Genomic DNA, 53124 nt, shown 5'->3' with positions numbered 1-53124 from the left:
CGGGCCCCCGCCCTGCCCGGACACCGAAAACACCCGCACAACAAAACCGAAGAGGGGCCGTCAGTAAGCTGACGGCCCCTCACGAAAGATCGAGGCTAGACTGGCCGACCTGTCGTCGGCACAATCGCTGACACTGGTCTCGATACAGCCTGCACGCGCAGAAGCCGAAGAAGCTGGGGGGCTATGGCGGACGACAGCGACGTCTTGCTCGAACTCTGGAAGGAGCAGCGCGACCAGCTCCGGCAGACCGAGAATCAAAGGGCGCAGCTCACCAATATCGTGATCTTGGTTGTGGCTGCCGGGTTGGGATTCGTTGCCCAGAAGGGCCTGCACCCGTCAGTCCTGGTGGTGACCATGCCGATGACGCTCCTGGGGCTGTACGGGGCCCTGGCTTGTCTGAAGTACCGCGAGCGCTCGGCACTCCACGCTGCGCAGGCGCAGAGCCTTCGAGGCAAGCTGAGTGCGCTGCACGCGGGCCTTGAGATCGAACCTGGTTGGGCCGGCACGTACCGCGATCAACAAGCTCAGTTCCCCAAGCTCTTCAATCTTCGTCTCTATGTCATATGGCTTGCCCTCCACGTCGGCGTCGCAGCCATCGGTATCACTGTGACCTTGTGGGCCCTGACCGGAAGTTGACCGTCTGTCTCACTCGAATCCTTGCGGCGAGGTCCACAGCGCAGCCTCCCTGATGGCCTCCAGAGCGATCACCAAGCATTGGGTCCGCTACGGCAGGGTTTCGTCATCAGACAGTGAAACCTAGTTCTGATCAAGCAACTCACGGCACATTGGGGCGAACTCCTCAACACACTGCTCGGAGTCGCTGTTGGCTTGCATAGCCCTGTCCCAAGCCGCGTCTCGAAGGTCGGGATAACCGCTGTGCGCCGCGCGCAGAGCGCTTCTCCAAGCATCGATGTGGAAGTAAGCATTCATGGCAGCGTCCGCTATATGCCCTGGACCCTCCAACATCACCAACGTGGCCGCCTCCTCCAGCTGTTCGCAGGCAGCCTTCAATTCATCGAAACGCTGAGAGACGTCACTGGCATCTGTTCGGGCAGATTCATGAGCCGCTTCGGCAGCGCGGAGCGCAGCTCCAGCCCGGATGAGAAACTGACTATATGCATCCCTGCGCAGCTGACGGCGCTACTGTTCGTGCTGATTCTGCCTCTGGTCTCGTCCCGTGACACGCGCGGCACTTATGGTGCCCAGCACACCGACGAGGCCTCCAACGACTGCACCGGCAAGCGTGTAGATCCCTTCGCTCATGGACACCATTGAAGCTGCAACGGTCAAGCGTTGTGGCCCGCCCTCCGATGGGCGCGGCGCCGCGGCCACCGAACGACCCTGCAGGAGTCCGCTACGAGCAGAGTGGCGCATCTCTGGGCGCCGTTGTCGAATGCGTATCGAAGTTGGAAGCCCCTGGTGCTGTCCCGGTCAGCGCGGCAGGTCAGAACACCGTTGTGTCTCAAGCAGCAGGCGCCTTCTAAGCCCTCGCTCCAAGCCCCCGACACGCCCCAGCAGGCCCCTTCACGCCGCGTGGCTAAATCCACGCCCTTGTTGGCGCTTCATGTACGTGTCACACAGTTGATAGGCGGGGTGACCGGGGGAGGGGGACTCTGTATGTCCGTGCTGGGTGGCAATCGCGGTGAGCCGTCGGAGTGGGCCATAAAGCGGTTTGGGCGGCATGCCGGCAGGCTGGTCGAGGCGATTCCGGAGCAACTGGCCAGGGCTCACGCGCGGGCTCATGCCGTTCACCTCACCGCAAGGCTGAAGAAGCGCAGCCCTTACGGCTCCACCCTGGCCGAGGCAGTGCGCGAGAACCTCGCGGATACGGCTCGTGAGCTGGACGAAGCCGTGCGCGACGTGCGCGGGTACGAATACGCCGTCATCAACGACCACGCGCTCTTCCCCTTTAAGTACGCCGACCGCCCCAGGCCCCTCGAACGTGCGCGGCTGGCGGCCAACGCTTCCCCCACGCGCAGGAGGATGCTCCTGAGCCACGGGCCGGAGCCGCAAGACGGCCTCTTCCCTCTTGACGACGAGCTCACCACCGAGGAGTACGAGGAGCTGCACGAGACCTTCGAGGCCCTCGGCGCCTCCACGAAGCTCGTGTGCCTCTTCTTCACAGCCGACCCAGAGAACGGCATCCACGTCATCCACTGGGGAGACGCCCACCTCGAACCCGACCGCACCTTCACCTGGCTCCACAGCGAGCAGCTGCGGGTGGCGCCCCAGCCGCTTGAGTGAGCAGCCCCGATCCTGGGCCGTCTCTGGGCCGTGCGAGGGTGCCCGACGCCGACCAACGACGACCGACAGTGACAGTCGAGCTACCGTCGCCGACGACGAACCCCCAGGTCACAGCCCCCCGACCAAACGGGTTACCACCCAAGGGTGGACCTCAGGCAAGATGGGGTGTATCTGCCCACTGCCAGATTTCAAGCTGCCGGACGGTTTCTCTTGGCTGAGTTCATTTACACCATGCGCAAGACGCGCAAGGCGCACGGCGACAAGGTGATCCTCGATGATGTCACCCTGAACTTCCTGCCGGGAGCGAAGATCGGTGTCGTCGGTCCGAACGGGGCCGGTAAGTCGACGGTTCTGAAGATCATGGCGGGGTTGGAGCAGCCGTCGAACGGTGATGCCTTCCTGTCGCCCGGGTACAGCGTCGGGATCCTGCTGCAGGAGCCCCCGCTGAACGAGGAGAAGACGGTCCTGGAGAACGTCCAGGAGGGTGTCGCCGAGATCAAGGGCAAGCTCGACCGGTTCAACGAGATCGCCGAGCTGATGGCCACCGACTACAGCGACGCGCTGCTCGACGAGATGGGCAAGCTGCAGGAGGAGCTGGACCACGCCAACGCGTGGGATCTGGATGCTCAGCTGGAGCAGGCCATGGACGCGCTCGGGTGCCCTCCCGGTGACTGGCCCGTGACCACCCTCTCCGGTGGTGAGAGGCGGCGTGTGGCGCTGTGCAAGCTGCTGCTCGAGGCCCCCGACCTGCTGCTCCTCGACGAGCCCACCAACCACCTCGACGCCGAGTCGGTGAGCTGGCTGGAGCAGCACCTCGCCAAGTACGCGGGCACCGTCGTCGCGATCACCCACGACCGGTACTTCCTCGACAACGTCGCCGAGTGGATCCTCGAGCTCGACCGCGGGCGCGCCTACCCGTACGAGGGCAACTACTCCACGTACCTGGAGACCAAGCAGACCCGTCTGAAGGTCGAGGGGCAGAAGGACGCCAAGCGCGCCAAGCGGCTCAAGGAAGAGCTCGAGTGGGTGCGGTCCAACGCCAAGGGGCGGCAGGCCAAGTCCAAGGCGCGTCTCGCCCGGTACGAGGAGATGGCCGCCGAGGCGGAGAAGATGCGGAAGCTGGACTTCGAGGAGATCCAGATCCCGCCGGGCCCGCGGCTCGGCAGCATCGTCGTCGAGGTCAACAACCTCAACAAGGCCTTCGGCGAGAAGGTCCTCATCGAGGATCTCTCCTTCACGCTCCCGCGCAACGGGATCGTCGGCGTCATCGGCCCCAACGGCGCCGGCAAGACCACCCTCTTCAAGATGATCCAGGGTCTGGAGACCCCGGACTCCGGCACCATCAAGGTCGGCGAGACCGTCAAGATCTCCTACGTCGACCAGAGCCGCGAGAACATCGACCCGAAGAAGACCCTCTGGGCCGTCGTGTCGGACGAGCTGGACTACATCAACGTGGGCCAGGTCGAGATGCCCAGCCGGGCGTACGTGTCCGCCTTCGGGTTCAAGGGCCCCGACCAGCAGAAGCCCGCCGGCGTGCTCTCCGGCGGTGAGCGCAACCGGCTCAACCTCGCGCTCACCCTCAAGCAGGGCGGCAACCTGCTGCTCCTCGACGAGCCGACCAACGACCTCGACGTGGAGACGCTCAGCTCCCTGGAGAACGCGCTGCTGGAGTTCCCCGGCTGCGCCGTGGTCGTCTCCCACGACCGGTGGTTCCTGGACCGGGTCGCGACCCACATCCTCGCCTACGAGGGCGACTCCAAGTGGTTCTGGTTCGAGGGCAACTTCGAGTCGTACGAGAAGAACAAGATCGAGCGGCTCGGCCCGGACGCGGCGCGTCCGCACCGTGCCACCTACAAGAAGCTGACCCGGGGCTGATCGGTCTTGCGCCACATCTACCGCTGCCCCCTGCGCTGGTCGGACATGGACGCCTACGGCCATGTCAACAACGCCGTCTTCATCCGGTACCTGGAGGAAGCCCGTATCGACTTCCTGTTCCGGCCGGAGAAGGACTTCAAGCAGGGGTCCGTGGTGGCGCGCCATGAGATCGACTACAAGCGCCAGCTCGTCCACCGGCACCACCCGGTGGACATCGAGCTGTGGGTCACGGAGATCCGGGCCGCGTCCTTCACCATCGCCTACGAGGTGAAGGACGACGACCTGGTCTACGTGCGCGCCTCGACGGTGGTCGTGCCGTTCGACTTCGAGCACGAGCGGCCGCGCCGGCTCACCGACGAGGAGCGCGAGTTCCTCAGCGAGTACCGCGACGACGACGAGGCCGTCGCCGCATGACGGTGCTCCACCTCGCCGACGAGGGGGAGGCAGCGGACTTCGCGGCCTTCCTCTCCCGGCTGCTGCACTACGACCGCGGGGCCGCCGTCCGTCTGCAGGCCGCCGGCACCGCGCTCGCCGTCTTCGGGCGCCCGCCGTCCTTCGAGGTGCTGGCGATCCGCGCCGTGCGGCTGGCGAAGCCGTACGAGAACGGGCTGGACGTCACCCTGGACGTGACCGTCTCCGCCGGTGAACTCCTCGAATCCGTGGACGAGTCGGCGGCCACGGCCGCCGTCCCGGACGCGGTGACCGGACCGCCGTGGGCGGGAGTGCTGCCCCCGCGCGGTGGCTGGCGGCCCGAGCCGGGTCTGCCGGCGCCGGACGCGCTGCGGGCCATGGTGTCCGCCGCGGTCGCCGAATTCCGGTTCCGGACCGAGAAGTTGGCGCCCGAGCGGCGTACCCGGGCCGAACTCGACCGGATCGGGCGGGAGATATGGTCCCGCACGGTCGGTGACACCCGCCTTCCGGTACGGGCCGTACACGCGGCCCAGTCCCTGGGGTTCCTGCGCGCCGGGGGCACCGAGCCGGCGTTGTTCTCGTCGGGGGCGTGGCTGCGGCTGCGGACCCCGTACGGGTCGATCGCCGTACGCCGGGCGGGACTCGGCGCGCTGGACGTCAGCGTCCGCTGACCGTCCACCGCCTCACGTCCGGTCGCTGTCGTCCGGCCATACGGCGATGTGGTCCGGTTCCAGTTCGAGGGCAACGCGGTCGCGCATGCCCAGGGCCTGTGTGTACTCGGCGGGCAGCTGGAGGCGGCCCGCTCGGTCCAGCATGGCGTACTCGCGGGCGACCACCGTCTCGTGGCCGGTCGTCTCGTCGACCTCGCTGCGGCGCAGGACCTCCGTGGAGGTGCGGCCGTCGCGGATGGCGACCGTGCGGCGGACCTCCCCGGCCACCGCCTGGTCGTGGGTGACGATCACGATGGTCGTGCCGAGGCGTTCGTTCGCGGTGCGGAACGCGGCGAAGACCTGCTCGGCGGTGTGGGAGTCGAGTTCGCCGGTGGGTTCGTCGGCGAGCAGGACCGCGGGGTCGTTGGCGAGGGCGACGGCGATCGCCACGCGTTGCTGCTGGCCGCCGGAGAGCTGATGCGGGCGGCGGTCGCCGCAGTCGGGGATCTCCAGCAACTCCAGGAGTTCCAGGGCGCGTTCGGCCTGCTTGCGGCGTTTGCCCGGGCCGGCCAGCTGCATCGGGAGGGCGATGTTCTGGGCCGCGGTGAGGTAGGGGAGGAGGTTGCGGGAGGTCTGCTGCCAGACGAAGCCGACGGTGCTGCGGCGGTAGGTGAGGCGGTCCTTCGCGGTCATCGTGAGGAGGTCCTGCCCGGCGACGCGGGCGGCTCCGGCCGTGGGGGTGTCGAGGCCGGCGAGGATGTTCATGAGCGTGGATTTGCCGCTGCCGGACGCGCCCACCAGGGCCATCAGTTCGCCCTCCTGCACGAGGAGGTCGAGGCCTTGCAGGGCCTGGACCTCGATGCCGTCCGTGGAGAAGACGCGGACCAGCCGGTCGCAGGTGATGAGCGCGTCCTGGCCGTAGACGGGCTGCTCACGGGCGGACCGGGCGCGGGCCGCGAGATCGGCGAGGGTGGGGTCGGTCCCTGTCATCACACGCTCCCAGCTGTCGGCGTCGGTATCCGAAGGCCACCACTCATCATCCGAAGGGCACCACTCATCGCGCATCCCCCGCCCGCAACTCCCCGACCGTCCCCCGCCGCCCCGTCCACCACGCCTGAACTCCCGCCACTCCCACCGTCACCAGCACGATCGTGACCGCCGGGAGGAACAGGGACGTCACGTCCGTACGCAACGCCGCGTCCCCGACCGGGGCTTGGTGGCCGGCCACCGCCACCGTCGTCAGGTCCAGCCCCGGGGACAGGAGCCGGATCGTCGCCCAGCCCGTCAGGGTGCCGCCCAGCGCCGCCAGCCCCGCCTGCGGCAGGGACTCCAGGACCAGCAGACGGCGGCCGGCGGAACGGGGGAGCCCCATCGTGCGCAACCGGGCCAGCAGAGCCGTGCGTTCGGGGAACGTACGCAGGAGCGTGAGGAGGAGGGACAGGACGGCGTAACCCGCGCCCGCCGCCACCGCCGCCGTGTAGACGTGTTCCGCGCCGGACTGGAGCGGGGAGTCGGCGTAGCGGGCGCGTTCGGCGGAACGCAGTTGCAGCGGCGCCGAGTCACCGATGGCCCGGCGCAGGGCGGGGACGTCGAGATGGGAGCCGGTGAGGAGGAGGGCGGTGGGGCGGCGGGTGGCGGGCGTGAGGGCCGTGCGGTTCACCACCAGGAAGTCGTCGCCGATCACCGCCGGCGTGCGGGAGCGGACCGCCGTGATGCGGACGGTGATGGTGCCGCCGTCCTCCAGACGGACCGCCAGCGGCCGGGTGCCGTAGCGCGAGGCGACGGAGGCGGAGGCCATTGCCGGGACCGTGCCGTCCGCCGCGCGGCCCGTCAACTCGCCCTCGCCGAAGGCGCCGAGCCCCGTCCGGGACGCCAACTCGGCGTAACTGCGCGGGTCTACGCCCACCAGCGGCACCGAGGTGCTCTGGTCGCCGGGCTTCGCCTGGTACTCGATGCTCACCGCGGCCGTCCCCCGCACCCCCGGCGTCCGGCGGACCCGGTCCGGCAGAGCCGTCGGCAGCGCTCCCGTCGCCGCTTCGACGCGGGCGTCCGCGCCGACCGTGAGGAGAGCCGCCCGGTCGCGGGTCGCGTGGACGCCGGCCAGGACCGAGCCGCCGAAGGCCGCCGTGGTGAGGGCCGTGAGCAGCGCCAGCAGAGGGAGGGCCGTGGAGGCGGAGGTGCGGGCCGCCCGGGCCAGGGACAGGTGGGCCACCGTGCCGCGCAGCCGGGCGGCCGGGCGGGCCAGGGCGCGCAGCGGGAGCGGGTAGAGGCGCACCAGCAGCAGGGCGGCCGCCACTCCCACCAACACCGGTGCCAGCGCGGCCAGTTGATCGCCGTCCGTGCCCTGCCGGCGGAGGGTCTCCACCGCGCCCAGGGTCACCACGAGCAGCGTCAGCTCCGCGACCGTACGGCGCCGGGACGGTCGTACGGCCGTGACGTCCCCTCGGCCCGGGTGGATCCGTACGGCGTGGTGCGCGGCCACCGCGCGCAGCGGCAGGGTCAGACAGGCCAGCAGGGTGACGGCCGCCGCGGACGCGACCGCCTGGCCGGTGCGGGCCTGGGGGAGGGCGAGCAGGGCGATCGCGAGGCCCAGGGCGCCCGCCGGGACGGCGACGACGGCCGTCTCGGCGAACAGACGGGCCGCGAGGCCGGGCAGGGAGGCGCCCCGGGCGCGCAGCAGGGTCAGTTCGGCGCGGCGGCGGTCCGCGGCGAGACCGCCCGCCATCAGCAGCACGACCACGGCGACCGTGCCCGTGCCGAAGGCGGCGACGGCGACGAGCGGGCGAACGCCGTCGCGCAGACCGGTGTAGGAGCCGAGGACGTCGTCGAAGCCGGTGTTCACGGTCGCCGACATGTCGGTCAGCGCGCGCACCTGCCGCAGGGCCGGCCCGGACTCCAGGGAGGCGACGGCCGAGCGGAGGCGGTCCACCTGGTACGCGTGCAGATGGAGGTCCGCCGGGGCCAACTGCCAGTAACGCCATGCGGCCGAGGGCGTGCCCAGCAGCGCCGGGGCGGCCTCGGGAGCCAGCAGCAGGGCGCCCAGCCAGTACTGGGCGGCGTCGGCGCCCCCGCCGGGCACACGGTTCAGGCTGGGCGTGCGCAGCAGCGGCTGACTGGCCCAGTACGGGCCCTGCGGGTCGCGCGGGGTGACGATGCCGGTGATGTGAACGGCGAGCGCGGGACGCCGCTCACCGGGTACGTGGATCACCGAACCGACCTTGATGCGCAGGGACTTGGCGGTCTCGGCGGTGACGGCCGCCTCCACGTCACGGGTCTGTGCCGTCACCGGAGCCGTGGCCCGCGGCAGCCGGCCGGTGACCTTCTCGGCGTGCGCGCCGACGCCCTGCTGGGCGGCGAGGGAGAACTGCGCCGGCAGCCCGCTCGGCCGCGGCAGCCACAGATCTGGCACCTGCAGCGGTACGGCGGTGCGCACGCCGTACGTCGACTGGGTGCGGTCGGCGACCAGCGGGCGCGGGACGGCGCGCAGGAGCCCCGCGTACTGCATGCCGAGCCGTCCGGGGCTCAGCGCCAACTCCCGTCGCTGCTGCGACATATAAGGAGAGGGCGGCTCGACGAACACGGCCACGTTGGTGGCCTGCGGCCGGGCCCGCTCGACCGACCGGCGCAGACCGGCGTCCTCGTACCGGTCGACCGCCCGCGGCAGCGCGGCCGCCAGACACGCGGTCACCGCCACCAGCAGCGCGAGCGCGAGAGCGGCGACGGGGGCGGTGCGCAGCCGCGTCCGCACCCAGGGAGCCGGCACCGAGTTCATCTCACTCGCCTCCCTGCTCCCGCAACGACACCACCGGGTCACCGCGCCGCACCGCCAGCGCCGCCGTCACCACGAGCGGCGTCACCGCCACCGCGGCCAGCAGCACCGCCACGTCCCCGACCGGCAGCCGGACCAGGACGCCCGGCACCGGGCGGGTCGCCTCGGTCGTCAGGACGATCAGCGGGATCACCGCGCGCGCCAGCGCCGTCCCCAGCGCCGTTCCCACCACCAGCGCCAGCGCGACCAGCACGCCCTGCTCCACGGCGATCATGCGGGCCAGCCGGCGGCGCGGGGCGCCCAGGGCGCGCAGGACCGCGAGTTCGGCGCCCCGCTCGCGCAGGGAGCCCGCCGCGCTGACCGCGAAGCCGACCGCGGCAAGGGCCGCCGCGACCCCGGCCGCCGCCGCGAACGCCGCCTCGGGACCCGCGCCGAACGGATCGTCCCGCAGCTGCGCCGCCGTCTCGTCGCGTACGACGACCTGGGAGGGATCCAGGTCGGGCAGCGCGCGCAGGGCCGCGGCGACCCGGCCCGTGGAGCCAGGGTCGGTCCGCAGCCACCATTCCGTCGGCGTCACACTCACCCCGTACCGCCACTCCAGCACCCGGTTCACCGCCCGTAGATCCACCAGCAGCGCGCCCCCGTCCGCGTCCCCCGTCGTCGGCAACTCCCGTACGAAGCGCACGATCCGCACCGGCACGGTCTCGCCGGAGAGGGTCACGTCCACCCGTTGTCCGGTGTGCGCGCCGGCCGAGGCGAGGAAGCGGTCGGTCGCCACCGCGGTGACCTCGGGCGGCGAGGTCTGCGCGACCTGGGCCCGTACCGTCAGCGAGGCGGAGGCCCAGGGTTCGTCGTCCGGCACGTACCCGGTGCCGTACGTGATCGTCAGCGGCGACGAACTCACCGTCGGAGGCTTCGGGTTGGTCCTCGGGTCGGGCGAGGACACGTTCCCGTCGCTCGACGAGGACACCTTCCAGGACGTGGGCAGCGGGATCCTCCGTGCCGACCCGTCCGCCGACTGCGCCGTCAACTCGCCGATCGTGAGCCGGTGTTGTTCGGACCTGCCGCGCGGTACCGATACGACCAGTTGCAGACCCGTGAGCTTCAACGGCCCACCGGGGAGCGGCAGTTCGAGGGTGTGCGGGTGGCCGTCGCCGGGGAGTTCGCCCACCGGTACTGCGTACGGGGTGCCGTAACCGTCTTCCAGGGTGGCCGTCACGTCGGCAGAGGTGCCGGTGCCGCGTGAGCCGCGCAGGGTCGCCGTCACGTCCAACCGGGTGGTGTGGGCGGGAACTTGGGCTCCCGCTGTCGCTTTCCTCGGGCCCAGGGGTGCCAGCAGCGGCCGTACCGGCTCGGGGGACAGGTCCCGGCGCAGCAGCATCATGTCCGCCGCGTGCGCGGTGTCCAGGGCAAGCAGATCGGCCGTACGGTCGCCGGAGAGCGGGAGTTCGGCGCGTACGGCGGGCGCGGTCTCGCGTACGCCGCGCAGGGCCGCGTACGCCTCCGTGCGGCCGGGGCCGGCCTCGCCGGCGCCGAGGACACGGACCGGCGCGCCCGCGGCGAAGTCGGCCTGGTCGCTCTGCGAGCGCGTCCAGGAGGCGCCCTGGCCGATGGCGAGCATGCCGAGGGCGACGGCGAGGACCAGCAGCAGTACCGGGCCCGCGCCGCGCATCGGGCGGCGGCTGAGCTGCCAGCCGGCCAGCGCCGCCGTCAGCCCGCGCCCGCCGGCCGCGCGGTGCTCGGCGAGCCGGGCCACGAGCGGGAGCAGACGGAGGGTCAGCACCGTTCCCGCGAGCAGCGCCAGCGCTGGCGCGGCGACGAGGAGCGGGTCGATGCCGAGGGTGCCGGAGCGCGCGGGGGTCACCGCGCCGGAGGTCTGCCGCCCCAGCTGCCAGTACGCCACGCCGGCCACCGCCAACAGCCCCAGATCCGCACCGCCCCGCACCGAACCGGGCAGTACCTGCGCCCGCCCCGGCCGCGGACCGGGATCGACGCCGGTGCGGCTCCGTCCCGGCCGGAGACCTGTACTCGGGCTCGTGGGCGTCTTGCTCGGTGGGAGGTCGGTGTTTGGGCCGGTGGGCGTCTTGTCCGGTGGGAGGTCGGTGTTTGGGCCGGTGGGCGTCTTGTCCGGTGGGAGGTCGGTGTTCGGGCCGGTGGGCGTCTTGTCCGGTGGCAGGTCTGCGCTCAGGTCCGTCGGCGTCCTGCCCAGTGGGAGACCTGCACTCGGGCCCATGCGCCCCTGTCCTGGCCGGAGACCTGAACTTGCGCTAGTGCGCCGCCGTCCCGGCCCGAGACCTGGACTCGCGCCCGTGCGCCCCCGGCCAGGCCCCCAACCCGCACTCGCGCCCGTGCGCCGCCATCCCAGCCGCAAACCCGCACTCGCGCCCCCGCGCCCCCGGCCCCGTCGCGCATTCGTGCCCGCGCCCGTGCGCCCCCGGCCCGGCAGCGCACGGGGCGGGGGTGCCTCTGCCCTCAGCGCCGGCAGTGTCACCGCGAACGCGCAGCCCAATGCCACGCCCGCTGCCACCAGCCACACCCCGAGCCGGCCGCCTGCCGGCACGTCCAGGTGCAGTCCGATCCGTGCCAGCGACCCCTGCCTCGCCAGCAGCCGAGTCAGCGGGGCCGCCAGCAGTGGGGCGCACACCACGGCCGGCAGGGCCAGAAATAAGGCCTCCAGGGCGGCGAGGGACGCGATCCGGGTGCGGGAGGCGCCGCGGGCCCGCAACAGCCGTGTCTCCGCGCTGCGTTCGGCGCTCAGCAGCCGGGCCACCAGGAGCAGCGCACAGCCCGCGAGCAGGCCGAGCTGCAGCGCGATGATCAGCAGGGTCGAACGCGAGACGAGCAACGAGCGCTGGACCCGGTCGAGGACGTCGGGCAGGCCGGTGGCCGCCTCCGTGGTCCCGCCGAGCGCGGACTGCCCGCGCAGGGCCGTGCCGCCGGAACGGGCCGCCCTGCGCAGCTCACCGATCCGCGCGGTCGTCAGCCGTGAGAAGTCGGCGGACGCCAGCCAGCCCGACTGACCGGCGCTCACCCGGCCACCGGTCACTACCTGGGGGGCGGCGAGCAGGGGGCCGTACGTCGTGAAGTCGACCGTCTTGACGCCCCGCCCGCCGAGATCGTCCAGCTGCCAGTACGGCGCGTCCGCCACCCGGGGCCGGTACACGCCGGTCAGGGTGACCCGGACCTTCGGGCCGCCGAGCCGGTCGACGAGGGTGAGGCGGGCGCCCGGTCTCAGGCCGAGTCGCCGGGCGGCGGTCTCCGGGAGGGCCGCCTCCACCCCCTGCGCGGCATCGCGGGGCGCCCGGCCCTCGACGATCCGGATCTGCGTCGCGTCCAGGGCCGCGAGGTACGTCAGCGCGGGGTCCCCGGACCGTTCGGACGGCGGCTGGAGCGAGCGGGGGAGTGCGTAGGGGCCCGACCGCACCAGCGCCCGCACGGTCACCGGCAGGCCGGCGAAGACGCGCCGCGCCGCCTGCCGTACGGCGGTGTCGGCGGCCTCACGGCGGTCGCCGGGCACCTCGGCCTTGACGACGAGGGCGCTGTCCGCCGCGTTCCGGGGGCTCTGCAGGGAGTGGCGCAGGGCCGCGTCGCCGATCGCGCCCGCGTAGGCGGTGAGGGCGGCCAGGACGGCCGTGGTCAGCAGGACGGTCAGGAGCGCGGCGGCGAGCAGCAGACGGTGGGCGCGCGCACGCAGCAGGACGAGACGCGTCACCGCCCCCAACGCCGTCACCCCGACCCCCCGTGGCCGTCCGGAAGTTGTCCAGACCTCCGGCCGATGCTGTCAGAGGGGCGGGGTGCAGGGTAAGCGCTTGTAGATCGAGCTTGACCGGATCGTGACCGGTTCAGTCCGGAGGATTGATCGTCCTCACTCCGGGGAGTTGATCATTCTCGGTCGGGAGCGTTGATCATCGAGGCGGCCGCGTAGGTCAGATACCGCCACAGCTCCTGCTCGTGCTCCTCGGACAGACCGAGCTCGTCCACGGCGTCGCGCATGTGCCGCAGCCACGCGTCGTGGGCCTCGCGGTTCACGACGAAGGGGGCGTGGCGCATGCGCAGCCGGGGGTGGCCGCGGTTGTCGCTGTACGTCGTCGGGCCGCCCCAGTACTGGATCAGGAACAGTGTGAGCCGCTCCTCGGCCGGGCCCAGGTCCTCCTCGGGGTACATCGGCCGCAGGACGGGATCCTCGGCCACCCCCTCGTAGAAACGGTGCACGAGGCGGCGGAAGGTCTCCTCCCCGCCGACCTGCTCGTAGAAGGTCTGCGTCTGAAGCGTGCCGCGCCGGATCTCTTTCACGCCCTCCATGCTCTCAGACGCCGGGGACCAGGACTTGAGCCTTAGGACCGGCGGACCGGCCGGCTCCGGTACTCGCCTCGCGCCGCGTCCCGCAGCACAGTGGACGTATGGGCACGCACGCTCTCGACAAGGACCTGGACGACCTCGCCCTCGCCGCGCGGACCGCGCTGGTGCGGGAGATCGAGGCGAGCGGGGCCTGGGCCGGTGATCCGGTGTGGCGGGAGGCGTTCGAGGCGGTGCCCCGGCATCTGTTCGTGCCGTACTACTACGTCGGCGTCCGCGGCGGATACGAGCGGCGCTGGGGAGAGAGCCCGGATCCGCCGACCCGGGAGAAGTGGGTGCGCGGGGCGTACGCGGACACCCCGCTGGCCACCCGGCTGCGCGACGGCGAGCTGATCTCCTCCAGCAGCCAGCCCTCGCTCATGGCACGGATGCTCGCCGAGCTCGGGGTGGAGGACGGCGACCGGGTCCTGGAGATCGGCACCGGCACCGGCTACAACGCGGCCCTGCTCGCCCACCGGCTCGGCGACGACGACCTGGTCACGACCGTCGACCTGTACCCGGACATCACGGACGCGGCCCGGCGGCACCTGGCCGCCGCCGGGTACCACCCGCTCGTCGTGACCGGCGACGGGGCGCGCGGAGTTCCCGAGCGGGCTCCCTTCGACCGGATCATCGCCACCTGCACGCTGACCTCGGTCCCGCCCGCCTGGGTCGCCCAGTGCGCTCCGGGCGCCCGGATCCTGACCCCGCTCGCGACGGGACTGCTCGCGCTGACCGTCCGGGACACCGGATGCGCCGAGGGCCGCTTCCTGGACACGGCCGCCTACTTCGTGCCCCTGCGCGGCGACGGCCGCCCCGAGCCGGAGCCGGCCCCGCTGGACGGGATCCCGCGCCGGGCCAGGGACCACGACCTCTTCCGCTTCCTGCTCGCCCTGACCGATGGCGGCCTCGACCCCCACGAGGCTTACACCCTGTGGGAACGCGAGGGCCGGCCCACCCGGGACCGCTACGGCGTGACGATCCGCGACGGCGGGGAGTGGACCTGGCTGGACGACCCGGAGGGGCCGTACGTCTGGCCCCTCCCCGGCCGCTGACAAAGCGCTCCGCCGGAATTGCCGCGCTGTGCCGTCGGTCGTCCGCGGCGCCGTCGTGGCCGGTCGCGCAGTTCCCCGCGCCCCTTCGGGGGCGCTACCGAACCGCTGCGGACTTCACCATGTCCGCTTAGCTCCTGCGGATCGTGATCGTCGTCCAGGCGCCGACGTGGACCCGGTCGCCGTCCACCAGGGGGACCGGTACGAACGGCTGGATCGGCTCCTCGGAGCCGTTGACCGTCGTGCCGTTCGTGGAGTTCTGGTCGACGACCGCCCAGCTGCCGTCCGGCTGCTGGACCAGCACCGCGTGCTGGTGCGAGACGCCCGGGTCCTCCGGCGGCACCGACAGGTCGATGTCCGGGGTGTCGCCGGTGGAGTGCCGGCGGCGACCGATGGTGATCTGGTTGCCGGACAGCGTGCGCTGCTGCTCGGGCGAGTACGCGGGCAGGTTCAGGCCCGCGGCCTCCGGGCCGGAGCGCTGCATCATCGCCATGAAGTACTCGCGGTCCGGACCGATGGTCGCCGTCCAGGTCGCCGGACCCGCCTGCGGCCGCCCGTAGCCGGGGCCGGGCGGGGCCTGGGTGGAGCCGGGCTGCGGATAGCCGTAGCCGCCACCCGCGCCGCCGGGACGCCCGGGGGCGCCCGGAGCACCGGGGCCGGAGGACGGCGGGGAGATCACCCAGTCGTCCTCACCGCCGCCGAAGGACGGTCCGCCCTGCTGCGGCCGCCGCGTCTCCTGCGGGAACGCGGGCGGCGCCGCCGGGCCGGCCTGGAACCCCTGCGGGCCGCCACCGGGGCCACCGGGAGCGGTGGTCGGCGTCGGGCCGGGCGGCGGCGGGACCGGACGGGACGGGTCGGGACCGAAGTTGGACGGGCCACCGGGGCCACCCGGTCCACCGGGACGCGGGTCGTTGCCGAAGCCGGACGGGCCCCCGGGGCGCGGGTCGTTCCCGAAGGGGGACGGTCCGCCGCCCGGGCGCTGGTCGTCGCCGAAGCCGGAGGGGCCACCGGGGCGGGGGTCGTTGCCGAAGGGGGACGGTCCGCCGCCCGGGCCGCCCGGCCGCGGGTCGTTGCCGAAACCGGAAGGGCCGCCACCCGGGCGCGGGTCCTCGCCGAAGCCGGAGGGGCCCGACGGGCCTCCCGGGCGGGGGTCGTTGCCGAAGCCGGAGGGGCCGGACGGGCCTCCTGGCCGGGGGTCGTTGCCGAAGGCCGCCGGGCCGCCGGGGCCGCCCGGGCGCGGGTCGTTGCCGAACGGGGTCGGGCCCGAGGGCTCGCTGCCGAAGGGCGGGATCGGTTCGGCGGGGCGGTTCATCTGCGACGGGCGGGAGCTCTGGTACTCGTACGAGTCACCGCCGCCGTACGACGGGCCGGGCGGCTGCTGCTGGTAGCGCACGTTCGGGCCGGGGGCCGGCGGGCGCGGGGCGGCCGGGGTGTACGAGGTGGCCGTGTTCGTGAGGAAGTTCCACCGGCACTCCTCGCAGAAGGGCGCGCCGCCCTCGCGGGGCGTACGGCACTGCGGGCACAGCTCCGGCTCCGGGTCGGGGACCGCGGACAGGTGCGGACGCCCGCCGGGCTGGGTGCCCTGCGGGGGCGGGAAGCCGTAGCCACCGCCCGGGGGCGGCGGCGGGGGCGGAGGCACGGCACCGGCCATGCGGTGACCGCAGACCTCGCACCAGTCGTCGGAACCCGACTGGTGTCCGTTCGGGCAGGTCGGCATGTCGGCGCCTCCCCCTCTCCTTCAGGGTCCTACGGTCGTAGGAGGGTCGTACTCGGCGGGTGATACGTCACTTCTTTACACGAACAGTCTTTGTGGACCGGGTTTCGAGAGTCATCTCGTCGGCCTCCTCGACCTTCGCCTTCAGTCGCACAGTACCCGTCGCGGCGTCGACGACGTCCACCACCTTCGCAAGCAGTTTCGCAGTATCCGCGTTTCCGGAGGCACTGGCGAGCTGCACGGCCCGGCCCAGTTTGGCCGTGGCTCCATCGAAATCGCCCGCTTTGCGAAGATCCAGTCCCTGTTGGATGGCCTGGGCCAGTTCGGCCTGCCCGGTGTAGTGGGCGACCTGCGGGTTGATCGACGTCGAGGCCGCCATGTCGTCGGTCCACACGGCCCGTACCAGGCCCTGGGCGCCCAGGTTCTCGGCGCTTCCGTCGGGCTGCGGGATGACGAGGGAGACCCGGGCGGCGAGCATCTCCTGGCCGATGCCGGCGGACGGGACCTCCACGCAGACGTGGTAGTCGCGGGACTCGTCGCCCCAGGAACCGGTGGGGTAGTCGCCCGCCCGCGGGCCGGCCTCGGTGCGGCGGTCGGTCAACTCCTCGACCGTGGGCGCCACCTGCTTGACGAACTTGATGGTGGTGCCCACCGGCGTCCACACCCTCAGGGCGACGTCGGAGACCTCCTTGCCCATCGCCTTCTCCATCATCTGCGTGAAGTCGGCGGCGAGACCGGCCGGGTCGGCGACGATGTCGGCGGTGCCGAGCAGGGCGGAGGCGATCCCTGTGACTTCTTTCACTTCCCAGTCGGTGCCCACGCCCCGTGCGTCACAGGTGAACCGCCCGGCGCAGGAGTCCAGGGCCGCCTTGAGGTCGGTCGGCGACTCGTGCTCGTTGCGGCCGTCGGTGAGCAGGATGCCGTGCCGGATGGCGACGTCGGCGGTGGACAGCAGCCGGTCCGCCAGCCGCAGCCAGGTGCCGATGGCCGTGCCGCCGCCCGCGCTCAGCCTGCGCAGCGCCTCCTTCGCCTGGCTCCGGGTGGTGGCGTCGGCGACCGCGAGCCGGCCGCCCCCCGGGTAGACCTCCTTGGCCACGTGCGTGCCGCCGATGACCGCGAAGTGCACCCCGTCGCGCAGGGTGTCGATGGCCGCGGCGGTCGCGTCGCGGGCGTTGCGCATCTTGGTCGGCGGGTAGTCCATCGAGCCGGAGCAGTCGACCATGACCGCCACCGCCGCGGACGGACCCTGGCCGCGCGCGTAGAGATGGGGTGCCGCGACCGCGCTGCCGAGCGTGCCGCCGCCGGTCGCGGTCACCGTCACGATCGCGTTGACCTCCCGGCCGCCCTCGGGCAGGTACTCGTTCTGGTACACGTCCATCGAGAACGTCGGCACGTTGGACTTCGAGAAATTGGCCATGCGTACTCAAATCCCCCTCGAGAACCCCGCGTCCGCGAGGCGACGACTGTATGCGGACCGGTCCCCTCCGGTCCGCCGAGACCTCCCCGTGAACGGCCTCAGGCCGATCCTGCCCCCTGGGACACGGCCGGGAACGGCACGAGGGCCACTGTTACGTTGTCGTGGCCCCCGCCGTCCAGGGCGTGACCGACCAGGACCTGCGCGCTGTGCAGCGGCCGCACGGCGGCGTCCGCGGGCAGGGTCTCGGCCATCTCCTCCGCCGCCTCCGCGTAGTTCCACAGCCCGTCCGTGCACACCACCACTACACCCGGCCGGTCCGGCTTGAAGGAAGCGGTGTGCGGCTCCAGTTCGTAGGCGTCCGCGCCGAGCCAGCCGGTGATCGCGTGGGCGCGCTCGTCGGCGTACGCCTCGGCCTCGTTCATCAGGCCCGCGGCGACCATCTGCGCCGCCCAGGAGTCGTCCTCGGTGAGCCGGGCCGGCGGTGAGGTGCGGTCCACCGGCACCCAGTAGACACGGCTGTCGCCGACCCAGCCGACGACCAGCAGACCGGCGGTGACGACCGCGCCGACGATGGTGCACGCCGGCGCGTTCTGGTGCGGGGAGTGCTCGCGGGCCGTGGCCGGCTCGGCGGCCAGGGCGTTGACCGCGTGCGAGGCGGCGACGATCGCGTCGTGCATCGCCTGCTGCGGGTGGGTGCCGCGGGGCAGCGCGGCCAGCAGGGACTCGCTGGCGGCGTCGGCGGCGGCGAGGGAGGCGTCGTCGGGCCGGGTCGCCGAGGAGACGCCGTCGCAGACGATCGCGAGCGTGGCGGGGGTGCCGTCGGGCAGGGCGGTGTGGCCGATGCCGAAGGCGTCCTCGTTGCGGTGGTGGCGCAGTCCGCGGTCGCTGACGGCGGCGGCCGGGCCGCACTCCTGCTCCATGTGGTCGCGCTCCCGCGGCTGGGCGTGCCCGCAGTTCTCGCAGTAGCCGTCGCTGTCCACCCGGCCCGCGCGGCAGGCCACGCACAGCTTGGCCTCCCCGCCCGCCGCGAGGTCGGCCAGGCGCGGGTCGGGGGCCTGCAGCGGGTACTCGTCGGGCTCCGGCGGCCGGTCGAAGCGCACGCCGGAGGCAGGGGAGACCGGCGACCCGGTCGGCCGCTCCTGGGGCAGCGGGCCGCCGCCGGAGTCCGTGCCGGGCAGATCGGTGGGCAGATGCGTGGCCGCGCGGGTGTCGGCGCCCGGCGCGGGCACGGTCGGCCAGTTCACGTCCTCGCCCGGGGGCGGCGAGCCGTTGAGCGCGATCGTGGGATGGTCGTCCGGCCGCGGCGGCACCGCGGACAGGTCGAATCCGCACGCACCGCAGAAACGGTCACCCGACTCGAGCGGCCACTCGCAGCTCGGGCAGGCGGACAGCTGGGGCATCTGCGACATCAACTACACCCACGTCCGGGGGCGGTAACGGTTGGCACGTTCCACCAGGTCGATCCTCTCCTCGCCGCCCCGCGCCAGCCGGGCCAGCGTGCGGTACGAGCGCTCCAGGCCGAAGCGGAGTCCCCGCTCGTCCAGGTCGTTGCCGAGCACGCGCCGGCCGGCGGGCGCGGAACCCTGGCCCCCGGAGAGTATCCAGTCCAGCGCCGAGCCGAGGACCTCGGCGGACAACTGCTCCCTGCGGGCCGGGTCCAGACCGTACGCGTCCAGCGCCTCGACCTGCCCGGCGGCGGCCGTCAGATCCTCCAGGAACGGCGCGTCGGAGGCGACGGCCGTGCGTTGACGCAGCCTCGCCCGTACGGCCGCCACGCGCGCGGCGGTGTAGTGGATGGACGACTCCGGCACCGACTCCAGCGTCTTCACCGCACCGCGCCGGTCGCCGCCGGCCAGCTGGACCCGGGCCAGCCCGAAGGCGGCGCTGACACAGCTCGGGTCGGTCGACCACACCAGGCGGTAGTACTCGGCCGCGTTGTCCAGCTGGCCGAGCACCTCCGCGCACAGGCCCAGGGCCAGCTTGGGCGCGGTCTCCCCGGGGAAGGCGTCGTAGATCGCGTCGAAGGCGAGCGCGGCGCCCTCGTGGTCGTCGGTGACCAGCGCGGCCACGCCCCGGTACCAGACCACCCGCCAGTCGTCGGGCCGCTCCTCCTCCAGCGTGGTCAGCGAGGTCAGCGCCGCCTCGGAGTCACCGTTCTCCAGCCAGGCCCTGATCTGCCGCAGCCGGGTCTCCACCGAGGACGAGGGCGCCGCCGCGAGCGCGCCGAGCAGTTCGGCCGGCGCGGTCGCGAGCAGCCCCGCGAGGAAACCGGCGTTGGGGTCGGCGGGATCGACCCGGGGGACCGGCAGGGCGAGGGCGGCGGCGGGGGAGTTGACCGGCTTCACGATGCCCGGGCCGCCGCCCGGGGTGGCCGACAGCTGGGAGTGCTGCTTCTTCGGCTGCGCGGAGCGGGCCCCGAGCCGGGAGACGTCGCCCTCCAGCGTGGGGAACAACTCCGTGTCCGTGACCCGCAGTTCGGGCCCGAACAGGGTCGACAGGGCGGGCCGGGCGCGGCCCGTCTGGAGCGATACGACCTCTCTGAGCACGCCGGTCAGCTGCTCGGCCATCTCCTGCGCCGAGGCGAACCGGCGGGCCGGGTCGGGGTCGGTGGCGCGGACGAGCAGCCGGTAGAACGACTCGTACTGGCGGAAGACCTCGATGTTGTCCGGGTCGGGCAGGGAGTCCACGAAGACGTTCGTGTAGCCCTGGAAGTCGAAGGTCAGCACGGCCAGCGTGCGGGCCACCGTGTACAGGTCGGAGGCGACCGAGGGGCCGTCGACGGCGACCTCCGGCGCCTGGTAGCCCACCGTGCCGTAGATCGCCGACTCGTCGTCGTCCATGCGGCGCACGGCGCCCATGTCGATCAGCTTGAGCTGGTCCTCGGTCTGGATGGCGTTGTCGACCTTGAAGTCGCAGTACAGCAGGTTGCGGCTGTGTAGATGGCCGAGTGCCTCCAGCGCCTCGATGCCGTACGCGCATGCCTGCTCCACCGGCAGCGGGTCGCGCTTGCCGTCGGGCGTGCGGCGGCCGTTGGCGATCTCCTTCAGGGACTTGCCGCCGACGTACTCCATGACGATGTAGCCGTCGAGGGAGCCGGTGCGCTGGTCCAGGTGCTCCACGAAGTTGTAGATCCGCACGATGTTGGCGTGCTCGATCTCGGCGAGGAAGCGCCGCTCGGAGATCGCCGCGGCCATCGCGTCCTGGTCGCCGGTGTCCAGCAGGCCCTTGAGGACCACCCAGCGGTCGGAGACCGCCTTGTCCACGGCGAGGTAGACCCAGCCGAGCCCGCCGTGCGCCAGACAGCCCACGACCTCGTACTGGCCGTGCACCACGTCGCCGGCCTTCAGCTTCGGCACGAACGAGTACGGGTTCCCGCACTTGGTGCAGAATCCCTCGGTGCGGCCCGGCCGGTCGCCGCGCGAACGGCCCACCGGCGCCCCGCAGTCGGAGCGCGAGCAGAACCGCTTGCGCTCGGGCACCTCGGGGTTGTCCCGCACCATCGCGCGCGGGTCGGGCCGCGGCACGTCCGGCACCTGCACCAGGCCGGCGCCCAGCCGGCCACGGCCGGAGGTGTTGGTGGCGGAGCCGGAGCTGCGCACCGACACCGAGCGGCCGGTCGTCCTGCCGGACAGGGCGCGCGACAGGCGTCCCGACACCGAGCGCCGCGACTTCGACGACTGCGAGGACGTACGGGAGCTGCGGCTGCTGGAGCGTGAACTGCCGCTGCTCTGCGAGCCCTTGCCGCCGCCGGTGATGCCGGTGGCGGGCGAGGAGACCATGCCGTCGCCCGAGACGACCGGCGCGTGTCCGCAGGTGTCGCAGTACAGCGCGCCGCCGCCGACGTCCTCGTACGTGCCCTCGCAGTCGGGCCGCTGACAGGTCTGCTGTGCCTGGCTCATGACTCCCCCCGACTCATGACGACTCACCCCTGTGATCTTGACGATCCCACGGTGTGCCCTGCTCCGGCACACGCGGGCCGCCCAGCGCCTCGGCGGCCGCCCGCTGGTAGCGCAGCACGGCCTGTTCGGCGACCCGCAGGTCGCAGGGCGCGCTCCACAGCATGCGCCGGGCCGCGTCGTACCGCTCGATCAGGAACGGGTCCTCCGCGAGCCCGTGCCGGGCCACCTTCGCCTTGTACGCGTCGAGCCGGCCGCGCAGCTCCGCACGGACCGCCAGCGGAGCGGTGACCGCGGTCAACGACTCGCGGGCGCGCAGCAGTTCGTCCTCGGCCTTCTGCTCCAGGGACTCCAGGAGCGGGGACAGCCGGTGCCACTGGGCGTGTCTGCGGTACTCGGCGGCCGTCGCCAGCTGCTCCTGCAGCGCGGTCGGCGGGCCGCTGACCACGGGCACCTCCGTCGCGGCGATCTTCGCCAGGACCTCCCCGCGCGCGGTGCGCGCCTCCGCGAGGGTGCGGTCCGCGCGGGAGAGCACGTCCCGCAACTTCACCAGCCGCTGCTCGGCGTCCTGGCGGACGGTGAGCACGGCGTCGATCTCCCGGCGCACGTCCTCCAGGGCGCGCGCCTCACGGTCGTACACCGTGGTGTCCGGGCGGCCGCCGCCCGGTGCCGAACTGCCCTGCGCGGGGACCCAGTAGGCGAGCGGATCGGAGATCACCTGCTCGCGCAGGGACGTCAGGGTGCGGGTGATGCGCTCCAGGTCGTCGCCCGCCGGGTGCTCGCCGGGGCGTACGCCGACGGAGTGGGCGAGCTTGCGGGTGCGCTGGAGCTCGGCGGCCAGTAAATCGATCCGGGCGGGCAGCGCCGACCAGACCGCGTCGGCGGCGACGACCATGTCCAGGCTCGTCGCGTACAGGTCGTTCATCCGGTCGACCAGGTCGGAGAGCGAGAACTGCTCGCTGAGCTTGCCCGGAGCGCCGTGCAGCGTCGGCGCGTTCGCCGTGGCGGTCGTCGAGCCCGCGACCGTGACCGAGGCGCCGCGCAGCAGCTCGGTCAGCTCCACCAGGTCCTCGCGGCTGGACCAGCGGCGCCGGGAACGGATGTCCCGGGCCGAGCGCAGGGTGTCGGTGTACGCGTCGAAGTACGCCCACAGCAGCGTGATGGACGCCTCCGCGGTCGTCCAGCGCTCCTTGGTGACGCCGGTGAGCTCGGCGCCCTCCAGGAGCCTGCGGCCCGCGTGGTCCTGCAGGGCGAGCAGCGAGGTCTCGATCGCCTCGTGCTCCGCGCCGAGCCGCGCCAGCGCACGGTCCACCTCGTCCCGGTCCATCACCGGCCCGGCGGGGTCCGTGACGCCCATCGATCACCTCTCGCTGCTGTCGTGGTCCTGGTGCTGCCTGTCAGTCTCGATGGTCGGTCACTTGTAGTGCGCTTCGGGAGGGGTCGCCGAGGTCGACTTCTGGCCGGGCTGGTCCAGGGTCGGGTGCAGCCACTTCGCGTACGACGCCTGCCAGCCGCCGTTCTTGATGTAGTTCTCCAGGGTGCGGTTGACCTGGCGTACCAGATCCTGGGCATCCAGCTTCATCGCCACGCCGTAGAACTCGTGGGTGAACGGGTGGCCCTTGAGCTCCACCGTGGGGTCCTGGGCGGCCTGGCTGGCGGCGAGGGCGCCGTCGGTCACCACCGCGTCGACCTCGCCGAGCTGGAGCTTCACCAGGCAGTCGAGCTGGTTGGGCACCTGGGTGGAGATGTCGGTGGAGGCGGGGAACTTGGCGCCCCGGTCCGCCTTGAGGTTGTCGTAGGCGGTGGAGCCCTTCGCCGAGCAGACCTTCTTGCCCGCGAGGGAATCGTCGTACCCGGTGATCGTCGAGGTCTTGGGGGCGAGGACCTGCTGGCCGGTGCTGAAGTAAGGAGCGGAGAACGCGACTTGCTTGAGCCGGTCGCAGGTGATCGTCATCGTGCGCACGACCATGTCGACCTCGCCGTGCTGGATCGCCGGGATGCGCTGGTTGGTCGGTATGGCCTTGAAGGAGACAAGGTCCGGATCGCCCAGGAGGTCCTTGGCGATCTGGTGGGCCAGGTCGATGTCGAAGCCCTCCAGCTCGCCCTTGACGTTGTTGGGGTTGAGGTAGCCCCAGCGGTAGCTGTTGGTGTCGACGCCGACGATCAGCCGGCGGGCCTTCTTGATCCTGTCGATGTTGGGTGTGCTGCCGTCACCGCCGGAGGGCGAGAGGCTCTGGTTCTGCGGGTCCGGGCAGTTCTCGGCCTTCGCCTGGGTGCCGTGCGCGAGGCGCTGCCCGCCGCCGCTCGCGGCGCCGTCGGACTGGGTCAGCGGCAGCAGCAGCGCGAAGGCCACGGCGAGGGCGCAGACGGCCGCCATCGCGCCGACCCCGCCCCAGCCCCTCAGACCGGACCGCAGACGCCCTGTCAGACGCAGACGCCGTGTCACACGCTGTGCGTTCATGGTCGCGCCCCCCTCACCGGTATTCCGACAGCCTGCGGCCGATGCCGAGGACCGCGCCCGCCGCGCCGAGCACGGCGAGGACCGCCGCGCCGTACGGCAGTCCGGTCAGCGCGTCCCGGCCGCCGCTCGCGGCCTGCTTGAACTCGTGCTGCTCATGGTCGAGGGCCTGTTTGATCGCCGCGTCGACGTTGTCGAAGCACACGCTCGTCGGGTCCTTGCCGACGCCGATGACCTTGTCGCGGGCCTGCTGGTACTCGCCCTTGTCGTTCAGGCTCTGGGCGACGCCGTGCCGGTCCTTCCACGCCTTCATGAAACTGTTCGCGTCCTGGACGGGCTTCTGGCCCGCGGAGTCGTCGGCGAGGGAGTCCGCCTTGTTCAGGGCCTTGGCGAGCCTGCCGATCTGGTCGTCGTAGCCCCACGAGTAGGCGTCCACCGTGGTGTCGCCCACGGCCTTGGTGTCGGCGCCGCGCCGGATCAGGCTGAGGTTCTCGTCGCTGCGGGCGGTCAGGGACGCGATCCGGGCGTCGTGCAGGACGTTCAGGGAGCGGACGCCGTGGTCGTAGGAGGCGCTCAGGCCCATACGGGCGACGGTGTGGCCGACGACCAGCCAGAGCAGGACCACCACGGAGGCCGCTGACGCGGTGACCAGGCCGTGGTTGAGCACCCGGTTGGTGCGCAGGAAGTTGCGCCGCTGGGCCCAGGCCAGTGCGGCGAGGACGACGACGCCGAGGCCGATCGCCCCCCAGGGGAAGGCCTTGGCGTCCGCGTAGTCGGAGTTCAGCCGCTGGTTCTCCCGGTCGTACAGGGACTGGGCCTTCGGCAGCATCTGCTGCTGCATCATCTCGTTCGCCGCGCGCAGGTAGGCGCTGCCCACCGGGTAGCCCTGCCGGTTGTTGGCCCGGGCCGTCTCGACGAGGCCCTTGTACCGCGGCAGCAGCTCGTTGAGCTGGGCGATGGCCGTTTCCGAGGCGGAGCCCGGGTCGGAGTTGGAGGCGGCCGTGACGAGCTTGTCGGCGGCCGTGCGGATGTCGGCCTCGTACCCCTTGCGCACCTGGGGCTTCTCCTGCGGGCCCGCCAGATAGCCGCTGGCGGCGGCCGTGTTGGCGTCGGCGAGGGAGCGGTAGATGTCGGCCGCGTCGGTGCTGAGCGGCTGACTGCGGGTGAGCACGTCGTTCGCGGCGTTCGACCGGTCCGTCATCTGCCAGGCGGTGACCGCGCCGAAGGCGACGACGAGCAGGGCGAGCAGCGCGCCGATGATGCGCAGCCGCCCCGGTTCGGTGGTGGCGGCCGCGCGCAACCGGTCGACGCCCTCGGCGAAGGCGGTACGGCGCGCGGCACCGGGCTCGGGTACGGCGGCGGGGCCCGGCGGGGTGGGGGGTTCGGGCGGGCCCGGCTGCGCTGGTACGGCCGGCATCGTGGGCACACCGGATCCCGGTGGCGCCGCGCTGCTCTTCGGCGGGTGTGTCACTGTTGACCTCCCCCATGGTCATCCTTCGCCGCAAGTATCACCGCCGGGGCCGACATCCGCACCGGCCTTCACGGGATCTTGATCGGATCGCAGTGCCTTCGCCGTCCCACCGGCGCACGACACAGCGTCCCGCCCCACCCCCTGCCCATGAATACGCCGCCGGAATCAGTTCGGTTCCCGTGCGGGACGACCGGGATTCCAGCAGGGCACAGGGCATGTCGCCGAAGTGGCGCCCGCGACGCGCGACAGACCAGAGGGCGGCCCTACTAGCCCTCGAACCGGGCGCGTACCCGCTCGTGCACCTCCCTCTCCGCTCCCACCCGGTCAAGGCCCAGCAGCGCCGCGCCCAGCACCGGGCTCGCCGTGACCACTCGGGCCACCGCCTTCGGTGCCCGGACCGCCAGCAAGTCCCTGATGCCGTCGTTCAGTTGGGGGTGCTGGGCGGCCAGGACGCCGCCGCCGAGCAGGACCGGGGTCTCCTCCTCCAGCAGGTCCAGACGGGTCAGCGCGACCGTCGCCATGGTCACCACCTCGTCCGCCAGCCGGTCCACCAGCGCGCGGGCGATCGGGTCGCCGTCCGCGGCCGTCGCGAACAGCACCGGCGTCAACTCGTGCCGGCGTACCGGCTCGACCTCCTCCAGGTGCAGCGCCTCGATCAGCGCGAGCATGGTGGCGTAGCCGAAGTGGGCCGGGAGTGTGCGGACCAGTTCCGTCTCCTCGCCCCGGCCGTCCTCCGCGCGCGCGGCGTGCCACAGGGCCTCCTCCGCCAGGCCCCAGCCGCCGCCCCAGTCACCGGAGATCCGGCCGAGCGCGGGAAAACGGGCGGTACGGCCGTCGGGGCGCATACCGACGCAGTTGATGCCGGCGCCGCAGACCACGGCGACCCCGCGCGGCTCGGTGATGCCCGCGCGCAGGATGGCGAAGGTGTCGTTGCGGACCTCCACCGACGTGCCCCACGCGCGCGCGTGCAGCGCGGCCGCCAACTGCTCCTCCTCGACGGGGAAGTCGGCGTTGGCGAGACAGGCGGAGACATGGTCGGCGGACTCCACACCGGCGGCGGCGAAGGCCCGGCCGACCGCGTCGCCCAGGGCGTCCACGGCCGTCTGGACGCCCACCACCGGCGGCCGGAACCCGCCGCCACGGGCCGTGGCCAGGACGGTCCCGTCGTCCGCGACGACCGCCACGTCGGTCTTGCTGTTGCCCGCGTCGACGGCGAGGACACGTGCGGTCATGCCCACGCGAGGTGCTCCCGGTTGTGTGCGATCAGTCGGTCGGTGAGGTTCTCGGCGTACTCGTACTGGCCGATGAGGGGATGGGCGAGCAGGGCCCGGAACACCCGGTCCCGGCCGCCCCGCAGGGCCGCCTCCAGGGCCAGCTCCTCGTAGGCGGTGACGTTCGCCGTCAGGCCCGCGTACAGCGGGTCCACGGTGGCCACCGGCAGCGGCGTCGCCCCCTTCACGCCGACCGCCGCCTGCACCTCGATCACCGCGTCGTCCGGCAGGAAGGGCAGCGTGCCCCGGTTGTAGGTGTTGACCACCTGGTACGGCGATCCGCCCGCGCCCAGCAGCGAGGCCGCGAGGTCGACGGCCGCCTCCGAGTAGTACGCGCCGCCCCGTTTGGCCAGCAGCTCCGGCTTCTCGTCCAGGGCCGGGTCGCCGTACATCTTGAGCAACTGCCGTTCCATCTCGGCGACTTCGGCGGCCCGGGACGGCTTGGTGCGCAGTTCGCGGACGACCTCGTCGTGCGCGTAGTAGTAGCGCAGGTAGTAGGAGGGGACCACGCCGAGGCGGTCGAGGATCTCGCGGGGCAGGTGCAGGTCGGCGGCGATGGCGTCGCCGTGCTCGGCCAGCAGCTTGGGCAGCGCGTTCTCGCCCTCGGGGCCGCCGAGGCGGACACCGGTCTCCCAGGTGAGGTGGTTGAGGCCGACGTGGTCGAGGTGGATGTCGGCGGGCGAGACGCCGAGCAGGTTCGCGAACTTGCGCTGGAAGCCGATCGCCACGTTGCACAGGCCGACCGCCTTGTGGCCCGCCTGCAGCAACGCGCGCGTGACGATCCCGACCGGGTTGGTGAAGTCGATGATCCAGGCGTCCGGGCTGGTACGGCGCACCCGTTCGGCGATGTCCAGCACCACCGGCACCGTGCGCAGCGCCTTGGCGAGACCGCCCGCGCCGGTGGTCTCCTGGCCGACGCAGCCGCACTCCAGCGGCCAGGTCTCGTCCTGCTCGCGCGCCGCCTGCCCGCCGACGCGCAGCTGCAGCAGCACCGCGTCGGCGCCCTCGACGCCGGCGTCCAGGTCGGAGGTGGTGACGATACGGCCGCTGTGGCCCTGCTTGGCGAAGATGCGCCGGGCGAGCCCGCCGACCAGTTCGAGGCGCTCGGCGGCCGGGTCGACCAGCACCAGCTCCTCGATGGGCAGGGTGTCACGCAACCGGGCGAAGCCGTCGATGAGTTCGGGCGTGTAGGTCGACCCTCCGCCGACCACGGTGAGTTTCATGAAGTGTCTAACCCTTCACTCCGGTGAGCGTGACGCCCTCGACGAACGCCTTCTGGGCGAAGAAGAACACGAGGATCACGGGGGCCATGACCAGCACGGTCGCGGCCATGGTGAGGTTCCAGTCGGTGTGGTGCGCGCCCTTGAAGGACTCCAGGCCGTAACTCAGCGTCCACGCGCCCGGGTTCTCCGAGGCGTAGATCTGCGGGCCGAAGTAGTCGTTCCAGGCGTAGAAGAACTGGAACAGGGCGACGGCGGCGATGCCGGGCTTGGCCATCGGGATGACGACCTTGAGCAGGGTGCGCAGATCGCCGCAGCCGTCGACCTTGGCCGCGTCGACGTACTCGTTCGGGATGGTCAGCAGGAACTGGCGCAGCAGGAAGATGGAGAACGCGTCGCCGAAGGCCATCGGGATGATCAGCGGCCACAGCGTGCCCGACAGGTCCAGCTGCTTCGCCCAGAACAGGTACATCGGAATGATGATCACCTGCGGCGGCAGCATCATCATCGAGATGACCAGCATCAGGGCGAGATTGCGGCCCCGGAAGCGGAACTTGGCGAGCGCGTAGGCCACCGGGATCGACGAGACGACGGTGAGGACCGTCCCGAGTCCCGCGTAGATCAGCGTGTTCTTCCACCAGGTGAGGAAGCCCGGGGTGTCGAAGACCTTCTTGTAGTTGGCCCACTCCCAGGTGTGCGGGATCAGGTCCCGGCTGAGGGCCTGGCTGTCGCTCATCAGCGAGGTCAGGAACACGAACACGAACGGCAGGGTGAAGAAGAGCGCGGCCGCCACCCCGAGGGAGTGGATGGCGATCCACTCGAAGAGCGACCTGCGGCGGGCCGTGCGCTCGGCGGGGGAGACCGGGGCGTGCACCTGCACCGGCTTGTCCAGTACTTGGGCCATGGTCAGTCACCTGCCAGGTTGAGACCGCCCCGGCGCCGCATCAGGAACGCGGTGAACACCATGGACAGGACGAACAGGACGAGGGCGACGACACACGCGGAGCCGTAGTCGAAGCGCTGGAATCCGAGGTTGTAGACGAGCTGCGGGAGGGTCAGCGTGGACTTCTCCGGGTAGCCGGGCTCGAACTGGGTGCCGGCGCCCTGGATCACGCCCGAGGCGACCTTCCCGGCGATCAGCGGCTGGGTGTAGTACTGCATGGTCTGGATCACGCCGGTGACGACTGCGAACATCACGATCGGGGAGATGTTGGGCAGGGTCACGTACCGGAACCGCTGCCAGGCCGAGGCGCCGTCCAGCTCGGCGGCCTCGTACTGCTCCTGCGGGACGTCGAGCAGCGCGGCCATGAAGATGACCATCAGGTCGCCGATGCCCCACAGGGCGAGCAGGGTGAGGGCCGGCTTGGACCAGGTGGGGTCGTTGAACCAGCCGGGGGCCGGGATGCCCACCTTCTCCAGGATCGAGTTGACCGGGCCCGTACCGGGGTTGAGCAGGAACGCGAACGCCATGGTCGCGGCCACCGGCGGGGCGAGGTAGGGCAGGTAGAACAGGGTGCGGAAGACCCCCGCGCCCGTCTTGATCTTGGTGATCAGCAGGCCCACGCCGAGTCCGAAGACGACCCGCAGGGTCACCATGACGACGACCAGCCACAGGGTGTTGCGCAGGGCGGGCCAGAAGTAGGGGTAGTGCTCGAAGACGTACGTCCAGTTCTTCGTACCGCTCCACGTCGGCGCCTTGAAGCCGTCGTAGTGCATGAACGAGAAGTAGACCGTCGAGATCAGCGGGTACGCGAAGAAGACCGCGAAGCCGATCAACCAGGGCGACATGAAGGCGAGGGTCCGAAGCGCCGACCGGCGGCGCTTCGACGCCAAGGTGATGGTGCTCATCGTGGGACTACTTCGCCTGCGCGATGTCCGTGTCGATCTGCTTGGCCGTGCTCTCCAGGCCGGCCTTGAGGTCGGTGACCTTTCCGCTCTCGTAGTCGTAGCCGAGGTTCTGGATGGTCACGAGGTACGAGCCGCCGTTGATCGAGGCGGGGCTGGTGTTGGAGTTCGGGTTCGCCGCGATGTCGAGGAAGGTCTTGAAGCGCGGGTCGTACTTCAGCTTCGGGGACTTCAGGGCGGCCAGCGTGGAGGGCACGTTGTGGATGCCGTTGGAGAAGTTCACCACCGCGTCGGTGTCCGTGGTGATGTACTTGACGAACTCCCAGGCCGCGTTCTGCTTCTTGCTGGTGGCCGCGATACCGGCGATGGTGCCGGTGATGTAGCCCTTGCCGTACTGGCCGGCCTGGTCGTCGGGGACGGGCAGCGGGGCGACGCCGATGTCCAGCTTCGGGTTGGCCTCCGTGGCCATCCCCAGCCGCCACTCGCCGTCGAGCTGCATGGCGACCTGGCCGGTGTGGAAGGGGTGCTTCTTGCCCCACTCGTCGCCGAGCGTGGAGCGGTAGGTCTCCAGCTTCTTGAAGCCGCCGAGCTCGTCGACGAGCTTCTTCTGCAGCTGGAATCCGGCGGCGAACGCCGGGTCCTTGGCGAGGTCGGACTTGCCGTTCTGGTCGAAGTACGTCGGCGAGAACTGCGCGAAGTAGTGCTCGGTCGTCGTCTCCCAGCCGTGGTAGTCCGGCATGAACCCGAGCTGCTTGTAGGTGTCGCCCTGGGGGATCGTCAGCTTCTTGGCGTCCGCCTCGAACTCCGACCAGGTCTTCGGCGGGCTGGTGATGCCGGCCTTCTTGAACTCGGTCTTGTTGTAGTAGAGGCCGTACGCGTCGCCCAGCAGCGGCACCGTGCAGCGGTCGCCGTTGAACTGGGTGTACTCGTTCATCGCCTTGGGGAAGGTGGTCGCCGGGTCGATGCCGTCCTTCTTGAAGAAGGGGTTGAGGTCGACCAGTGCGCCCGAGGAGCAGAACTTGCCGACGTTGTTGGTGGTGAAGGAGGAGATGACGTCGGGCGCCTTGTCGCCGCCCGTGCGCAGCGCCTGGTTGATCTTGTCGTCGGTCACGTTGCCGACGACGTTGACGTGGATGTTGGGGTGGGCCTTCTCGAAGCCGGCGATCAGCGACTTCACGGCCGCCACCTCGTTCGGCGCGCTCCAGGCGTGCCAGAAGTTGATGGTCGTGTCCTTGGAGGCGTCGTCGCTCGCACCCGAGCTCGACTGTCCGGTACAGGCGGTGGCGAGGAGGGCGAGGGAGGCGGAGGCGGCGAGCGCGAGGGCCGCCTTCCGGGTCACTTCGGGGGCGACTTTCCTGGACTTTTCGGGCATGACGAGGTCTCCCAGGGGCGGGACGGGGTGGGTGAGGGCGCGGGGGGTGAGTGCGGAGTGTGCGGGAGGGGTGGTGCGTCAGCGCGAGGTGTCGAAGACCTCGTCGCGGGTGGCCGCGAGGGCGCTCTCCAGCGCGCCCCGCAGCACGGGATGTTCACGGACGTCGCCGATGACGAGCCGGGGGCGGGCGGCGGCCAGCTCCTCCAGCTCGTCCTGGACGAGGGAGCGCAGCGGCTCACCGCCCGAGGTCAGGGAAGCGCCGCTGAGCACGACGAGTTCGGGGTCGAGGACGGAGACGAGGGCGGCGAGACCGGTGGCCAGCCGGGTCGCGTACGTCTGCAGGAGCTTGCGGGAGAGGTCGGTGTCCTCGGCGGCGGCCCGCTCCAGGAGCGCGGCGGCCACCTCGGCGTACGGCCCCGAGGGGATCTGCGCGATGCCGAGTTCGCGGGCGAGACGCGGGACGGCCTGGGAGCCGGCCAGCTCCTGGTAGCCACCGCTGTTGGCCTTCGTCACCTGCCGGACCAGGGGGACGCCCGGCACCGGGAGGAAACCCACCTCGCCCGCGCCGCCGGTCCAGCCGCGGTGCAGCCGGCCGCCGAGGACCAGGGCGGCGCCGAGGCCCCCCTCGTTCCAGAACAGCACGAAGTCCTCGTGCCCCCGTGCCGCGCCCAGCCGTTGTTCGGCGACGGCGACGAGGTTGACGTCGTTCTCGTACTCCACCGGCATCGGCAGCGCGGCGGCGAGTTCGTCGAGCAGGGCCGGGGTGTGCCAGCCCGGGAGGTGCGAGGCGTAGCGCAGCCGGCCGGTGTTGGGGTCGAAGGCGCCGGGGGTGCCGATGACGAGCCGGTGGACGTCGTCGCGGGCCAGCCCCGCCGCCTTCACCGCACCGTCGAGGGCGTCGGTGACCTGCCGGACGACGGGCTGGGCCGGACGCCTCCCGGGGGTGGGGAGTTCGTACGAGCCCACCGTGCGGCCGGTGACGTCGGCGACGGCGGCGAGGATGCGCTCCGGGGTGACGTCCAGGCCCGCCGCGTACCCGGCGGCCGGGTTGACCTCGTACAGCTGGGCGTTGGGGCCGGGCCGTCCCTCGGTGGTACCGGTGGCGAGGACCAGCCCGGCCGCCTCGAGGCGGGCGAGCAGCTGGGAGGCGGTCGGCTTGGAGAGGCCGGTGAGCTTGCCGATCCGCGTGCGGGACAGCGGCCCGTGCTCCAGGAGGAGGTCAAGGGCGGCGCGGTCGTTCATGGCGCGCAGGACGCGCGGGGTGCCCGGCGTACCGGCGGATCCTGCCATGGGTCGACACCTGCCTTTCGACTGTCCAGCTTCTCATTCCATCACTGTTAGGAAAGTTTCCTATTGGCTGGAAAGGAACGTAAGCCCAGGGCGAAGGGGGCGTCAATAGAAGCCGCCCCCGAGGCAACACACTCGTTACCTCGGGGGCGGTGGGACCGGGGGAGCGGCCGGCTACTTCGGTGCGGTCCGCTGCGGCGCTATCGGCGTCGCCGCCGCCGACTGCGGGGAGTCCGGGTTGGAGTGGGCGGACGGGGCCGCGACCGGCTCCGTCGGGTCGGCGGGGTCCAGGGCGGTGGCCACGGCCGTCTCGCCGCCCACGATGCGGATGTCCGCCGCGTCGAAGGCCCGCTTGACGCGCCAGCGCAGCTCGCGCTCGACGGCGAGGGACTTGCCCGGCATGGTCTTCGCCGAGATGCGCACGACCATCGAGTCCAGCAGCACGCTGTCCAGACCGAGCACCTCGATCGGGCTCCACAGGAGCTCGTTCCAGGGCTCCTCGGCACTCATCTTCTCGGCGACCTCGTCGAGGGTGGCCTTCACCTTGTCCAGGTCCTCGTTCGCCTTCACGGTGACGTCGACACCGGCCGTGGCCCAGCCCTGGGAGAGGTTGCCGATCCGCTTGACCTCGCCGTTGCGGACGTACCAGATCTCGCCCTCGGCGCCGCGCAGCTTGGTCACGCGCAGGCCGACCTCGATGACCTCGCCGGAGGCCACGCCCGCGTCGATCGTGTCGCCGACGCCGTACTGGTCCTCCAGGATCATGAAGACACCGGAGAGGAAGTCGGTGACCAGGTTGCGGGCGCCGAAACCGATCGCGACACCGGCGACACCGGCGGACGCCAGCAGTGGGGCCAGGTTGATCTGGAACGCGCCCAGGACCATCAGCGCCGCGGTGCCCAGGATCAGGAAGGACGCCACCGAGCGCAGCACCGAGCCGATGGCCTGGGAGCGCTGACGGCGGCGTTCGTTGTTGACCAGCAGACCGCCGAGCGAGGTGCCGTCGACCGCCTCGGCGGTGCGGGTCATCCGGTCGATCAGCTTGGTGATCGCCCGCTGCACGACCGCTCTGAGCACTCCCGCGATCACCAGGATCAGCAGGACCCTGAGACCGATCGCCAGCCACGTCGACCAGTTCTGCTCGACCCAGCTGGCCGCGTTCGTCGCGCTCTCCTGGGCGTCCTGGAGCGTCGGGACCGTCACGGCCGTCGACCCCGAGGGGGACGGCGACGGCGACGGCGACGAACCGGCGGCCAGTAGGACGGCGGGCAAGGACACGGCGGGTACCTCCAGGTGCAGCGGTCCGCCCCCCGGCACGCGACGCGGTCAAGGTCACGAAAAGGTCACCGGAAGGGCAGGCCCACCACACTATCGGGGCACGGTGTGGGAATCCTTGCGGTCTTCTGAGGAGAGTTCGTGCGCACCCGGGATGAGCAGGTGGGATAAACACATCCCGCTCGGGGGGATGAATCACGTGTGGTCGAAAACACTCCCAGCCCGTTACCGGGACATGGTGGCGCGTCCACCAGGCAAGAGGGGACACTGACCTACAGATCGTCCCGGCGCGAGCCACGCGCCGCCGACGCCCAAGGAGGCATCCGTGCCGCATGTCCTGGTCCTCAACGCGTCGTACGAGCCACTCGGCGTCGTACCGCTCCGCCGCGCGCTCGTCCTCGTCCTGGAGAACAAGGCCGTCTCCCTCGAGGAATCGGGCGCCTTCCTGCACAGCGCGACCGTCACAGTCCCCGCACCAAGCGTGGTCCGGCTCAAGCGATTCGTCCGGGTTCCCTATCGGGGGCCCGTTCCTCTGACCCGACGCGCGCTGTTCGCGCGTGACGGGGGCCGGTGCATGTACTGCGGTGGCGTCGCAACCAGCGTCGACCACGTCATCCCGCGCAGCCGCGGGGGCAAACACGTCTGGGACAACGTGGTGGCGTCCTGCCGCCGCTGCAACCACGTCAAGGCCGACCGACACCTGATCGAGCTGGGCTGGCGGCTGCGCCACAAACCGGCCCCGCCCACCGGTCTGGCCTGGCGCATCATCGGGACCGGCCATAGGGACCCGCGCTGGCTGCCCTACCTGCAGCCGTACGGCGCGGAAGACGCCATGGCCCGGATCGACGGCATCTCCGCCTGACGGTCCGGGCCTTCGCATTCCCCTGGTCACAGGGAGTGCGGCAGCGTACGGCCCGGCCCGGGAGCCCCCCGCGCTCCCGGGCCGGACAGTCATGCGGTCAGGCGTAGCGCAGCTCGGCCGGGTGCAGTGTGCGGCGCAGCAGGGGGAGCGAGGTGGCTGCCGCGAGCAGACAGCAGGCGTAGACCGTGAGCGGGATGAGCGGCGCGACGTGCGGCACCACGAGATGGTCCGCGGTGAGCGAGGCGTACCAAACGCCGATGCCCATGCCACCGACGCCCGCCACAGCGACCGCGGGCAGCAGCGGCAGCGCGGTCTCCAGCAGCAGCGCCCGGCCCAGCACCGCGCGCGGCACCCCGGCGGCGGTCTGCGCCGCCAGGCCCCGGCGCCGGGTGGCGACGGACTCGGCGGTGCCGACGGCGAGGGCGGCGAGGACGAGCACCAGGGCGACGAGGATCGCGGCGCCGGTCAGGTGGAGGCCGCTGCTGCCGTACGAGACGTCGAGGCTGTGCTCGCGGTGGAGGGTGTCGAGGTCGGCCAGCAACGCCTGGCGCACGCCCACGAAACCGGTGCCGACCACCGTGACCAGCAGCACCGCCGCGTGCGTGCGGGCCGCGGCCCACGGGTCCGCCCGCAGCCGCTCCGCCGCGATCAGCAGGGCCGCGCTCCCGGCCCGGGAGGCGAGGGCCTCGCCCAGCCGGCCGGACCACCAGCCGGTCAGCCATACGGCGACGGCGCCGACCAGCAGACAGAGCGCGAAGACGGCCAGCGGGCCGACGGCGAGTCCGAACAGGGGCAGCGAGAAGGGGTCGCCGACGAAGACGGCCGCCGTCACGAACAGCGCGGAGACGCCCAGCAGGACGGTCGCCACGAGGAACAGCCGCCCGGGGCCCCTCGGCTGTGTCCGTCGTACGACACCCAACGGCGAGGCCACCACGCGGCGCAGTGACAGCACGCTCACGGCCGCGCCGGCCGCCGGGACCAGCAGGGCCACGGCGACGATGCCGGCCCAGGCCAGGGGGTCGGGGTCGTGCCAGAGGCCGAGCAGGACCGGCACGGAGACCGCGGTGGCGGCGGCGGAACCGGCCAGACAGGCGAGGCCCGTCTCCAGCGCCGCGATCCGCCGCACCTGCGTGGGCGCGGCCCCCGCGAGGCGCAGCGCGGCCAGCCGCCGGTCGCGGTGCACGGCACCGATGCGTGCGCACTGGCCGAGGAACCCGAACACGGGCAGGAGCAGCAGCGTCAGCGCGACGACCACGCCGCCCCGGGTCCCCGGCTGGTCGAGCAGCCCGCCACCGAGGCCGATGTGATGGTGCCCGTCCATCGGCACGAGCACGGCGATCACCAGCCCGAGCCCGGCGGCCCCCGCGGCCCCGACCACGGTCAGCCCGACCCGCCACCACTCCCGCCGGTCCGATCCCTTGATCAACGACCAGGCGAGCCGCAGCTCACTCCGCAACGTGGAGAGAGTTCCGAGGGGAGGGTTCGCGTCGCTCATGCCGTGACCCCCGCTCCTGCCACGACCCCGTCGGTCAGGCGTATGTCCCGGTCCGCGTAGGCCGCCACCTGGGCGTCGTGGGTGATCAGGAGGACGGCGGTGTGGGTCTCGCGGGCCGTGTGGGTCAGGGACGTCATGACCTGTTCGGTCGCCAGGGAGTCCAGCGCGCCCGTCGGTTCGTCCGCGAAGACGATCCGCGGGCCGGTGACCAGGGCGCGGGCCAGGGCGGTGCGCTGGGCTTGGCCGCCGCTCATCTCGCCCGGGCGGAGGTCCCCCTGGCCGCGTACGCCGAACCGTTCCAGCCACTCACCGGCCCGTGTTCGGGCCTCCCCTCGCGAGGCCCCCGCCAGCATCAGCGGCAGCGCCACGTTGTCCAGTGCCGTCAGTTCCGGTATCAGCTGCCCGAACTGGAACACCACCCCGAAGTCGCTCCGCCGCAGCTCGCTCAGTCGCCGCTCCGGCAACCGGTCCAGCCGCTCGCCGGCATACGTCACCGCGCCCGCGTCCGGCCGCACGATCCCGGCGAGGCAGTGCAGCAGTGTCGACTTGCCGCTGCCGCTCGCGCCGGTCACGGCGAGGATCTCGCCCGCGGCCAGCTCGACCGAGGCACCGCGCAGGGCCTCGGTCCTGCCGTGCGCCTTGGTGAGGCCGCGTGCCGCCAGCAGCGGCACCTTCCCGTCCCCGTTGTTCATGCCGAGTCGACCTCCGCGGTCAGGGTGGTGAGCCGGGCCGCCGTCGTGGTCATCCAACGGAGGTCGGCGTCGAGGTGGTTGAGGGCGTAGTCCGCCGAGAGCACGGTCGCGAGGTCGGCGCCCTTGGCGGTCTTGACCGCCGTGAGCTCCCGCATCCGCTCCATGTGCGCGTCGCGCTGGGCCCGCAGATAGGCACCCGCGTCGCCGCCGGACAGGATCGACACGACGACCTTGGCGAAGATCTCGTTCGTCACGAAGGGCGCGGGCGGCGCGATCTCCCCGGCCCAGCGCGCCAGTTCACGCGAGCCGTCCTCGGTCGAGCGGTACGTCGTCCGTTCCGGCCCGCCGTCCGACTCCGTGCCGTCGATCCGCGCGAGACCGTCCCGGACCAGGCGCTGCAGGGTCGTGTAGACCTGCCCGTAGGCCAGCGGACGGGCCTGCGGGAAACGCTCGTCGTGCCGCCGCTTGAGGTCGTAGCCATGGCTCGGCCCTGCGGCGAGCAGGCCCAGCAGGATGTGGCGGGTGCTCATGGGGATCAGTATGCACTCAATACATGTAGCGAGTGAATAGTGGCAGGGGTCTGTCGGCGGGTGACGTGCCCGGTGCCCGGGCCCAGAATGTGATGAGAGGCACGTAGTTCCTTCCTGTACGTCTGTCATCGCGCCCGGTGGGTAGGGCTGCGGTAACCGCCCCCAAGGTCGCCGTACTCGTGAAGGAGGCCCCTCGTGGCCGCACCGGCTTATCCGCTCTCCAAACCCGTGGCGCAGCTGCTGCCCCTTGAGGACGAGCCGCACTTCTGCGTCTTCAGCGCGGAGGGTGCCTGCGCCGAGACCCCGCTCACCAGTGAGCCGCCGCTGCCCGAGGCCGAGCCGCTCACCAGCGAACCCCCGCTCTCCGAGGCCGCGCCGCTGACCAGCGAGGCGGTGGCCCCCGAGCCGGACTGCGCGAGGCCGTAGATGACCGCGCCGGGGCCGGTCGAACCGCCCTCCGAGGAGCTGACCCGGCTCGCCGAGCTGCACGGTGTGGCCGCCTCCTACAGCCCCTCCCCGGACCGCACGGTCGCCGCATCGGCCACCGCCGTCACCCTCACCCTGGCCGCCCTCGGCGTCGACGCCGGCACCGAGGCCTCGGTCCGCGCCGCGCTCGCCGCCCGCGAGCGCGAACTGGCCGAGCGGCTGCTGCCGCCCACGGTGGTTCTCTGGAGCGGCGCCCCGTCCCCCGCCCTGGACGCCCTCCCGCCCGGCACCCGGCTGAGCGTCGAGACCGAGGAGGGCGAGACGCGGACGTCCGTCGAGGGACTCCCGCCCGGCGTCCACCGGTTGAGCGTCGCCGCCCCCGACGGCCGCACCGCCGCGGCCCACCTGGTCGTCGCCCCGTCCCGTCTGCCGACGCCGACGACGCGCTCGTACGGCCTCCTGGTCCAGCTCTACTCCCTGCTCTCCCGCCGCTCCTGGGGCATGGGCGACCTGGGCGACCTGGCCGAACTCAGCGACTGGGCCGGCCGTGCGCTCGGCGCCGGCTTCGTCCAGGTCAACCCCCTGCACGCGGCCGTACCCGGCGCCCCCACGGACCCGTCCCCCTACCGCCCCTCCTCCCGCCGCTTCCCCGACCCGGTGCACCTGCGCGTCGAGGACGTGCCCGAGTACGCGTACGTCACCGAGCGCGAGAAACTGCGGACGCTCCTGGAGCGGGCCGACCGGCTGCGCGCCTCCGTCCTGGAGAAGGACGCGCTGATCGACCGGGACGCGGTGTGGGAGCTCAAGCGGGAGGCGCTGGAACTGGTCCGCGAGGTACCGCTCGGCCCGGGCCGGCGCGCCGCCTACGCCGACTTCCTCGCCCGGGAGGGCGAGGCGCTGGAGGACCATGCCACCTGGTACGCCCTCGCCGAGGTGCACGGTCCGGACTGGCGGAGCTGGCCGGCCGGTCTGCGCGACCCCCGCTCGGCAGAAACCGCCCGCGCCCGCGGCGAGTTGATGGACCGGGTGGACTTCCACTGCCGTCTGGCCTGGCTCACCGACAGCCAGCTCACGGCCGCCCAGCGCACCGCGCGGGACGCCGGGATGGCGGTGGGCGTCGTCCACGACCTGGCGGTCGGCGTGCACCCCGAGGGCGCCGACGCATGGGCGCAGCAGGAGTACTTCGCCGCCGGGATGTCGGTGGGCGCCCCACCGGACGCCTTCAACGCGCGCGGCCAGGACTGGGGGCTGCCGCCGTGGCGCCCGGACCGTCTGGCCGAGTCGGGCTACGAGCCGTACCGCCGCCTGCTCAGGGCCCTGTTCCGGTACGCCGGTGCCCTGCGCATCGACCATGTCATGGGTCTGTTCCGGCTCTGGTGGGTGCCGCAGGGGCATCCGCCCACGGAGGGCACGTACGTCCGGTACGACGCCGAGGCCATGCTCGCCGTCCTGGTGCTGGAGGCCTCGCGTGCCGGGTCCGTCGTCATCGGCGAGGACCTGGGCACCGTGGAGCCCGGGGTGCGGGAGAAGCTGCGCGAGCGCGGGGTGCTCGGGACCTCGGTGCTGTGGTTCGAACGGGACTGGGAGGGCGACGGCCGCCCGCTGCCCCCCGAGGACTGGCGCGCCGACTGTCTCGCCACCGCCACCACGCACGACCTGCCCTCCACCGCGGCCCGCCTCACCGGCGAACACGTCGAACTCCGCGACCGGCTCGGCCTGCTGACCCGCCCCCTCGCGGAGGAACGGGCCGAGGCCGCGGCCGACACGGGGGAGTGGCTCGCCGTGCTCACCCGGCTCGGGCTGCTGCACGGCACGGGCGGCGGACACGGCGCCTCCGAGGAGGAGGCCGAGATCCAGGCCGTCCACCGCTTCCTGCTGCGCACCCCGTCCCGCCTGCTCGGCGTCTGGCTCCCGGACACGGTCGGCGACCGGCGTCCGCAGAACCTGCCGGGCACCTGGGACCAGTACCCGAACTGGCGGCTGCCGATCGCGGACGCGCAGGGCAGGCCGGTGACCCTGGAGGAGCTGGCCGGCTCGGCGCGGCTGCATGCCCTGATCGACGTCCTGCGGACCGGGTAGCCGGCGGCGCGGGCCGGGTGGGGCCTGGCCGGGGGCCGCTGGGGGACCCCGGACGAGCGACCCCGATCGTCATTCGATACTTTTGGGACCGTGGACAAGAAGAACGCCCTGCGCGCCGGCGCCCTGGCCGCCGGTACGACGCTGATGATGCTGCTCATGTCGTCCCCCGCGCTCGCGCTGACCCGCGACGACGGCGACGACCCCGGCAAGGGCCTGAGTGTCATCCAGACGCTGGGCCTCTACGTCGCGATCCCGCTCGCCCTGTTCGGGATCATCGCGGGCCTGGTGATGGTCCTGGACAAGTCCCACCCCAGCCACCGCGTGGCCAAGACCGGCGCGGACAAGGCCAAGGCGAAGGCCTGACCCGACGCTTCACCGAGGGCGCCGGACGCACCGCACCGCGGGTGCGGCCGGCGCCCTCGACGTGTTCTCACGCTTCTTGCGCCCCCGCCAGCAACTCCCTCAGCAGGTCGGCCAGTTGGTCGGCCTGCTCCTCGGTCAGGGTGGACAGGGCCTCGGTCTGGACGGACAGGCCCGCGCCGACCGCCTGGTCGATGACGTCCAGTCCCTTCTCGGTGAGCGTCACCTGGAGGGCGCGGCGGTCGTGCGGGTCGGGAGCGCGGCGCAGCAGGCCCGCGCGCTCCAGTTTGTCGAGGCGGCCCGTCATACCGCCCGTGGTGAGCATCAGCGTCGCTGAGAGTTGGCGCGGCGAGAGGGTGTACGGCTCCCCGGCGCGGCGCAGGGTCGCCAGGACGTCGAACTCGCCGCGTGAGATGCCGTAGGGGGCGTACGCCTTCTCAGCGAGGTCGCCCATGGTGCGCGAGAGGCGGTGGATCCGCCCGAAGACCTCCATCGCCCTGGTGTCGAGGTCGGGCCGCGCCCTCGCCCACTGCTCGATGATCGCGTCGACGGCGTCCTTGCGCTGTGCACTCATGTCCCGAGTATCCGCAGCGGCAGGGTCAACCGCAAGAAAGTAGCTTGATGGAAAGTTGCTTAGCGGTAAGCTAATCAATGCCAAGCTAGTTTTGAGTTGTTGAGGAGAAAGGACCCGGTCATGAAACGGTCCGCAGCCGTCCTGCTCACCGCGCTGGCCCCCGTCTCCTGGGGCACCACCTACGTGGTCACCACCCAGTTCCTGCCGCCCGAGCGGCCGCTGTTCACCGCCCTGGTCAGGGCCCTGCCCGCAGGGGTCCTGCTGCTGGCCGTCACCCGGGTGCTGCCGCGGGGCGCCTGGTGGTGGAAGGCCGGCGTGCTCGGCGCGCTGAACATCGGGGCCTTCTTCCCGCTGCTGTTCCTGTCCGCCTACCGGCTGCCCGGCGGGATGGCGGCCGTCGTCGGGTCGGTCGGGCCGCTGTTCGTCGTGGGGCTCTCGGCGCTGGTTCTCGGACAGCGTCCGACGGTACGGGCGGTGGTCGCCGGGGTCGTGGCCGCGTTCGGCGTCAGTCTGGTCGTACTGAAGGCGGCCGGGGCGCTGGATCCCGTCGGGGTGCTGGCCGCCCTCGCCTCGACCGCGTCGATGTCGACCGGCACCGTGCTGACCAAGCGGTGGGGCCGTCCCGAGGGCGTGGGCCCGCTGGCCCTCACCGGCTGGCAGCTGACCGCGGGCGGTCTGCTCATCGCCCCGCTTGCGCTGCTCGTCGAGGGCGCGCCGCCCGCGCTGGACGCCCTTGCCGTCGGCGGCTACCTCTACCTCGCCCTGGCCAACACGGCCGTCGCCTACTGGCTCTGGTTCCGCGGCATCGGCCGCCTCAGCGCCACCCAGGTCACCTTCCTCGGCCCGCTCTCCCCGCTGACCGCCGCGGTGGTCGGCTGGGCGGCCCTCGACCAGACACTCACCGCGCTCCAACTGACGGGCATGGCACTGGCGTTCGGCGCGACGGTGACGGGACAACTGGGAGCACGTCCCCCACGACCGCGCGCGTCCCGTATCACCGGGGGAGGCCAACGAGGGGTCCGGGACCTCCGAGGGCAGCGGGGCCTGCGAGAGGACCGGAGCTCGCGGGAGGAGTGGGGCCCGCGAGAGGTGGGGCTCCCGAGATGACCGGAGCTCCCGAGATGACCGGGCCCTCCGAGAGGACATGAACCCGCGAGAGGACCGCAGTTCCGGAGGCTGCCGGAATCTGCAGGGGGGCGCAGCTCGCGAGATGACCGGAGCTCCCGAGAGGGCCGCAGCTCGCGAGGGGGCCGGAACCCTCAAGGGGGACCGGGGCCTCCGAGAGGATCGGGGCTGTCCGCAAGGACCGGAGCTGCCGAGAGGACATGAACCCGCGAGAGGACCGCAGTTTCGGAGGCTGCCGGAATCCGCAGGGGAGCGCAGCTCGCGAGATGACCGGAGCTCCCGAGAGGGCCGCAGCTCGCGAGGTGACCGGAACCCGCAAGGGGGCCGGGGCCTCCGAGAGGATCGGGGCTGTCCGCAAGGACCGGAGCTGCCGAGAGGACATGAACCCGCGAGAGGACCGCAGTTCCGGAGGCTGCCGGAATCTGCAGGGGGGGGCGCAGCTCGCGAGATGACCGGAGCTCCCGAGAGGGCCGCAGCTCGCGAGGGGACCGGAACCCGCAAAGGGGACCGCAGCCTCCGAGGAGAACCCAGCCTCCGAGGAGACCGCAGCTCGCGAGGGGCCGGAACCCGCAAAGGGGACCGCAGCCTCCGTGAGGACCCCAGCCTCCCAGAGGGCAGTCGCCCCCGGGGAGGAGCGCCCCGCTCGGTCACCTCGGTTACGCGGTGAAGTAGTGGCCTTCCTCCAAGTCCTCCAGCAGGGCCGGGCCCGTCGGGTCCCAGTTCAGCCACTTGCGGGTGAGGGTGTTGGACGCCGGTACGTCGAGGGGGACGATGTGGCCGAGCCAGCCGAAGTGGGCGTCCGCTTCCTCGGGGGCGATGGAGCGGACCGGCAGGTCCAGGTGGCGGCCGATGACGGCGGCGATGTCCCGGAACGGCACGCCCTCGTCGCCGACCGCGTGCAGCCGGGAACCGGCCGGCGCCGACTCCAGGGCGAGCCGGACCAGACGGGCCGCGTCCGAGCGGTGCACGGCGGCCCAGCGGTTGGCGCCGTCGCCGACGTGGGCCGAGAAGCCCTTCTCACGGGCGATCGCGATCAGCATCGAGACGAAGCCCTTGTCGCCGCGCCCGTGCACGGACGGCGAGAACCGGACGGCCGCCGACCGGACCCCCCGGTCGGCCAGTGCGACGGCCGCGTCCTCGTTCCGCGCCCGGATCGCCCCGAAGGACTCCGGCGGGGCCGTGTCCTCCTCGCTGGAGACCCTTCCGGGCTGCAGCAGGGCCGTACCGGAGGACATCACGAAAGGCTTGTCCGAGCCTTCCAGCACGGTGCCGATCGTCTCGACGGCTCGCAGATCGGCCGCGCACGCGGCGGCGAAGTCGAAGGTGCCGGAGAAATCGTGGATGAAAGCGAGGTGGGCGACGCCGTCGGCGGCGGCCGCCCCCGCGGCGAGGGAGTCGGGGTCGTCGAGATCCCCGCGGTGCACCTCGGCCCCGGCCGCGGTCAACGCGGCGGCGGACGTGTCCGAGCGGGCCAGCCCGGTGACCCGGTGCCCGGCGTCGAGGAGTTCACGGACCACGGCGGAACCGATGAAACCGGTGGCGCCCGTGACGAATACATGCATGGTGCGGCCCTTCGTGAGGGGAGTGGGTGAGTGTGCCTCCATCCTCGGAAGGGGGCGGCGGCCGCGTCCAAAGCCTGTTCCGCATGGTGCAATACGGTTCGGGCATCACCACAGGTGAGTAGAGTGGAGGGATGGCTGACCTCGACCTCCGTCTGGTCCGGTACTTCACCGCCGTCGCCGAGCACCGCCACTTCGGGCGGGCCGCCGAGACCCTGCACATCACCCAGCCGTCCCTGAGCCGGCAGATCGCGAGCCTGGAGCAGCAGGTCGGCGCCCGGCTGCTGGACCGCACTCCGCGCGGGACCCGGCTGACCGAGGCCGGGGAGGTGTTCCTGCCCCGCGCGCGGGCGCTGCTGCGGTCCGCCGAGCAGGCCGCGGCCGAGGCCCGCGCCGCCGCCGAGCCCGGCCGGTTCACCGTCGGCTTCACCAGCGGAGTGATCGTCACCGCCGCCGTGCGCGAAATGCGGCGCCGGCACCCGGAGGCCGACGTACGTAGCCGGCACCTGCGCTGGGACGAGGCGCGCGCGGCACTGCTGGAGCGCCGGGTTGACGCGGCGGTGGCCCGACTGCCCTTCGTCACCGACCAGTTGGACGTGACCGTCCTCTACGACGAGCCCCGGTCCGTGGTCGTCCCCGTCGATCACCGGCTGGCCGGGAAGGAGTCCGTCACCGTCGACGACATCGCGGACGAGCCGATGCCCCGGATCACCGGCGCCGACCCCGTCTGGGCAGCCTTCTGGCGCCTGGAACCCCGCCCGGACGGCCGCCCGGTGCCCGAGGGCCCCGAGATCCAGGACCTGGAGGACAAGTTCGAGGTCGTCGCCGCCGGGGAGGCCCTGGTCGTCACGGCCTATCCCACCGGCATCCGGCTCCGTCCCGACCTCACGTCCATCCCGCTGCACGGCGTGGAGCCCAGCCAGGTCGCCCTCGCCACCCGCGCGGGCGACCGCAGCCGTATGGTGACGGCCTTCCGGAAAGTCGCACGGACGCACCTCACGCGCCCCGAGCAGGTATAGCGTCACACCGTCCCCGCGTGACGCAATCCCCACCCGGAGGTGCCCGTGGTCGCCGACGTCTGTGCGGTGTGTGGAAAGCCGCTGCCCGCCCGGGCCGGCCGCACCGGCCGCAGCTCCCTGTACTGCTCGGCGGCCTGCCGGCAGAAGGCGTACCGCAGGCGGCACGGGCCGGAGGAGACCGGGGTGGAGGGTCTGATCGAGGACCTCGCGCGCCAGGTGAAGGAGCTGGCACCCACACCGCCCTCGGTCCTGTACTCGGGGGTGAGCGAGCTGTCGTCGTCCGTCGCCCGGCTGCGGCGGGTGGCGCGGGTGGCGCGGGACACGGCGAAGGAATCCGTCACGCGCCGCCCCGTGACGGAACCGGAGACGCGGCCCCGGCTCACCGGGTCCGAGGTCGCCGCCCTCACCGAGACCGACTTCGCCGCCCTCACCGAGGCCCACCGCCGTGAGATCCAGGTCCACTGCTACCGCATGACCGGCTCCCACGACGACGCCGAGGACCTGGTGCAGGAGACGTTCCTGCGGGCCTGGCGGGCCCGGGACGGCTTCGAGGGGCGGGCCGGCGCCCGCACCTGGCTGTACCGCATCGCCACCAACGCCTGCCTGGACTTCCAGCGCCGCACCGCCCGCCGCCCGCAGCGCTACGAACCGATCCCCGGCATGAACCACGGCACCGGCGAGCCACCCGCCCGCATCACCTGGCTGCAGCCCTACCCCGACGACGAACTGCCCTCCGCCGAGGAGCAGCCGGAGGCCGCCGCGCTCTCCCGGGAGACCCTGGAACTGGTCTTCCTCGCCGCCCTCCAGCACCTCCCGCCCCGCCAGCGCGCTGTGCTGATCCTGCGGGACGTGCTGGGGCTGACCGCCGCAGAGACCGCTGAGGCCCTCGGCCTGACCGTGGCCTCCGCCAACAGCGCCCTGCAGCGCGCCCGCCCCACCCTGCGCGACCGGCTGCCCGGCCACCGCGCCGACTGGACGACGGCCGAGCCCACCCGGGCCCAACGGGCCGTGCTGCAGCGGTACATGACCGCCGCCGAGCAGCTCGACTTCGGGGCGATGACCGAGCTGCTGAGCGAGGACGTCACGCTCACCATGCCGCCGAACCCGTTCTGGTTCACGGGCCGCGACGCCCTCGTCGACTTCCTGCGCCCCACCCTGGACCCGGCGTCCCCCATGTTCTTCGGCCACTGGCGCCATCTGCCCGCGCGCGCCAACGGCCAGCTCGCGGCGGGCGGTTACGTCCGCAGGCCCGGTACGAACGTGTACCGCGCGCAGGTCCTCGACGTGCTCCGCTTCGACACCGACGACCGGATCGTCGAGATCACCTCCTTCGAACCGCACCTCTTCCCGGCCTTCGGCCTGCCCCTGCGTCTGTGACCGATGACCGCCACGGCCCCGGCGCGTCCATATGACCGACACGAACGTCACGACCCGCAGGGAGAATCACCATGCTGCTCACCGACAAGACCGCGATCGTCTACGGCGCCGGCGGCTCGATCGGCGGTGCGGTGGCCCGCGCCTTCGCCGCCGAGGGGGCCCGCGTCCACCTCGTCGGACGGACCCGTAAGACACTGGAGGCGGTGGCCGCCGACATCAAGGACGCCGAGGTCGCCGTCGTGGACGCGCTGGACGAGGCGGCCGTCGAGGACCACCTGAACGGCGTCGGCGCCGTCGACATCTCCTTCAACCTGGTCAGCCGCGGCGATGTGCAGGGCGCCCCGCTCACCGACATGCCGGTGGACGACTTCCTGCGGCCGGTGATCGACGGCACCCGCGCCAACTTCATCACCGCCCGCGCCGCCGGCCGCCGCATGGCCGAGCGCGGCTCCGGCGTCATCCTCACCCTCAACAGCGGCTCCGCGCACGGCAGTCCGATGATGGGCGGCACGGGACCCGCGGACGCCGCCACCGACACGCTCGTCCGCAACCTGGCGATCGAACTGGGCCCCCGCGGAGTACGCGCCGTGGGCCTGTGGGCGGCCGGTGTCCCCGAGACCTTCACCGTCGAGAAGCTCTCCGCGGTCAACCCGGCCATCGACGAGGCCGCGATCCAGGGCATCGTCGCCAACCTCGCGACGATGCGGATGACCCGCCGCAATCCCACCCTCGCCGAGATCACCGCCACGGCCACCTTCCTGGCCTCCGACCACGCTGCGGGCATCACCGGCACGTTCGTCAACGTGACGGGCGGGATGGTCGTGCGCTGAGGGCATACGAAGGGGCGCCCGGCACTATGCCGGGCGCCCCCTGCGGTCGTACGCGGAACTAGGCGGCCGTGTCCGCCGCCTGCGCCTTCAGCGCGCGCTCCACGCCCGAGCGGGACTCCGAGACCAGACGGCGCAGGGCCGCGTTGGGGTCGGTCTCGGAGAGCCAGGTGTCCGTCTTGGCCAGGGTTTCCGGGGAGACCTGGATGGCGGGGTAGAGGCCGACGGCGATCTGCTGGGCCATCTCGTGCGAGCGGGAGGACCAGATGTCGTTGACCACCTCGAAGTACTTGTCCGTGTACGGGGCGAGCAGCTCGCGCTGGTCGGTCTGGACGAAGCCGGCGATGACCGCCTCCTGCACGGCGTTCGGCAGCTTGTCGGACTCGATGACCGACGCCCAGGCCTCCGCCTTGGCCTCCGCCGTCGGGCGGGCGGCACGGGCGGACGCCGCGTGGCGCTCACCGGCCGCCGTCTTGTCCCGCTCGTACTCGCCGGCGATCTCCGCCTCGTCGAAGCGGCCGACCGCGGCGAGGCGCTGCACCAGCGCCCAGCGCAGCTCCGTGTCGACGGCCAGGCCCTCGATCGTCTGCGAACCGTCCAGCAGGGACTCCAGCAGGTCCAGCTGCTCCGGGGTACGGGCCGTGGCCGCGAAGGCGCGGGCCCAGGCCAGCTGGTGGTCGCTGCCCGGCTCGGCGGAGCGGAGATGGGCCAGCGTGGCGTCGGTCCAGCGGGTCAGCAGCGACTCGCGGGCGGCCGGGTCGGCGTACAGGTCGACGGCGAGCTTCACCTGGCGCTGCAGGGACTGCACGACACCGATGTCGGACTCCTTGCCGATGCCCGACAGGACCAGGGACAGGTAGTCCCGGGTGGCGAGTTCCGCGTCGCGGGTCATGTCCCAGGCCGAGGCCCAGCACAGGGCGCGGGGGAGGGAGGACTCGAAGTCGCCGAGGTGCTCGGTGACGAAGGCGAGGGACTGCTCGTCGAGGCGGACCTTCGCGTACGACAGGTCGTCGTCGTTGAGCAGGACGACGGCCGGACGGCGCTTGCCGACCAGCTGCGGTACGGCCGTCAGCTCCCCGTCGACGTCCAGCTCCACGCGCTCGTCGCGCACCAGCTTGCCGCTCGTGTCGTCGAGTTCGTACAGGCCGACCGCGATGCGGTGCGGGCGCAGGGTCGGCTCGCCCTTCGCACCGGCCGGGAGCGCCGGGGCCTCCTGGCGGATCGCGAACGACGTGATCACGCCCTCGGCGTCCGTCTCGATCTCCGGACGCAGGATGTTGATGCCGGCCGTCTGCAGCCACTTCTGCGACCAGTTCCCCAGGTCGCGCCCGGAGGTCTCCTCCAGCGCGCCCAGCAGGTCGGACAGCCGCGTGTTGCCGTACGCGTGGTTCTTGAAGTACGCCTGCACGCCCGCGAAGAACTCGTCCATGCCGACGTACGCCACGAGCTGCTTCAGGACGCTCGCGCCCTTGGCGTACGTGATGCCGTCGAAGTTGACGAGGACGTCGTCGAGGTCGCGGATCTCGGCCATGATCGGGTGGGTGGAGGGCAGCTGGTCCTGCCGGTACGCCCACGTCTTCATGGAGTTGGCGAAGGTCGTCCAGGAGTGCGGCCAGCGGGAGGCGGGGTGGTACGCCTGGCACGCGATGGACGTGTACGTGGCGAACGACTCGTTCAGCCACAGGTCGTTCCACCACTCCATGGTGACCAGGTCGCCGAACCACATGTGGGCCAGCTCGTGCAGGATGGTCTCGGCGCGCAGCTCGTACGACGCGTCGGTGACCTTGGAACGGAAGACGTACTGGTCGCGGATGGTCACCGCGCCCGCGTTCTCCATCGCGCCCGCGTTGAACTCCGGCACGAAGAGCTGGTCGTACTTCTTGAACGGGTACGCGTAGTCGAACTTCTCCTGGAACCACTCAAAGCCCTGCCGGGTGACCTCGAAGATCGCGTCCGAGTCGAGGAACTCGGCGAGGGAGGGCCGGCAGTAGATCCCCAGCGGCACGGACTGGCCGTCCTTCTCGTACACGCTGTGCACCGAGTGGTACGGGCCGACGATCAGCGCGGTGATGTAGCTGGAGATCCTCGGCGTCGGCTCGAAGACCCAGACGTCGTCCTTGGGCTCCGGGGTCGGGGAGTTGGAGATGACGGTCCAGCCGGTCGGCGCCTTCACCGTGAACTGGAAGGTGGCCTTGAGATCGGGCTGCTCGAAGCTCGCGAAGACCCGGCGGGCGTCCGGCACCTCGAACTGGGTGTAGAGATAGGCCTGCTGGTCGACCGGGTCGACGAAGCGGTGCAGGCCCTCGCCGGTGTTGGTGTACGCGCAGTCCGCGACCACGCGGAGGACGTTGCGGCCCTCCAGCAGGCCCGGCAGCGCGATCCGGGAGTCCGCGAAGACCTCCGCCGGGTCGAGCGGATCGCCGTTCAGGGTGACCTCGTGGACCGTGGGGGCGACCAGGTCGATGAAGGACTCGGAGCCGTTCTCGCTGACGTCGAAACGCACCGTCGTCACGGACCGGTACGTACCGCCCTCCTGCGCGCCGGAGAGGTCGAGATCGATCTCGTAGGACTCGACAGTGAGCAGCTGCGCCCGCTGCTGAGCCTCTTCGCGAGTCAGGTTTGTGCCAGGCACGCGTTCATCTCCTCGTATGTGTCGGTTCGGCGGTGCGGCCATCCTTCCACGGCGGCCGGGAAAAGCGCGATGTCCATTTACCGCCGCTGGTCTCCGACGGACGGCCCGGTCGCACGCACGTCCGTCGTAGCCGGCGCCGGCCAGCCGACCTGCGGGAACGCCGTGTCCGATTCCCGCCGGTCATCGCGCCCGGCCCGCGTCAGCCTGGGACGTATGACGACCTACACCGCACGCCCCGTCGCCCCGTCCGTCCTCGAGGAGCTGCGCGTCGCCGACGACGCGGGCCGGCCGCCGGCCCCGTTCACCGACGACGAGGGCGGCGCCCCCCTGCGCTGCTGTCTGCGCCGCAGTGAGCCGGGGGAGCGGATCGCGCTCGTCGCCTACGCGCCGCTGCGCCGCTGGGCGGCCGGGACGGGCGCCGAGCCGGGGGCTTACGACGAGCAGGGACCCGTCTTCGTCCACGCGGAGCAGTGCCCGGGCCCGGCCACCGGCGACGACGCCTACCCCTTCGCGGACGCCCACCGCACCGTCCGCCGCTACTCCGCCGACGGCCGCATCCTCGGCGGCGAACTGGTCGACGCCCCCGACGACGCGGCCTTCAAAAACGCGTTCGACGACCCGGATGTGGCACTCGTCCACGTCCGGGCCGTCGAGTACGGCTGTTTCCTCTACGAGGTGCGCAGGCCCTAGGCCTGCTTCAGCTCCGCCGCCACCAGCTCCGCGATCTGGACTGCGTTCAGCGCGGCGCCCTTGCGGAGGTTGTCGTTGGAGATGAACAGGGCGAGGCCGTTGTCGACGGTCTCGTCGCGGCGGATGCGGCCGACGTAGGAGGGGTCCTGGCCGGCGGCCTGCAGGGGCGTCGGGATGTCCGACAGCTCGACCCCGGGGGCCTCGGCGAGGAGCTCCGTCGCGCGCTCGGGGGAGATCGGGCGGGCGAAACGGGCGTTGACCTGCAGGGAGTGGCCGGAGAACACCGGGACGCGGACGCAGGTGCCGGAAACCTTGAGGTCGGGGATCTCCAGGATCTTGCGGGACTCGTTGCGGAGCTTCTGCTCCTCGTCGGTCTCGTTCAGGCCGTCGTCGACGAGGTTCCCGGCGAAGGGGAGCACGTTGAAGGCGATGGGGCGCTTGTAGACGCCGGGCTCGGGGAAGTCGACCGCCGCGCCGTCGTGGGTCAGCTTGTCCGCGTCGGCGATCACCTTCTGCGCCTGGCCGTGCAGCTCGGCCACGCCCGCGAGACCGGAACCGGACACGGCCTGGTAGGTGGCGACGACCAGCGCCTCCAGGCCCGCCTCGGCGTGCAGCACCTTCAGGACCGGCATCGCGGCCATCGTGGTGCAGTTCGGGTTGGCGATGATGCCCTTGGGGCGGTTCGCGATGGCGTGCGGGTTCACCTCGGAGACGACCAGCGGAACCTCGGGGTCCTTGCGCCAGGCGGATGAGTTGTCGATCACGACCGGGCCCTGCGAGGCGACCTTCTCGGCCAGCGCCTTCGAGGTCGCGCCGCCCGCGGAGAACAGCACGATGTCCAGGCCGGAGTAGTCGGCGCTCGCCGCGTCCTCCACCGTCACGCCGTCCAGCTCCGTCCCGGCGGAGCGTGCCGAGGCGAACAGGCGCAGCTCGGTCACCGGGAAGTTCCGCTCCTTGAGGATCCTGCGCATGACCGTGCCGACCTGACCGGTGGCTCCGACGATTCCGACCCTCACGGCGACTCCCTTACCTGTGATGCTTGCGTGTCTGCGGCTTTTCCATCATGCGGTCGACCCGGGTCCGCCTGTCCAATTCTTTGCGCACCATGCCCGAGGAATGGGACGCCCGGTGGTGTGAGGTACGCCTCCACACGGTTTTCCGGAGATCCGGTCGAACGTTTCCGTGCGCTGCCGCGTCGTAGAGGAAACGCGGTGAGGGGGTGGCTTGTGCTGCGCAGAAAGGCCCGCCGTGCGCCGGAGGACGAGGATCCTCTGGACGCGGCTCAGGAACGCCGGGTGCGGGCGGTGCTCGCGCTGGGCGGGGTGCCGCAGGCGGACCTGCCGGACGGGGTGCAGCAGGTCCGCCTGCGGTTGCTGGAGCGCGCGGCGAAGGGGTACGAGGCCCCGCGCGACGTCTCCGCCTGGGCGGCCGTCGTCGCCTCCAACCTGGCCATGGACTGGCATCGCGCCAAGCGCCGCCAGGACCGGATCGGTGAGCGGCTGGCCTCCCTGCGCCAGCTGGAGCACCCCTCGGGCGAGGACACCAGCGTGCTCTCGCTGGCGGTGGCCCAGGGCCTGGACGAGCTCCCGGACTCCCAGCGCCAGGTCCTCGTCCTGCGCTTCTACGCCGACCTGCCGGTCCGTTCGATCGCCCAGGAGCTCGGGGTCCCGGAGGGCACGGTCAAGAGCAGGCTGCACACGGCGGTCCGGGCCCTGCGTGCCCGTCTGCACGAGGACGAGGTGGTGTGAGATGACCGCCGACGACCGGCACTACGACGGCGGCGACGCGCTGATGGCCGCGATCACCGGCGAGCGGCTCCCCGAGGACGCCGACGCCGCCCTCCTCGCCGAGCACCGCCGCGCCGAGGCCGATGTGGCGCTGCTGCGGGAACAGCTCGGGATCATCGGGGACGCGCTGGCCGGGGAGCAAGCACGGCCACGGCCGGCGGCCGCACCGCCACGGCCGACGCGGAACCGGCGTGCGGTGCGCAGGTTCGCCTTCGCGGGCCTCGCCGTGACGGCCGTCGCGGGCGTGCTCTCGGGAATGATCTGGCTGCTGGGACAGGCGTCCGGGGACGGGGTGAACTCCCTGTCGGGCGGCAGCGCCGACTCCGGCGCCAAGTCGGCGGACTCCCCGGCCCGCTCCCCGTTCGCCAGCTCCGAGTATCTCGCCTGCTCGCGGCTCGTCGCCGAGGGCACGGTCACCGCGGCCGGGCCGGCCCCCGCGGCCGCCGGCCGGGAGCGGATCACCCTGCGCGTGACCCGCGCGTACAAACCGGCGAAGGCCCGGCCGGAGAACACCGGGCAGGAGCTCACCTTCGTGGTCGCCGAGAGCGTGGCCGGCCAGACCCTGCACCGGGGCGACCACATCCTGGTCGCCTTCCCGCGCCGCTCGGCCACCCCGGACCAGGTCCTGGTCGGGGAGGTGTCCATCGCCCCCGAACGCGCCGGGCTCGAACAGGCACTGGCCGGGTCGGCGGGTGTGACGTGTGAATGAGCAAGGGCGGGCGCCGTACGGACGCCCGCCCTCATCGCCGTACCACCGGCTACGGCGTGACCTTCTCGATCTTCACGCTGCCGGTGCCCGCGACCGTGCCCCGGGCGTTCACCAGCTGCACCTGGCCGAAGAACTCCCGGCCCTCCGGAGCGGCCGCCGCGGCGGTGACGCTCGCGGAGACGGTCGCCGAGGCGCCCGTGCCGAGCTTCACCGGCGCCGCCTGGTCGACGGTGACGGTGCCCATGGACGCGGAGAAGAAGACGTCCCGGTAGTCGTACGCCGTCGAGCCGGACGGCACCGAGTAGCCCGCGACCTCGATGGTGTAGGTGCCGGCGGCGGGCGAGGCGACGGAGACCGCCTCCTCCGAGTCGCCGTCGGCGGACTGGCCGACGACCGTGCCGGCCGCGTTCTTCACCGTCAGGTCGAGGTCGGCGGCCGCGTCGGAGACGTTGCCGATCGCCACGTCCAGGGACTTGGCGCCCTCGGGCACCACGACCGTGGTGGTCTGCGTCTCGCCCTGCTTGATCGTCGGGCGGGCCGTCTTCGAGGAGCCGAGCGGGCCGCCCACCAGGTGGCCGTCGATCGCGGCGAGCTTGTTGGTCACCTTCCAGGAGGCGGCCGCCGGGGTGCCCACCTTCGCCTCGGGCACGGTCACCGTCTCCGGGTCGAAGGCGGCGCCGTAGACGGCGGCGTCGAGCTTGTAGGGGTTGTCGAGCAGCGGCGAGGTGCGGCGCGCCTCGACCTCGATCTCCCAGACGCCGGGCTGCGGGTCGGCGTACGAGCGCACGTCGGGCTTGCAGCCGTTGCCGTCGAGGTAGT

At 72.1% G+C, this 53124-nt stretch carries 44 protein-coding genes (1 of these 44 only partly in view); 18 read left to right on the top strand and 26 right to left on the bottom strand.

Annotated elements, in window-relative coordinates:
* Positions 1-183: 183 nt before the first annotated feature.
* The 6 genes from ABZZ74_RS24735 to ABZZ74_RS24710 all read left to right on the top strand — a co-directional run bounded on the left by ABZZ74_RS24735 (position 184) and on the right by ABZZ74_RS24710 (position 5201).
* On the top strand, positions 184-636 hold the full coding sequence (locus ABZZ74_RS24735; protein ID WP_356768362.1) for a hypothetical protein: 453 nt from the start codon (positions 184-186) through the stop codon (positions 634-636).
* A gap of 240 nt (positions 637-876) precedes the next feature.
* Entirely contained in the window at positions 877-1275 is a 399-nt protein-coding gene (locus ABZZ74_RS24730; protein ID WP_356768360.1) for a hypothetical protein, read from the top strand.
* Between the two features lie 342 nt (positions 1276-1617).
* Complete coding sequence (locus ABZZ74_RS24725; protein ID WP_356768358.1) at positions 1618-2244, top strand: hypothetical protein; 627 nt, start codon at positions 1618-1620, stop codon at positions 2242-2244.
* 210 nt (positions 2245-2454) lie between these two features.
* Positions 2455-4119 (top strand): energy-dependent translational throttle protein EttA, encoded by a 1665-nt coding sequence (gene ettA, locus ABZZ74_RS24720; protein WP_356768356.1) that lies wholly within the window; start codon positions 2455-2457, stop codon positions 4117-4119.
* Positions 4120-4125: 6 nt separating this feature from the next.
* Positions 4126-4533: a thioesterase family protein gene (locus ABZZ74_RS24715; protein WP_356768354.1), complete on the top strand. Its 408-nt coding sequence runs from the start codon at positions 4126-4128 to the stop codon at positions 4531-4533.
* Positions 4530-5201 (top strand): hypothetical protein, encoded by a 672-nt coding sequence (locus tag ABZZ74_RS24710; protein WP_356768352.1) that lies wholly within the window; start codon positions 4530-4532, stop codon positions 5199-5201. Before ABZZ74_RS24715 ends, ABZZ74_RS24710 begins: the two co-directional genes overlap by 4 nt.
* 12 nt (positions 5202-5213) lie before the next feature.
* Here the strand turns inward: ABZZ74_RS24710 and ABZZ74_RS24705 are convergent, their stop codons facing one another.
* From ABZZ74_RS24705 to ABZZ74_RS24690, 4 genes are all read right to left on the bottom strand, one after another.
* The gene (locus tag ABZZ74_RS24705) at positions 5214-6170 is read right to left on the bottom strand and encodes an ABC transporter ATP-binding protein (protein ID WP_356768350.1); all 957 of its coding nucleotides are present in this window, start codon (positions 6168-6170) and stop codon (positions 5214-5216) included.
* Positions 6171-6234: 64 nt separating this feature from the next.
* Positions 6235-8952 carry an ABC transporter permease gene (locus ABZZ74_RS24700; protein ID WP_356768348.1) on the bottom strand — a complete coding sequence of 906 codons (2718 nt, stop codon included), beginning with the start codon at positions 8950-8952 and terminating at the stop codon, positions 6235-6237.
* Position 8953: 1 nt separating this feature from the next.
* Positions 8954-12661, bottom strand: a complete 3708-nt coding sequence (locus ABZZ74_RS24695) for an FtsX-like permease family protein (protein WP_356768346.1) — start codon at positions 12659-12661, stop codon at positions 8954-8956.
* Between the two features lie 170 nt (positions 12662-12831).
* On the bottom strand, positions 12832-13251 hold the full coding sequence (locus ABZZ74_RS24690; RefSeq protein WP_356768344.1) for a globin: 420 nt from the start codon (positions 13249-13251) through the stop codon (positions 12832-12834).
* A 98-nt stretch (positions 13252-13349) separates the two neighbouring features.
* Here ABZZ74_RS24690 and ABZZ74_RS24685 point away from each other — a divergent pair, with 98 nt between their 5' ends.
* Positions 13350-14339: a methyltransferase domain-containing protein gene (locus ABZZ74_RS24685; protein ID WP_356768342.1), complete on the top strand. Its 990-nt coding sequence runs from the start codon at positions 13350-13352 to the stop codon at positions 14337-14339.
* 127 nt (positions 14340-14466) lie between these two features.
* Here the strand turns inward: ABZZ74_RS24685 and ABZZ74_RS24680 are convergent, their stop codons facing one another.
* The 14 genes from ABZZ74_RS24680 to ABZZ74_RS24615 all read right to left on the bottom strand — a co-directional run bounded on the left by ABZZ74_RS24680 (position 14467) and on the right by ABZZ74_RS24615 (position 33565).
* Complete coding sequence (locus ABZZ74_RS24680) at positions 14467-16053, bottom strand: FHA domain-containing protein (RefSeq protein ID WP_356768340.1); 1587 nt, start codon at positions 16051-16053, stop codon at positions 14467-14469.
* Positions 16054-16120: 67 nt separating this feature from the next.
* On the bottom strand, positions 16121-17467 hold the full coding sequence (locus ABZZ74_RS24675; protein ID WP_356768338.1) for a VWA domain-containing protein: 1347 nt from the start codon (positions 17465-17467) through the stop codon (positions 16121-16123).
* 98 nt (positions 17468-17565) lie between these two features.
* Positions 17566-18876, bottom strand: a complete 1311-nt coding sequence (locus ABZZ74_RS24670; protein ID WP_356768336.1) for a protein phosphatase 2C domain-containing protein — start codon at positions 18874-18876, stop codon at positions 17566-17568.
* A gap of 3 nt (positions 18877-18879) precedes the next feature.
* Complete coding sequence (locus ABZZ74_RS24665) at positions 18880-21366, bottom strand: tetratricopeptide repeat protein (protein WP_356768334.1); 2487 nt, start codon at positions 21364-21366, stop codon at positions 18880-18882.
* Between the two features lie 13 nt (positions 21367-21379).
* Positions 21380-22720 carry a hypothetical protein gene (locus tag ABZZ74_RS24660; protein WP_356768332.1) on the bottom strand — a complete coding sequence of 447 codons (1341 nt, stop codon included), beginning with the start codon at positions 22718-22720 and terminating at the stop codon, positions 21380-21382.
* Positions 22721-22777: 57 nt separating this feature from the next.
* A complete protein-coding gene (locus ABZZ74_RS24655; protein ID WP_356768330.1) occupies positions 22778-23824 on the bottom strand; it encodes a glutamate ABC transporter substrate-binding protein in 1047 nt (348 codons plus the stop codon).
* A 13-nt stretch (positions 23825-23837) separates the two neighbouring features.
* Positions 23838-25292: a hypothetical protein gene (locus tag ABZZ74_RS24650; RefSeq protein WP_356768328.1), complete on the bottom strand. Its 1455-nt coding sequence runs from the start codon at positions 25290-25292 to the stop codon at positions 23838-23840.
* A gap of 266 nt (positions 25293-25558) precedes the next feature.
* Positions 25559-26530 carry a BadF/BadG/BcrA/BcrD ATPase family protein gene (locus ABZZ74_RS24645; protein WP_356768326.1) on the bottom strand — a complete coding sequence of 324 codons (972 nt, stop codon included), beginning with the start codon at positions 26528-26530 and terminating at the stop codon, positions 25559-25561.
* Complete coding sequence (locus ABZZ74_RS24640) at positions 26521-27786, bottom strand: 6-phospho-beta-glucosidase (protein WP_356768324.1); 1266 nt, start codon at positions 27784-27786, stop codon at positions 26521-26523. The genes ABZZ74_RS24645 and ABZZ74_RS24640 overlap by 10 nt, the downstream gene beginning before the upstream one ends.
* A gap of 7 nt (positions 27787-27793) precedes the next feature.
* Entirely contained in the window at positions 27794-28687 is an 894-nt protein-coding gene (locus ABZZ74_RS24635) for a carbohydrate ABC transporter permease (RefSeq protein ID WP_133040938.1), read from the bottom strand.
* Positions 28688-28689: 2 nt separating this feature from the next.
* Positions 28690-29631 (bottom strand): sugar ABC transporter permease, encoded by a 942-nt coding sequence (locus tag ABZZ74_RS24630; protein ID WP_356768322.1) that lies wholly within the window; start codon positions 29629-29631, stop codon positions 28690-28692.
* Positions 29632-29638: 7 nt separating this feature from the next.
* Positions 29639-31000, bottom strand: coding sequence for an ABC transporter substrate-binding protein (locus tag ABZZ74_RS24625; protein ID WP_356768320.1), 1362 nt, complete (start codon positions 30998-31000; stop codon positions 29639-29641).
* Between the two features lie 78 nt (positions 31001-31078).
* Complete coding sequence (locus tag ABZZ74_RS24620; RefSeq protein ID WP_356768318.1) at positions 31079-32290, bottom strand: ROK family transcriptional regulator; 1212 nt, start codon at positions 32288-32290, stop codon at positions 31079-31081.
* Positions 32291-32461: 171 nt separating this feature from the next.
* Complete coding sequence (locus ABZZ74_RS24615; protein WP_356768316.1) at positions 32462-33565, bottom strand: mechanosensitive ion channel family protein; 1104 nt, start codon at positions 33563-33565, stop codon at positions 32462-32464.
* Positions 33566-33887: 322 nt separating this feature from the next.
* Here ABZZ74_RS24615 and ABZZ74_RS24610 point away from each other — a divergent pair, with 322 nt between their 5' ends.
* Entirely contained in the window at positions 33888-34424 is a 537-nt protein-coding gene (locus tag ABZZ74_RS24610) for an HNH endonuclease (RefSeq protein WP_133040943.1), read from the top strand.
* A 97-nt stretch (positions 34425-34521) separates the two neighbouring features.
* Here the strand turns inward: ABZZ74_RS24610 and ABZZ74_RS24605 are convergent, their stop codons facing one another.
* Genes ABZZ74_RS24605 through ABZZ74_RS24595 form a run of 3 tightly spaced genes read right to left on the bottom strand, consistent with a single transcriptional unit; the run spans position 34522 to position 37141 of the window.
* Positions 34522-35919, bottom strand: a complete 1398-nt coding sequence (locus ABZZ74_RS24605; RefSeq protein WP_356768314.1) for an ABC transporter permease — start codon at positions 35917-35919, stop codon at positions 34522-34524.
* A complete protein-coding gene (locus tag ABZZ74_RS24600) occupies positions 35916-36611 on the bottom strand; it encodes an ABC transporter ATP-binding protein (protein ID WP_356768312.1) in 696 nt (231 codons plus the stop codon). The genes ABZZ74_RS24605 and ABZZ74_RS24600 overlap by 4 nt, the downstream gene beginning before the upstream one ends.
* Positions 36608-37141: a PadR family transcriptional regulator gene (locus ABZZ74_RS24595; protein ID WP_356768310.1), complete on the bottom strand. Its 534-nt coding sequence runs from the start codon at positions 37139-37141 to the stop codon at positions 36608-36610. The genes ABZZ74_RS24600 and ABZZ74_RS24595 overlap by 4 nt, the downstream gene beginning before the upstream one ends.
* Positions 37142-37369: 228 nt before the next feature.
* Here ABZZ74_RS24595 and ABZZ74_RS24590 point away from each other — a divergent pair, with 228 nt between their 5' ends.
* The 3 genes from ABZZ74_RS24590 (at position 37370) to ABZZ74_RS24580 (ending at position 40009) form a co-directional block, all read left to right on the top strand.
* On the top strand, positions 37370-37567 hold the full coding sequence (locus ABZZ74_RS24590) for a hypothetical protein (RefSeq protein ID WP_356768372.1): 198 nt from the start codon (positions 37370-37372) through the stop codon (positions 37565-37567).
* On the top strand, positions 37568-39646 hold the full coding sequence (gene malQ, locus ABZZ74_RS24585; protein WP_356768308.1) for a 4-alpha-glucanotransferase: 2079 nt from the start codon (positions 37568-37570) through the stop codon (positions 39644-39646). It abuts the gene before it with no gap.
* A 90-nt stretch (positions 39647-39736) separates the two neighbouring features.
* A complete protein-coding gene (locus tag ABZZ74_RS24580; RefSeq protein WP_356768306.1) occupies positions 39737-40009 on the top strand; it encodes a hypothetical protein in 273 nt (90 codons plus the stop codon).
* A 67-nt stretch (positions 40010-40076) separates the two neighbouring features.
* On the opposite strand, the gene ABZZ74_RS24575 is transcribed toward ABZZ74_RS24580, so the two are convergent.
* A complete protein-coding gene (locus ABZZ74_RS24575; RefSeq protein ID WP_356768304.1) occupies positions 40077-40580 on the bottom strand; it encodes a MarR family transcriptional regulator in 504 nt (167 codons plus the stop codon).
* 120 nt (positions 40581-40700) lie between these two features.
* On the opposite strand from ABZZ74_RS24575, the gene ABZZ74_RS24570 reads away from it, so the two are divergent.
* Positions 40701-41687, top strand: coding sequence for an EamA family transporter (locus ABZZ74_RS24570; RefSeq protein WP_356768302.1), 987 nt, complete (start codon positions 40701-40703; stop codon positions 41685-41687).
* 674 nt (positions 41688-42361) lie between these two features.
* Here the strand turns inward: ABZZ74_RS24570 and ABZZ74_RS24565 are convergent.
* The gene (locus tag ABZZ74_RS24565) at positions 42362-43267 is read right to left on the bottom strand and encodes an SDR family oxidoreductase (protein WP_356768300.1); all 906 of its coding nucleotides are present in this window, start codon (positions 43265-43267) and stop codon (positions 42362-42364) included.
* Positions 43268-43398: 131 nt separating this feature from the next.
* Between ABZZ74_RS24565 and ABZZ74_RS24560 the strand changes: the two genes are divergently transcribed.
* The 3 genes from ABZZ74_RS24560 to ABZZ74_RS24550 all read left to right on the top strand — a co-directional run bounded on the left by ABZZ74_RS24560 (position 43399) and on the right by ABZZ74_RS24550 (position 46490).
* A complete protein-coding gene (locus tag ABZZ74_RS24560; RefSeq protein WP_356768298.1) occupies positions 43399-44283 on the top strand; it encodes a LysR family transcriptional regulator in 885 nt (294 codons plus the stop codon).
* A 45-nt stretch (positions 44284-44328) separates the two neighbouring features.
* Positions 44329-45660, top strand: a complete 1332-nt coding sequence (locus tag ABZZ74_RS24555; protein ID WP_356768296.1) for a sigma-70 family RNA polymerase sigma factor — start codon at positions 44329-44331, stop codon at positions 45658-45660.
* Between the two features lie 71 nt (positions 45661-45731).
* A complete protein-coding gene (locus ABZZ74_RS24550) occupies positions 45732-46490 on the top strand; it encodes an SDR family oxidoreductase (protein ID WP_356768294.1) in 759 nt (252 codons plus the stop codon).
* A gap of 58 nt (positions 46491-46548) precedes the next feature.
* Here ABZZ74_RS24550 and pepN read toward each other — a convergent pair whose 3' ends face one another.
* Positions 46549-49119 (bottom strand): aminopeptidase N, encoded by a 2571-nt coding sequence (pepN, locus tag ABZZ74_RS24545; protein WP_356768292.1) that lies wholly within the window; start codon positions 49117-49119, stop codon positions 46549-46551.
* A gap of 213 nt (positions 49120-49332) precedes the next feature.
* Between pepN and ABZZ74_RS24540 the strand changes: the two genes are divergently transcribed.
* On the top strand, positions 49333-49809 hold the full coding sequence (locus ABZZ74_RS24540; RefSeq protein WP_356768290.1) for a DUF1203 domain-containing protein: 477 nt from the start codon (positions 49333-49335) through the stop codon (positions 49807-49809).
* On the opposite strand, the gene ABZZ74_RS24535 is transcribed toward ABZZ74_RS24540, so the two are convergent.
* Complete coding sequence (locus ABZZ74_RS24535; protein WP_356768288.1) at positions 49806-50825, bottom strand: aspartate-semialdehyde dehydrogenase; 1020 nt, start codon at positions 50823-50825, stop codon at positions 49806-49808. The two genes, ABZZ74_RS24540 and ABZZ74_RS24535, sit on opposite strands and share 4 nt — an antisense overlap.
* 210 nt (positions 50826-51035) lie before the next feature.
* Here ABZZ74_RS24535 and ABZZ74_RS24530 point away from each other — a divergent pair, with 210 nt between their 5' ends.
* Complete coding sequence (locus tag ABZZ74_RS24530) at positions 51036-51557, top strand: sigma-70 family RNA polymerase sigma factor (protein WP_208780390.1); 522 nt, start codon at positions 51036-51038, stop codon at positions 51555-51557.
* 1 nt (position 51558) lies between these two features.
* A complete protein-coding gene (locus tag ABZZ74_RS24525; RefSeq protein ID WP_356768285.1) occupies positions 51559-52305 on the top strand; it encodes a hypothetical protein in 747 nt (248 codons plus the stop codon).
* Positions 52306-52354: 49 nt separating this feature from the next.
* On the opposite strand, the gene ABZZ74_RS24520 is transcribed toward ABZZ74_RS24525, so the two are convergent.
* Positions 52355-53124, bottom strand: the 3' portion of a protein-coding gene (locus tag ABZZ74_RS24520; RefSeq protein ID WP_356768283.1) for a S8 family serine peptidase. 2503 nt of this gene lie beyond the right edge of the window; the window shows 770 of its 3273 coding nt (coding positions 2504-3273); its start codon lies beyond the right edge, outside the window; it ends in the stop codon at positions 52355-52357.

Origin of the sequence: Streptomyces sp. NPDC006476 (assembly GCF_040612015.1) — a bacterium.
Classification (GTDB): Bacteria; Actinomycetota; Actinomycetes; order Streptomycetales; family Streptomycetaceae; genus Streptomyces; species Streptomyces griseorubiginosus_B.
The sequence above is the reverse complement of the archived record's forward strand: the minus strand, read 5'-3'. Positions and strand labels throughout refer to the sequence as shown.

Coding starts and splice junctions, on each gene's coding strand:
- ABZZ74_RS24735 (WP_356768362.1), top strand. CDS start 184: ATGGCGGACGACAGCGACGTCTTGCTCGAACTCTGGAAGGAGCAGCGC.
- ABZZ74_RS24725 (WP_356768358.1), top strand. CDS start 1,618: ATGTCCGTGCTGGGTGGCAATCGCGGTGAGCCGTCGGAGTGGGCCATA.
- ABZZ74_RS24710 (WP_356768352.1), top strand. CDS start 4,530: ATGACGGTGCTCCACCTCGCCGACGAGGGGGAGGCAGCGGACTTCGCG.
- ABZZ74_RS24705 (WP_356768350.1), bottom strand. CDS start 6,170: ATGACAGGGACCGACCCCACCCTCGCCGATCTCGCGGCCCGCGCCCGG.
- ABZZ74_RS24700 (WP_356768348.1), bottom strand. CDS start 8,952: ATGAACTCGGTGCCGGCTCCCTGGGTGCGGACGCGGCTGCGCACCGCC.
- ABZZ74_RS24690 (WP_356768344.1), bottom strand. CDS start 13,251: ATGGAGGGCGTGAAAGAGATCCGGCGCGGCACGCTTCAGACGCAGACC.
- ABZZ74_RS24685 (WP_356768342.1), top strand. CDS start 13,350: ATGGGCACGCACGCTCTCGACAAGGACCTGGACGACCTCGCCCTCGCC.
- ABZZ74_RS24680 (WP_356768340.1), bottom strand. CDS start 16,053: ATGCCGACCTGCCCGAACGGACACCAGTCGGGTTCCGACGACTGGTGC.
- ABZZ74_RS24675 (WP_356768338.1), bottom strand. CDS start 17,467: ATGGCCAATTTCTCGAAGTCCAACGTGCCGACGTTCTCGATGGACGTG.
- ABZZ74_RS24670 (WP_356768336.1), bottom strand. CDS start 18,876: ATGTCGCAGATGCCCCAGCTGTCCGCCTGCCCGAGCTGCGAGTGGCCG.
- ABZZ74_RS24665 (WP_356768334.1), bottom strand. CDS start 21,366: ATGAGCCAGGCACAGCAGACCTGTCAGCGGCCCGACTGCGAGGGCACG.
- ABZZ74_RS24660 (WP_356768332.1), bottom strand. CDS start 22,720: ATGGGCGTCACGGACCCCGCCGGGCCGGTGATGGACCGGGACGAGGTG.
- ABZZ74_RS24655 (WP_356768330.1), bottom strand. CDS start 23,824: ATGAACGCACAGCGTGTGACACGGCGTCTGCGTCTGACAGGGCGTCTG.
- ABZZ74_RS24640 (WP_356768324.1), bottom strand. CDS start 27,786: ATGAAACTCACCGTGGTCGGCGGAGGGTCGACCTACACGCCCGAACTC.
- ABZZ74_RS24635 (WP_133040938.1), bottom strand. CDS start 28,687: ATGGCCCAAGTACTGGACAAGCCGGTGCAGGTGCACGCCCCGGTCTCC.
- ABZZ74_RS24630 (WP_356768322.1), bottom strand. CDS start 29,631: ATGAGCACCATCACCTTGGCGTCGAAGCGCCGCCGGTCGGCGCTTCGG.
- ABZZ74_RS24625 (WP_356768320.1), bottom strand. CDS start 31,000: ATGCCCGAAAAGTCCAGGAAAGTCGCCCCCGAAGTGACCCGGAAGGCG.
- ABZZ74_RS24620 (WP_356768318.1), bottom strand. CDS start 32,290: ATGGCAGGATCCGCCGGTACGCCGGGCACCCCGCGCGTCCTGCGCGCC.
- ABZZ74_RS24605 (WP_356768314.1), bottom strand. CDS start 35,919: ATGAGCGACGCGAACCCTCCCCTCGGAACTCTCTCCACGTTGCGGAGT.
- ABZZ74_RS24600 (WP_356768312.1), bottom strand. CDS start 36,611: ATGAACAACGGGGACGGGAAGGTGCCGCTGCTGGCGGCACGCGGCCTC.
- ABZZ74_RS24595 (WP_356768310.1), bottom strand. CDS start 37,141: ATGAGCACCCGCCACATCCTGCTGGGCCTGCTCGCCGCAGGGCCGAGC.
- malQ (WP_356768308.1), top strand. CDS start 37,568: ATGACCGCGCCGGGGCCGGTCGAACCGCCCTCCGAGGAGCTGACCCGG.
- ABZZ74_RS24575 (WP_356768304.1), bottom strand. CDS start 40,580: ATGAGTGCACAGCGCAAGGACGCCGTCGACGCGATCATCGAGCAGTGG.
- ABZZ74_RS24570 (WP_356768302.1), top strand. CDS start 40,701: ATGAAACGGTCCGCAGCCGTCCTGCTCACCGCGCTGGCCCCCGTCTCC.
- ABZZ74_RS24565 (WP_356768300.1), bottom strand. CDS start 43,267: ATGCATGTATTCGTCACGGGCGCCACCGGTTTCATCGGTTCCGCCGTG.
- ABZZ74_RS24560 (WP_356768298.1), top strand. CDS start 43,399: ATGGCTGACCTCGACCTCCGTCTGGTCCGGTACTTCACCGCCGTCGCC.
- ABZZ74_RS24550 (WP_356768294.1), top strand. CDS start 45,732: ATGCTGCTCACCGACAAGACCGCGATCGTCTACGGCGCCGGCGGCTCG.
- ABZZ74_RS24540 (WP_356768290.1), top strand. CDS start 49,333: ATGACGACCTACACCGCACGCCCCGTCGCCCCGTCCGTCCTCGAGGAG.
- ABZZ74_RS24525 (WP_356768285.1), top strand. CDS start 51,559: ATGACCGCCGACGACCGGCACTACGACGGCGGCGACGCGCTGATGGCC.